The organism is Flavobacterium anhuiense, from assembly GCF_900101855.1.
GTDB classification, from domain to species: domain Bacteria; phylum Bacteroidota; class Bacteroidia; order Flavobacteriales; family Flavobacteriaceae; genus Flavobacterium; species Flavobacterium anhuiense.
This window is the reverse complement of sequence record NZ_FMVC01000006.1, coordinates 1-57671: the sequence shown is the minus strand read 5'-3', so window position 1 is coordinate 57671 and position 57671 is coordinate 1. Positions and strand designations below refer to the sequence as shown.

Here is a 57671-nt window from a genome sequence, read left to right as displayed (position 1 = left end):
CTTTAGAACTGAATCTTAAAATGTTAAGTGCTCTTTCTACCTTCTGACCTCTTACCAAGTCCGCTACTAAGCGCATTTTTCTAGGTGAAGTAGGGCAGTTATTCAATTTTGCGAAAGCGATAGACTTATTAGCCTCTTTTCTCGCATCTGCTGTTTCTCTTTTACGAACTCCCATTGCTTCTTTTATTTTTTACCTTTATTTTTTGCTCCAGCATGACCTCTAAAAGATCTAGTTGGTGAAAACTCTCCTAATTTGTGACCTACCATGTTTTCTGTTACGTAAACTGGTACAAATTGACGACCGTTATGAACTGCAATAGTTTGTCCAACGAAATCTGGTGTAATCATTGAAGCTCTAGACCAAGTCTTAACAACTGCATTTTTACCACTTTCTACGTTTTCTTGAACTTTCTTGTCTAATTTATAATGAACGAAAGGTCCTTTTTTTAATGAACGTGCCATATCTTATTATTTCTTTCTACGTTCTACGATATACTTGTTACTCGGGTTTTTCTTAGAACGAGTTCTGTAACCTTTAGCTGGCAATCCGTTTCTTGAACGTGGGTGCCCTCCAGAAGAACGTCCTTCACCACCTCCCATAGGGTGATCAACAGGGTTCATCGCTACTGGTCTAGTTCTAGGTCTTCTTCCTAACCATCTTGTTCTACCTGCTTTACCAGATACAACTAATTGGTGGTCAGAGTTAGAAACAGCTCCAATTGTAGCTGAACAAGTTAACAAGATTAATCTTGTCTCACCTGATGGCATTTTAATTGTTGCATATTTCCCGTCTCTTGCCATTAACTGAGCAAAAGTTCCAGCTGAACGAGCGATAACGGCTCCTTGTCCTGGACGTAACTCAATACAAGATATAACAGTTCCAAGAGGAATTCTGCTTAAAGGTAAAGTATTACCAATCTCTGGTTGAGATTCTGGTCCAGAAACTAATTTCTGACCAACTTTCAATCCATTTTGAGCGATAATATAAGTTTTCTCTCCATCAGCATAAGCTAATAAAGCAATAAATGCAGTACGATTTGGATCGTATTCGATTGATTTCACTGTAGCTGGAATTCCATCTTTAGTTCTTTTGAAATCGATGATACGATATCTCTGCTTGTGACCACCACCCGTATAACGCATGGTCATCTTTCCTTGACTATTTCTACCTCCTGAGTTTTTTATCGGCGCTATCAAAGAGCGTTCCGGCTTATCAGTTGTAATAGCGTCATAACCATTCACAACTCTAAATCGCTGACCCGGGGTAATAGGTTTTAATTTTCTTACTGACATTTTTCTATCTTAGATATTGTTGTAAAAATCAATTGTTTCTCCTTCTTGTACTTGAACAATTGCTTTTTTGTATGCATTTGTCTTTCCACTGATTAAACCACTTTTAGTGTATTTAGTAGATCTATCTGGTCTCACATTCATTGTGTTAACAGAAACGATAGTCACTCCATAAGCAGCCTCTACAGCTTTCTTAATCTCAACTTTGTTTGCTTTTTTGTTAACAACGAATCCGAAGCGGTTTAGAACTTCACTTTCTTTGGTTACTTTTTCCGTTACTATAGGTCTAATTATGATGCTCATATTCCTATTATTTACTTAAATTTTCTTCAATTAACTCTAAAGAACCTTCCAAAAGCACTAAATTATTAGCGTTTAATATTGCGTAAGTGCTTAATTCCGAGCTAGTTACGACATTTGAAGCCTTTAAATTACGTGACGACAAATATACGTTTTTATTTGACTCACCCAACACAAATAAAGATTTTTTATTCTCTAACCCTAAAGCTTTCAAAACGTTAATGAAATTTTTAGTGTTTGGCGCTTCGAAATTAAAATCTTCTACAACTACGATATTTGACTCTTTTGCTTTGATTGAGAAAGCAGATTTTCTAGCCAATCTTTTCAAACCTTTATTCAATTTGAATGAATAACTTCTTGGTCTTGGTCCGAAAACTGTTCCACCACCTTTAAACAAAGGACTCTTAACACTTCCTGCACGAGCAGTACCAGTTCCTTTTTGTTTTTTAATCTTACGCGTACTTCCAGTTACTTCAGCTCTTTCTTTAGCCTTGTGAGTACCCTGTCTCTGATTAGCAAGATATTGCTTAACATCAAGATATACTGCGTGATTGTTTGGTTCAATTGCGAATACTGAATCAGAAAGTTGAACTTTTCTTCCAGTATCTTTTCCGTTGAAATCTAATACTTTTACTTCCATTACTTCTGAATGATTACATAAGAGTTTTTGTGTCCAGGAACACATCCTTTAACAACAAGTAGATTCTTCTCAGCAACTACTTTTAAAACTCTAAGGTTTTGAACTTTTACATTTTCTCCTCCCATTCTTCCAGCCATACGCATTCCTTTGAATACTCTAGATGGATAAGAAGAAGCTCCTACAGAACCTGGCGCTCTTAAACGGTTGTGTTGACCATGAGTAGCTTGTCCAACCCCACCAAAACCGTGACGTTTAACAACACCTTGGAAACCTTTACCTTTTGAGACACCTTGTACATCTACAAATTCTCCTTCTTCAAAAATAGTAACATCAATAAGATCTCCTAATTTTTGTTCAGTTGCAAAATCTTGGAATTCAACGACTTTTTTCTTAGCAACAGTTCCAGCTTTTTTAAAGTGACCTAAAGCCGCTTTAGTAGAATGTTTCTCGTTTTTGTCATCGAAACCAAGTTGTAACGCTTCATACCCGTCAACCTCGTTGGTTCTGACTTGGGTAACAACGCATGGTCCAGCTTCGATTACTGTACAAGGAATATTTTTCCCGTTTTCGTCGAAGATACTAGTCATGCCGATTTTCTTACCAATTAACCCAGACATAAATATTAATTATTAATTACTAAAATTCCCTTCAATTTGAAAATAACAGAAATTTCCAAACAGGGAGTGCAAAAGTAGATATTAAAATTGAATAAACCAAACAGTTACAAAAATTAAATCGCTCATTATCAAAATCCAAGCACTAAAACAACAAGAAAACAAACTTCATCAACACCAAAATTCAAGCACTTCTTTTTATAGCAATAACATTTTCCACTTAAAAATTAAACAATAAAATCACAACTAAAAAAACTCGCACTACCCTAAAACAAAGGGGTTTAGAATATTTAGAACATTAAAAAAATATTTAATTTTATTCTTTTTCAAATTAAAAACAACTTTTAAAAACAAAAAAAAGCGAGACAAAAAATGTCTCGCTTTTTATATAAAAAAATATAAAAAAATTATACTTTAATCTCAACTTCAACTCCACTTGGCAATTCAAGTTTCATTAAAGCATCAATAGTTTTAGATGAAGATGAATAAATATCAATCAATCTCTTGTATGACATTACTTCAAATTGCTCTCTCGCTTTTTTGTTAACGTGCGGAGAACGCAATACAGTGAAAAGTTTTTTGTGAGTTGGCAACGGAATTGGACCTGTTACAACTGCCCCAGTAGTTTTTACTGTTTTCACGATCTTTTCAGCAGATTTATCCACTAACATATGATCGTAAGATTTTAGTTTTATTCTGATTTTTTGACTCATTTTCTTAAAATTAAGCGTTACCTTTTGCTTTTTTGATTACCTCTTCTGAAATGTTAGAAGGTGTTTCTGCATAATGAGAAAACTCCATTGTAGATGTCGCTCTACCAGATGATAATGTTCTTAATGTAGTAACATAACCAAACATCTCAGCTAACGGCACATCTGCCTTAATAGTTTTCGCTCCGTTTCTATCACCCATATCATTAACTTGACCTCTACGACGGTTCAAGTCACCTACGATATCACCCATGTTTTCTTCTGGAGTGATAACTTCGATTTTCATGATAGGCTCTAAGATAACAGCTCCAGCAGCTTTACCAGACTCTTTATAACCCATTCTTGCAGCTAATTCAAAAGAAAGAGCATCAGAATCCACAGGGTGGAAAGATCCATCTAATAAAGTCACTTTTAAACTATCAACAGCATATCCAGCCAAAGGTCCAGTTTTCATAGCTTCACGGAAACCTTTTTCAACTGCAGGAATATACTCTTTAGGAACGTTACCTCCTTTTACTTCATTCACAAACTGTAATCCAACAGGTACTTTTCCATCAACTTCATCAGCAGGCTCGATTCTAAATACGATATCACCGAATTTACCACGACCTCCAGATTGTTTTTTGTAAGTTTCTCTGTGTTGAGCAGATCTTGTAAACGCCTCTTTGTACTCTACTTGTGGCTCACCTTGATTAACCTCTACTTTAAACTCACGTTTCATACGGTCAACTAAGATATCTAAGTGAAGCTCACCCATACCTGAAATAATAGTTTGACCAGAAGCCTCGTCAGTTCTAACCGTAAACGTTGGATCTTCTTCAGCCAATTTAGCTAAAGCCATACCCATTTTATCAACGTCAGCTTTAGTTTTTGGTTCGATAGCGATACCAATTACAGGATCTGGGAATTTCATAGATTCCAAGATAATTGGATGCTTTTCATCAGATAAAGTATCTCCAGTTTTAATATCTTTAAATCCTACAGCAGCTCCAATATCTCCAGCCTCAATAAATTCGATTGGATTTTGTTTGTTAGCATGCATTTGGTAAATACGAGAAATTCTTTCTTTATTACCAGAACGAGTATTTAAAACATAAGAACCTGCATCTAAACGTCCAGAATACGCACGGAAGAAAGCTAAACGACCTACGAATGGATCAGTAGCAATTTTAAATGCCAAAGCAGCAAACGGCTCTTTTACATCTGGCTTACGCAAGATTTTAGTTTGATCTTCTTCCAATAAATCAGCATCATCAGGATGAATTCCCTCAATACCTTCTTTATCTAAAGGAGATGGTAAATATTTACAAACTGCATCTAACATGAATTGAACCCCTTTGTTTTTAAAAGAAGAACCAGCAAGCATAGGAATGATCGCCATATCAATAGTAGCCGCTCTTAATGCATTGTTGATTTCCTCCTCTGTAATAGAGTTTTCATCCTCCATGTACTTATCTAAAAGATTTTCATCATAAGTAGCAATCTCTTCGATAAGAATAGAACGATAGTGCTTTACATCATCAACCATATCAGCAGGAATCTCAACAATATCAAAAGTAGCTCCTTGAGTTTCATCATGCCATACGATAGCTTGATTTTTAACCAAGTCAACAATACCTTTAAAATCAGCTTCATCTCCAATAGGCAAAGTAATTGCAACCGCATTCGATTTCAACATGTCCTTAACCTGTCCGCATACATTTAAAAAGTTCGCACCTTGACGGTCCATTTTGTTCACGAATCCCATACGAGGAACTCTATACTGATCAGCAAGTCTCCAGTTAGTTTCTGATTGAGGTTCAACACCATCAACAGCACTAAACAAGAATACTAAACCATCTAACACACGTAAAGAACGGTTTACCTCTACAGTAAAGTCAACGTGCCCAGGAGTATCAATAATATTAAAGTGGTACGCTTTTGATTCTGGCAAAACTTTACCTTGCTCAGTTGGAAAGTTCCAAGTACAAGTTGTAGCAGCAGAAGTAATTGTAATACCTCTTTCTTGCTCTTGCGCCATCCAGTCCATTGTTGCAGCACCATCGTGAACCTCACCAATTTTGTGTGATTTTCCAGTATAAAAAAGAATACGCTCAGTTGTTGTAGTTTTACCAGCATCAATGTGAGCAGCGATCCCGATATTTCTTGTATATTTTAAATCTCTAGCCATTTCTTTACGAATTAAAATCTAAAGTGAGAGAATGCTTTATTAGCTTCTGCCATTTTGTGAGTATCCATTCTTTTCTTAACCGCAGCACCTTCTTCTTTAGCAGCAGCTAAACACTCAGCAGCTAAACGTTGTGCCATAGATTTTTCATTTCTTCTTCTTGAATAAAGTATCAACCACTTCATTGCCATAGAAATTTTTCTATCTGGACGAATCTGCATTGGAATTTGGAATGTAGCTCCACCAACTCTACGGCTACGTACTTCTACGTGAGGCATAACGTTAGTTAAAGCATCTTTCCAGATCTCTAATGAAGTTTTCTCATCATTTTGCTTTTTAGTTTCAATGATATCAATAGCATCATAAAATACTTTAAAAGCTGTAGATTTCTTACCATCCCACATTAAGTTATTCACAAAACGTGTTACTAATTGGTCATTAAACCTTGGATCCGGTAAAAGTGGTCTTTTCTTTGCCGCTCTTTTTCTCATGTCTTTTTCTTAAAAGTTTTTAAATTACTTTTTTGCTTCTTTTGGGCGTTTAGCACCGTACTTAGATCTTCTTTGCGTTCTTCCTGCAACACCTGACGTATCAAGCGCTCCACGAACGATGTGATATCTAACACCTGGTAAATCTTTTACCCTTCCACCTCGCACTAATACTATCGAGTGCTCTTGTAGATTATGTCCTTCTCCTGGGATGTAAGCATTCACCTCATTACCATTTGTCAAACGCACACGCGCAACTTTACGCATTGCAGAGTTTGGTTTTTTTGGTGTAGTAGTGTAAACACGCGTACAAACCCCTCTTCTTTGAGGACAAGAATCTAAAGCAACCGATTTACTCTTCTTAGTGATCTGAGTTCTTCCTGTTCTTACTAATTGTTGAATTGTTGGCATAATTAATACTAAAAATTATTATGTTTATTAAATTCCCGCTTTTTACGGGGTTGCAAATGTATAAAATAATTTTCACTATACAAACGTTAAATCATTAATTTTCAACAACATTATTTATATCTATGATTTAACAAAGAAACATTAGATATTTGCTTTACATTTAACTAACAAAACAATTGCATTTGAAACAATTACAACACATACTTATTTTACTCCTATGCACAAATTGTTTCGCACAGTCATTTTATTTGAATATAAATGGAATTAACAAAAAACAAAGCCAAACAATCGACTCTCTTCCATATGCAAAAAAACACGTAAATATAAAATCATTAAATGACGAACTTTTTTCAATAACAAACAAACTCTCAAAACAAGGCTATATAGATTCTAAAATATTAGAAACCAAAAAGATAAACGACAGCACTTATACAGCATTTATAGACTTAAAAACCAAAATCAAAGAAGTACATATATATATAGGTATAAATAGTTTTTTTAATGAATATAAGAAAAACACAAAAGACAGCATAATTATCCCTTTTACGGAGCTTGAAAACTTCCTAAATAAAGAAATTTCAAACAATGAAAAAGCAGGTTTTGCATTTTCCAAAATCAATCTAGCAAATATCAAAAAAAAGAATTCCATAATTTACGCTGACTTAAATCTTAATTCCGAAAAAAAAAGAACACTAAATTCCATTATTGTAAATTACACAGATCTCTCTTTAAAAGACTACTTCCCAAAAGGAGCATTAAAACAATTAAATAAAAAATACACCAACAGAATATTCAACCAAGAAACTGTAAAAAGACTTTATGAAGATATAAACAGTTTTGAATTTGTTTCTCAAACCAAATACCCCGAAATTTTATTCACCAAAGACTCGACAAAAGTCTACACTTATATTGAAAAAAGAAAAGCAAACAATTTTGATGGCTATATTGGATTTTCTAACGACGAAAACAAAAAATTGATTCTAAACGGCTATTTAGATATTTCGCTAACTAATATACTTCACGCTGGCGAAAAGTTCTCTCTTTACTGGAAGAGCGACGGTAACCAACAAAAAACCTTTAACACTAAACTCGAAATCCCCTATTTATTCCAATCTCCTCTTGGAATAAAAGCGCAATTAAACATTTTCAAACAGGACAGCACATTTCAGAATACTAAAACAGATATCAATCTGGGATACTATCTAAATTATAACTCTAAAATCTATTTGGGATACCAATCTACCGAATCGAGCGACATCCAAAATACCAATAATTCTTTTATCAGCGATTTTAATAATTCTTACTTTACTTCCACATACGAATACAAAAAAATAGACTCTAACAATACTCTAATGCAGGGAAAAGCATTTCTGAGCTCAATTTTAGGTTTCGGAAAAAGAGAAACAAACAACGACCCTGACACAGCAAAACCAAGCAAGCAATTCTATGCAAATCTAAATGCGTCTTATAATTTTGAACTAAATAACAAGAATTTCATTAACCTAAATTCACAAAATTTCTATCTAGATAGTAAAAATTATATTTCAAACGAATTATTCAGATTTGGCGGAATGAATTCAATAAGAGGATTTTCCGAAAATAGTCTTCAAGGAAACTTTTATTCCGCAATTCTTACAGAATATAGATATATATTTTCAAAAAGCGCTTATATTCATTCTATTGCGGATTACGCTATATATCAAGACTTAACGAATATTTCAAATCCTAAAAAAATTATGAATTTAATAGGAATTGGAATAGGTGCAGGAATACAAACAAAAAACGGAATTTTACGAATTATTCTCACGAATGGCCAGCAAAATCAGCAAGAAATACAATTATATAACACTATCGTAAACATATGTTATAATGTTAAATTTTAAAGTTTACCAAAAAAAGATTTTTATTTATTAGGAAAGTTAACAAATTATTAAGAGTTTTGCGATACTAATTCAAAATATTTAAAAATGAAACTAAAGTTCAATGGATTCTTAGTGCTTTTATTAGTACTAGTTGCGCAACTTTCTTTTGCGCAAGAAAGAGCTGTTTCGGGAACAGTTTCTGACAATGCAGGAATGCCTTTACCAGGTGTTAGTGTATTAGTTAAAGGAACAAAAGCTGGAACGCAAACCGATTTTGATGGTAAATACACTATCAAAGCATCATCAAGCCAAGTATTGGTATTTAGCTACATTGGGATGAAAACTCAAGAGATAGCTGCAACTTCATCAACAGTTAACGTAAAATTGGCTGGAGATGCTCAAGAACTTGAAAGCGTTGTAGTAACAACAGCTTTGGGGGTTAAAAGAGAGAAAAAATCTCTTGGTTATGCAACACAAGAGGTAAAAGGAGGAGATTTAAGAAATGGTACTTCAAGTGGTAACTTCTTAAACGAGCTTTCTGGTAAAGTTGCCGGTGTTAACATTACAAGAAACACTAACTTTGGAGGTTCTACAAGTGCAATCTCTCGAGGAGTTAAAGCTATTGGTCAAAGCAATGAGATGTTAATCGTAATTGATGGTATGCCTATCAACAACGGTAACAACACAAACGATGGAACAACGGCTCAATCATCTGGAGCAAGAGGTTTTGACTATGGTAATAATGGTATGGATATCAATCCAGAAGACATTGAAAGCGTGAACGTATTAAAAGGTGCCGCTGCTTCTGCTTTATATGGATACTTAGCCGGTAACGGAGTTTTAATGATTACCACTAAAAAAGGTAAAGCTAGAAAAGGTTTAGGAATCACTGTTTCTTCTGAAGTAGTAACTGGTAGCCCAGACAAAAGCACTTTCGTTAAATACCAAAAAAATTACGGTGCTGGATACGGTTCTTCTTTTGACACTACACAAGACATTGATGGTGACGGTGTAAATGACAATGTTGTTTTCATGGGTGATGATGCATCTGTAGGAAATCGTTTTGACCCTTCTTTAAATGTTTACCAATGGGATGCTTTTTCTGCATATCCAGGAAATAACAATTATGGAAAAGCAACTCCATGGAAAGCTGGAGCAAACGATCCTTTTTCTTTCTTCAAAAACTCACTTTCGTTAGTAAATAGCATCTCTTTTGAAGATGGAAACGAAAAAACAAATGTTGTATTTAACTATACTAACACTGACCAAACTGGTGTTTTAATCAATAGTGAATTGAGAAAAAACAACTTTAGTTTAAAATTAAATCACCAATTTACAGACAGATTGTCTTTAAGCACATTTGCTAACTTCTCCGCACAACAAACAGTGGGAAGAAACATGACAGGATATAGTGACAACTTAGTTTCTGGTTTCCGTCAGTGGTGGCAAACTAACGTTGATATTAAAGAATTAGAAAGAGCATACAACAATTCAGGCGAACAAAACATTACTTGGAACAGAAAATCTGTTGAGGATGGAACTCCTGCATATTGGAACAACCCTTACTTTGAGCGTTACAAAAACTACCAAAATGATAGTAGAAATCGTTTTATTGGTTACGCAAACTTTACTTACAAAATTGCTGACTGGCTTTCTGCAACTGCAAAAATCTCTACAGATACGTATTCTGAGATTCGTGAAGAAAGAGTTGCTGTAGGTTCAGTATCAAAAACTTTTGGTATCAATGCTCTTGATGAGACTTCAGGATACCAACGTTACAATGGTAACTTCTCTGAGCAAAACTATGACTTACTCCTTACTTTCAACAAAAAGTTCGGAGAAGACTTTAGCTTAAGCGGAGTAGCTGGGGGAACAATTAGAAACACTTATTTTAACCAAATTACAGCTTCTACACAAGGAGGTTTAATCATACCTGGAATCTATAGTTTATCTAACTCTAAAGCTGCGAGCCCATATCCATATGAAAGAGAAACTAGAACATCTGTTAATAGTTACTATATTTCTGGATCTTTTGGATACTTAGACACATATTTCATCGATGCAACAGCACGTAGAGATGCATTTTCTAACTTGCCTGCTGATGATAACGCTTTAGCAAGTTACTCAGTTTCTGGCAGCTGGGTTTTCTCTAAAAACATAGATGCAAGCTGGTTAACCTTTGGTAAATTAAGAGGAGGTTACTCTGAAAGCCCACTTGGAACACCTGCATTAGCATTGGTTGATACTTATACTAAATACGATCCGTTCAACAATAACCAAATGTATTCAGTAAACTCTATTAAAAACAATCCAGATCTTAAACCTATTAAAACAAACACACAAGAGATTGGTCTTGAGATGCAATTCTTAAACAGAAGAGTTGGATTTGATGTGAGTTTGTACAAAAACGTGAATGACGGAGAAGCTGTTAGAGTACCATATTCTACTGCTACAGGTTATACTTCTAAATATGTAAATGCTGCTAAAGTAGAAAATAAAGGTATCGAGGTTCAGTTTAACGCTACACCAGTTAAGACAAACAACTTTTCTTGGGATATTAACGTAAACTGGTCTAAAAACGAGAATATGGTTACAGCTCTAGCTGATGGCGTAACTAACTTGCAAGTAGCTTCTTTCCCTGGTACAGTAACTTTAAATGCTGTAGTTGGACAACCATTTGGTGTATTAAAAGGCACTGATTACACTTATGATGCTAACGGACAAAGAATCGTTAACCCAGCAACAGGTAGATATGTAATCAATACTTCTACAAACAACATCATTGGAAATATCAATCCTGACTGGATTGGAGGTATTCGCAATAAATTCTCTTACAAAAACTTATCTTTCAGCTTCTTAATTGACACTAAACATGGGGGAGATGTATTCTCTACAGATCAATGGTATGGAGTTGGAACTGGTTTGACTGATGAAACAGGTGGAAACAACGATCTTGGAAATCCAAAAAGAAACAGCTTAGTAAATGGGGGTGGTGTAATCCTTCCAGGTGTTTATGCTGATGGAACTCCAAACACAACAAGAACTGCTTACTCAACAGGTGGAGCTATTACAAATGCTTATACTAACGGACCTAGAAGCCAATATGTATATGATGCTGGTTTTGTTAAATTAAGAGAGGTAAATATTACCTATACTTTACCATCATCTTTAGTTCAAAAAATGAAATTAGTTGATGCTAGAATTTCACTTATTGGATCTAACTTATGGATTATCCAAAAGAATCTTCCAGATGCAGACCCAGAAAGTGGATTAGGATCTAACGTAGGATCTCAAGGACTTTCTATCGGTTCTTTACCAACAACTAGAAATATTGGTTGTAACTTAACAATAAAATTCTAAGCTATGAAAAATAGACTAATAATATTAATATCGTTCATTGCCTTATTTTCATCTTGCTCAGATGATTTTGGGAACATGAACCAAGACACAAAAAATCCTACCACTACTTCTCCAGAATTCCTATTTACAAATGCTGAGAAATTTATGGTGGATCAAGTAACAAGTACATCTGTAAACTTTAACGTATTCAGATTATATGCACAACATTGGGCAGAGGTGCAATATCCGCAAGAAACTCAATACGATCTTACTGGACGTACAATTCCAGATCGTCACTGGGCAACTTACTACCGTGATGTACTTAGAGACTATAAAGAAGCTAAAAAACTTTTACTTGAGCAAAAAGCTAGTTATACTGGAGCTCCAGAAGGTTTAGTAGTACTTGATAATAAAATCGCAATTATTGATATTTTAACTTCTTACTGCTACGGTATCTTGGTTGACACTTTTGGAGACGTTCCTTACACAGAAGCTTTAGATATTGATGGCCATCCACAGCCTAAATATGATGATGCTCAGACAATTTACAGAGACTTACTTACTGTATTAACTGCTGCGTCTCATAAATTAGACACATCTGTTGGCAGTTATGGAGAGGCAGATCTTATTTACGGTGGTAACACTGCTAAATGGGCTAAGTTTGCAAACTCTCTACGCTTCAGAATGGCTATAATGATGGATGATGTTGATCATACTTATGCCAGTACTCAAGCTTTAGCTGCTCAAGCTGATGGTTTGATCTTAACAAGCGCTGACGGTGCATATATGCCTTATGCTACAAACACAACAAACAACAACCCATTATACCTTGATCTAGTGGCTAGTGGACGTGATGACTTTATTCCTGCTAATACTTTAGTAGATAAAATGAACTCACTATCTGATCCAAGAAGAGCTAAATACTTCACTGAATACCCAGAAGGCTCTGGATTATACAAAGGTGGTGTTTATGGAACCGTGAATGTTTATGGAAACTTCTCTCACATCACTGAAACAATTCAAGATCCTGTTTACCCTGGTGTACTTTTCACATACTCTGAAGTAGAATTCTTATTAGCTGAAGCTGTAGAAAGAGGTATTGCTGTTGGTGGTACTGCTGAATCTCATTATAATGCTGCTGTTACTGCATCTTTACAAGATTGGGGAGTGGCTTCTGGTGACATTACTACTTACTTAGCTAGAACCGACGTAGCGTATGCTACTGCTACTGGTACTTGGAAACAAAAAATTGGAGAGCAAGCATGGATAGCTTACTACAACAGAGGTTTTGAGGCTTGGACATCTTATCGAAGATTAGACTATCCTGCTTTAGTTGCACCTCCTGTAACTTTTGGTGATATCACTGAAGTTCCAAAACGTTACTCTTATCCGGGAATCGAGCAGACGTTAAACGCTGCAAACTTAGAAGCTGCTGTTGCTAAATTGGGTAACAATAATGTAACTACTAAACTTTTCTGGGACAAACATTAATATTTAATATTATAAACATGAAAAAATATATAAAACAGATCGTTGCATTTGCTTTTGTTGCTGTTGCATTAGTTTCTTGTTCTGCGGATGACAATACTCAATTAGGATCTGCAGGAGGAAATGTTATACTTACTACAACATCAATTAACAGAGTTGATACAAACGTAGACCTAAACTTAAAAATCAATACTAAAGCAGGAGTTACTGCAAGTAAAATTGAGGTTTACAACAATGTAGCTGTCACTACTGCTAGCGCTACAGTACCTACAACTACCATTAAATTGGGAACGAAATTTACTGACGCTACAATTGTTGACCCAACTGCAAGCGCAAAATTCAGTTCTTCAGTATTGACAACCAATGGTGTTTTTAATTTCCCATCACTTTCATCTGGAGTTACCCCAATTCAATTAGCAATTGTTGCAACTTATTCTGATGGGTCTACTACAACCAATGCATATGTATTAAGTGTAAAGGCTCCAGTAGCAAAATAAATAAAACTGACCTTTGATTAATATTTAAACCACCAGCTTAGCTGGTGGTTTTTTTATATAAACATATTACCTATATTTGTCCAATGGAAAAAGAACATCAAATATTTGGCATCAGAGCCATCATAGAAGCAATTCAGGCAGGAAAAGAAGTAGACAAAGTTTTCATTCAGAAAGACATTTCTGGTGAGCTTATGAAAGATTTAATGAAGGTAATGAAACGTGCAAACGTTAACTTCTCTTATGTGCCTGTAGAAAAACTAAACCGCCTTACTCCAAATAATCACCAAGGTGCCGTAGCAACCATCTCTCCTATTGGATTTATTGATTTGGAACATCTGGTTGAATCTACAATGGAATCTGGCAAAAAACCTCTTTTTCTTATCTTAGACCAGATATCAGATGCTAGAAATTTTGGCGCAATTATTAGAACAGCCGAATGTACTGGCGTAAACGGAATCATTGTACAAAAAGCAGGTTCGGCTCCAGTAAATGGCGACACCGTTAAAACTTCTGCCGGCGCTGTATTCAATGTACCTATTTGCAAAGTTGAGCATATAAAAGATGCTATATTCTACCTCCAAGGCTCAGGAATCAAAACAGTTGCTGCAACTGAAAAAACTGATCAAAATATTTACGATATATCACTAGCAGAACCATTAGCCATAATTATGGGATCTGAAGATCGAGGAATAAATCCTTCTGTTTTAAAAATAGTGGACGAAAAAGCAAAACTGCCAATGTTTGGATCGATTGGATCTTTAAACGTGTCTGTTGCCTGTGGTGCTTTCCTATACGAAGCTGTTCGACAAAGAACCTAAAAATACATTTAGAGATTAAGATGCGAATGAAATAATTAAATACCTTTAATTAATGCTTTCAAAATCTAATTCAAAATCAAAAGTTATCATATTCCGATGCCTGTTTGTGATTTTATTGATTACAAACAGCTACGGACAAAATACTACGTATAATCAGTTTTGGAATGAAATTCAGTTTAACCAGACTTTAAGCAAAAAATGGGCAACTGAGATAGATTTTGCCGCAACTTATAGCAGTACTGAATCGTCACCAAATTTATTCGAAAATACAATCCAGAGATCTATTAGAGGCTGGGGACATTATTACTTTTCTCCAAGATGGAAATTTTCTGCATTTATCGCTTATTTCAATAATAGAGATGTTCCCGAAATTGGCCAATTCGAATCTCCTGAAACACGATTTGCTCTTCAAGGAATTTATTATTTTCATAAAACTGGATACACCTTAAGCACAAGAATGCGCACTGAATTCCGTCATATGAAAAATAAAGATGATGATTATGAAAATGTTTTTCGGTATCGCCAACAAATTAAATACATACAGCCTATTAACAGTAAGTTCTTAAGAAGCGGCGTAATATATGGAATTGCTTCAGATGAAATTTACTTTAAATCTGGAGCGAAAGTTACGGGTGAAAGTTTCTTCGATAGGAATCGATTCAATGTGGGGGCTGGTTATTTATTTACCGATGATTTTCAGGTCGAATTAACTTATTGCAACGAATACCTCCCACGAAACAACGGAAATCAAACCACTAACGCTGCATCCCTTACTATAACTTTCAATAACCTTATTCGAAATCTTCAAAAGAAATTTAAAGAAAGAAAAACTCCAGAGGCAAAAGATGAGGAGTAATCTAGTTTTCTTCTTTCTTTAAAAAGCATTTAAGCTGTTCAACAATTGCATTTTTATGAAGCTTAAAGTTATAGCTTCGCATAAATTCAGTACCCTGCATATTGATTTCTGCACTAACAGCCTCATAATTAGAAAATGCTTCAAGATCTTTATCATCAATCAAATAAAGAACCTGCATTATCGAATCGTTACGTCTATATTGGGTATCATAATGCGCCAACTTGTACGTTTTACTATCTGCAAGATGAATTATTAAATCATCTTTGATTTTTTTTCCTTCTCTTTTTTCAGGAAATGGCGTCGGCTGTAAGGCAACAAAATAGTGTTCTTTATCTGTAACAATATTAATTTTTAACGATTTTGACTTTGTAGTATAAAATACGGCAGGTTCAAAATAGTAAATCATACTTCCGTCTGCCTGTACCCTATTTTTTACTTCACATTGAGCATTTCCTTTTGCATGAACAAAAAAACACAAGAACAAAACCAAAAATTTCATTTTCTTCATAATGCTCAAAAGATTAAATAGTTATCTAACAAATTTAATCTTTTTATTTTAAAGACAGTTACTCATTATCTTTCTTCTTGCTCCTCCTGTTCTTCTTTTTTGATTACAATATAATTTACAGGATGACTAGAAAAAAAATATTCAAAACCTTCTTCTCCATCATGAGAACGAGGTACAAAATTTCCATTTTCGTCAAAATGCTTCATAAAAGGATCACTGCTGGGATCAAAATCAGGACGCTGCCAATCGTAAACAATCGGTTTTGCATATTCTGGTGCTTTATAGAATAGAGTGAGAACGAAACCTGTAATAAGTCCCGCCAAATGCCCTTCCCAAGAAATGGATCGATCAACATCTGGAAAAACATACCAAATCATTCCACCATAAAGCAAGATCACAGTTAATGACAACGCTACGAGTCTATAATATTTAGTCTGAATCCCTTTAAAGAAAATAAAGCTCACGAGAACATAAATCAATCCACTTGCCCCAATATGGAAATTTTCTCGCCCAACTAGCCAAGTAATCAACCCTGAAAATAAAATACCATAACCGATTACACCTAATGTCTGTTTTGGATAAAAAAATCGCATCGCAGCTAATAATATTACAAGTGGAATGCTATTATTATACAAATGATCTAAATTTTCATGAATAAATGGACTAAATAAAACACCGCGTAAACCAATTAGGTCTCTTGGGTAAATTCCGTATCGATAAAAATCAAAGTCAAAACGAATCTGAAGCCAATACACAATCCATAAAAAAAGGACAAAAAAAAGCGGAAGTCCAACAACCGAATTTGAAAACTTAAAATTAGTATTGCTCATATTTTTACAAAATAATATTTAACAGAACTCAAAAAACTATCCAAAAAAAATTTACTGATATTTTGTCATATCAAAATAAGAAATTGTCTCAAATTGGAACAATCCTTCTCCACACGAAGTGTTTTAACTTTTGAATAAATGAAATTTAAATCTTAAAACAGTAATTTTGTAATATGGAAGCACCTTTAGCAGAGCGTATTCGTCCGCAGAAATTAGAAGATTATATCAGCCAGCAGCACTTGGTTGGACCAACTGGATCCTTAACTCAGCAAATTTCAAAAGGAATAATTCCTTCGTTAATTTTCTGGGGGCCACCTGGTACAGGCAAAACAACTTTAGCCCAAATCATTGCTCAAGAATCAAAAAGACCTTTTTATATTCTTAGTGCCATAAATTCAGGTGTAAAAGATATTCGCGATGTTATCGATAAAGCAAAACAAAGCGGCGGACTTTTTACTGCTAAAAATCCTATTCTATTTATTGACGAGATTCACAGATTTAGTAAATCACAGCAAGATTCACTTTTAGCCGCTGTAGAAAAAGGCTGGATAACTTTGGTTGGTGCTACAACCGAAAACCCGAGTTTTGAAGTGATTCCTGCATTATTGTCACGTTGCCAGGTTTACATACTAAATGCTTTTACAAAAGCCGATTTAGAAGCTCTTTTAGAGCGAGCAATGAAAACTGACACCTATTTATTGACAAAAAAAATAAATCTAAAAGAAACAGAAGCTTTACTTCGAATTTCTGGCGGTGACGGAAGAAAACTTCTCAATGTATTTGAATTGGTTATTAATGCGTCTGCAGGTGATGAAATTACTATAACCAATGATCGCGTTTTAGAACTTGTACAGCAAAATACGGTTCTTTATGATAAAACAGGCGAACAGCACTATGATATTATTTCTGCATTTATCAAGTCCATTCGTGGCAGCGATCCAAATGGAGCTGTTTACTGGCTAGCTAGAATGATTGAAGGCGGTGAAGATGTAAAATTTATTGCTAGAAGAATGCTAATTCTAGCGAGTGAAGATATTGGCAATGCCAATCCAACTGCTTTAATAATGGCTAATAATACTTTCCAAGCCGTTACCACTATTGGATATCCAGAAAGCCGAATCATATTAAGCCAATGTGCGATTTATTTGGCCACTTCTCCAAAAAGCAATGCTTCGTATATGGCAATAGGAAATGCACAACAATTGGTAAAACAAACTGGCGATTTGCCAGTTCCACTTCATTTGCGAAATGCTCCTACTAAATTAATGAAAGAACTAGGATATGGAGATGAATATAAATATTCGCATGATTATGCCAACAATTTTGCCGAACAAGAATTCTTGCCAGATGCCATAAAAGAAACGGTTCTTTACAATCCCGGAAACAATTCTAGAGAGAACAGTACCCGCGAATTTTTAAAGAACCGTTGGAAAGATAAATACGGTTACTAAACCGTATTTTGTATTTTAGAATTTAACTACAATTTTTTCTGAAACTAATTTATCATTCTGATAAGATTCAAAATACCATTGTCCATCTTCTTTCAAAATCAAAGAACCTTGAACATTATCTTTGGAAGCAATATAAACATTTGGTTGCGATGTTTTAAAAAGCTTCATAACCACTTTTGGAGTTTTATCAATCAATTGGTAACCTGATTCTGTAGGTTGAGCATACAATAAATTTGGATCTTTTAAATCTGGCGAGGGAGCTGCCGGTGTTGCTGCCACTTTTACTGCCGCTGCCGCAGGAGCAACAGAGGCTGTTGCTGCCAAACTTTCTGCTGTAATTTTCTGTGCAACTTTAGCCGAAGCAACAGGTTTACCGCTATATTTATAATGCAAAGCATAAACTGATGTAAAAGCATTGTCTAACGCTTCTTTATAGGCAACTTCATATTCTTTTTCTCTACTTTTACCTACCTCCGATGTATAAACCACCTGTCCGTAACAATCCTTAAATTCAACAAAAAGTTTAGTTACCAAAAAAGCATTATCTTTTTTCACGTCAATATACAAAACTTGACAACGATCAGTATAACCATCAGGAAGCTGTTCATTTGAATAAAAAGCCTCAAAACCAGCTTTAACTAAATTTTGTTTACTTAAAGTCGCCAAACGATATTGATTGTCAGTCTTCATAAACTCATATCTCAAAGGTATAATTACAGCTTTGTAATCATTAATAGATTGCGCAAATCCAACAACTGAACATAAAATTGCTGCGAGTAAAAATTTAATCTTCATCATTATAAATATTTTTTTAGTTCTAATAAATGGTTAATTTGTTTATATTCTCCCGAAACATCAACTTTTTTCTCATTAAAGAAAATAGCATCCAGACCTGCATTTAAAGCTCCATTTACATCAGCTTCAAAGTCGTCTCCAATCATTATACACTTTTCTTTTGAAGTCTTTGCCAAATTTAAAGCATAGTCAAATATAATGCTATTTGGCTTTTTAACCCCTGCTAATTCCGAATTTGTAATCGTGCTGAAATAACCTCCAAGCGATGCATTATTAATTTTCTTTTCCTGCACATGTGCAAATCCGTTTGTAATAATATGGAGTTTATACTTCGGCTTTAAATATTCCAAAACTTCAATTGCTCCATCAAAAAGATAATTATTATCAGTAAGAAACTCAATATAGTCGTTGGCAATTTCCAAAATATTCTCTTCTGAAATCACATAATTCAAAGCATCAAATGAATATTTTAAACGATTATAACGTAACTCTTGATGAGTAATTTTATCATTCTGATACAATCTCCAACATTCTTGATTGATGGGAATATATTCCTTAATAAAATCTTGAGTAACGATTTCTTGATATTTACTTTTAAAAATTCGATCAAAAGCCATTTCTGAGTTTTTATCAAAATCCCAAAGCGTATGATCTAAATCAAAAAAGATGTCAGTAATATTGGTGTTCATGTATTAAAAAATTCCTTCATCTACAAAACTATAATATTTTGATTCAGTAATAATAACATGGTCTAAAACTTTAACATCTAAAATTTCTCCTGCAGTTTTAATTTTTTTGGTAATTTGTTTATCAGCACTACTTGGAACTAAACTTCCAGAAGGATGATTATGGCACAAAATCAAGCCTGTAGCTCCATTTTCTAAAGCTAATTTAAAAACCAATCTTATATCTACAATCGTGCCCGCGATACCTCCTTTGCTTAATTGTGATTTATAAATTACTTTATTAGAATTATTAAGAAAAAGCACCCAAAATTCTTCATGCGGAAGTTCTCCGATAATGGGTTGCATAATATCAAAAACACCTTTACTTGAAGTTATTTTTTTAACCTTTAAAACGTCTTCTATTCTCTGCCTTCTGCCTAGTTCTAAAGCCGAAACTATTGAAACCGCTTTTGCTTCACCTATACCTTTAAATTGCATCAATTGCGAAATAGACATTTTTCCCAAAGCAGTCAGATTTTTTGTAGAGGCTAAAATTCGTTGGCTTAATGCAACTGCAGATTCGTTACGACTTCCTGAACCAATTAAAATTGCTAATAATTCAGCGTCACTCAAAGCATCTTTTCCTTTGAGCATTAATTTTTCACGTGGTTTATCATCATCTGACCAGTTTTTAATAGCGAAATGTCCTCCTTCCATAATAACAATTTAAAGAAGCGAAGATATTAAAAAAGAAGAAAATTCTTTCAATTAATTACAATTTGAAAATGTACCAATTGACAATTATTTTTTTAAAAAAAAAGTGCCAACTGCAAAGCAATTGGCACATTATCAAATTTCCTAATTTTCTAATTAATCAAACCTTTTACCTCATCAAAATTCAAACCTCCATAATTTCCAGAGCTCATTAATAAAAGTGCTGAATTGTCCAAATTCAAATTAAATAGATACTCTTTAAATTCAGCAGGATTAGTATAAATAATTAGATCTTTTCTATTAAATGCAGTAGCAATCTGATCATAAGTTACTTCTTCCAACTGTTTTATTTTTACTGCGTCTGGCGAGTAGAAAACAACAGCAACATCAGCATATTCTAAAGCACCTTCATATTCTTTCAAAAATGCCGCATTTAAACTGCTATAAGTGTGCAATTCTAAACAAGCCACCAAAGTTCTGTTCGGATATTGCTCTTTAACTGCTTTTGTTGTCGCAGCCACTTTACTTGGAGAATGTGCAAAATCTTTGTACGCTACTTTACCTTTTCCTTCAGCAATTTTTTCTAAGCGTTTAGAAGCGCCTTTAAAACTTGCAATTGCTTCGTAGAAATCAGCTTCGTCAACGCCCATATTTTGACAAATCCATTTTGCTCCCGCTAAGTTATTTAAGTTGTGCGCTCCAAAAACTTCAATCGGCATATCGCCTTCTGGAGTTTTTAATAAAGTCACGCCATCGCTTACAGAATATTGTGGAGTTGAATATGCAATTTTTCTAATCGGATTTGTTGCTGCCTCAGAAACACGCTTTACTTCTGGATCATTTTCGTTGTAAACCAAAATTCCGCCATTTGTAATTTTTTCGATAAAAATCTCAAACTGCTCTACATAGTTTTCATACGTTGGAAAAACATTGATATGATCCCAAGCAATTCCAGAAATCAAAGCAATATTTGGCTGATACAAATGAAATTTCGGACGTCTGTCAATTGGAGAAGATAAATACTCATCGCCTTCCAAAACCATAAAATCATTTTCTTCAGTTAAATGAACCATCGTGTCGAAGCCTTCCAGCTGCGCCCCTACCATATAATCGACAGCGATATTATGATAATTCATAACATGTAAAATCATCGATGTAATAGTCGTTTTACCGTGAGAACCACCAATTACAACACGCGTTTTATTCTTAGATTGTTCGTATAAAAATTCAGGATACGAATAGATTTTCAGACCTAATTCTTGCGCTTTCAACAATTCAGGATTATCTGCTTTTGCATGCATTCCTAAAATAATCGCATCAATATCTGCCGTTATTTTTTCTGGAAACCAACCCAGTTCAGCTGGCAAAATTCCTTTTTTCTCTAATCTTGATTTTGATGGTTCAAAAATAGCATCGTCACTGCCAGTAACTTGATATCCTTTGTTATGCAATGCTAATGCTAAGTTGTGCATTGCACTTCCGCCTATCGCGATGAAATGTGTTTTCATTTAAATTCCAATTATTAAATTCCAAATTCTAATTGTATGAAGAATTTGTATTTTGAGATTTTTATTTTAAGCTTCGAATTTTCGTTTTAAATCCTGTGCTTTTTTTGTGTCTTTTAATTTGTTCAAATATAAATTATATAATTTTTGAAATGTGACTTTTGAATTGCCAATTTCATGTGCTTTTTTGTAATTTTTTTCAGCCGAATCATATCTTTTGAAATATTCATCAATTCGTCCTTTTGACAAATAACCATCAATTGGAGAAAACTGCGTCAATTCATTTGAATACGCAAGTGCTTTTGATTCGCTTCCGCCTAGAATTCCAGGCAATTGCAAATAAATTTCGATTAGTGCCCATCTGGCCTGAACATGTTTCGGGTTGAGTTCAATTGCTTTCTCAAAAGCTTCTTTCATATCGCCGACCATCCCAAAAGCTTTTATTTTATTTACCTCCAAAGAATGCATTGCCAGACAGCCCCCATATTTAAAAAAATAATCAGCCACAGTTGGCTTCAAATCTTTTAGTTTTTTGAAATATTCTGCGCCCTTCACCCAAGATTTTTGGTGCGCCGAAATTTCACCCAAATACTCCAAAGTTTTTATATCTGACGGATTATTTTTTAAAATTCCCTCGAAAAGCATTTGGGCTTCGCTGTATTTTTTTGACTGAAATAATTTTTCTGCTTTTTCAAAATTAGATTGCGACCAACAATACATTGGAACAATTAAAAAGAAAAGTAGCAGCTTTTTCATATATCAAAAATAGGGAAATATATAAAACAAAAACCCGACAAGTTTCAGAACTTGTCGGGTTAATTTTATATAGAAATTGAGATTATTTGGCAATCGTCAATTCGTCAATAATGTTTTTAGCTCCAGCGTATTTGTCGATAATCCAAAGCACATAACGAATATCTACGTTTATTGTTCTTTGCAATTTAGAATCGAAAATAACGTCTCCAGCCATAGCTTCGATGTTACCGTCAAAAGCAATTCCGATTAATTCTCCTTTTCCATTAAGAACTGGTGAACCTGAATTACCTCCAGTAATATCATTATCTGTTAAGAAGTTTACTGGCATGTAACCTGCTTTATCAGCATATTGCCCGTAATCTTTTTTCTTGTTTAATTCTAATAAACGAGCTGGCAAATCAAATTCCTGATCTCCTGCTTTGTATTTTTTAACCATACTTTCCATTGTAGTATAGTTGTTGATTTTAGCATCGTTACGAGGATCAGCTGGTAAAGCGCGAACTTTTCCGTAAGTCAATCTCAATGTAGAGTTTGCATCTGGATATTTAATTGCGTTTAATTTAGACTCTCTTAAACCTTCAACCAATTTACGGTAAGCTGTTGCAAAACCATCATCAGCTTTTGCTTGGTCGTCTGTTTTAGAACGGTATTTAGTCAATAAATCATTAGAAATAATATACAACGGATCGTGTACAATTGCCAATGGTTTTGGATCAGCTAAAAATGCTAATACTTTTTCTTTAGTTGAAAAATAACTTATTTCAGTTGCTTTTGCTACATCAGCAGTAAAGTCGCCATTATTAGCCGTTTTCATTTTTGCAATTTCTGGAGCAAGTCCGTACTCAGCAGCTTTAGAAGCATATAAATTCAATTGAGCTGTTAGAACATCTTTTTCTAATGGCGCATAAAAATCTCCATAAATGCTTTCTACCATTGCATTGATTTTAGGAAGCATTTCAGCTTTTTTAGCATCGTTTTCTTTGTAGTAAGCAATCAATGCATTCCCTAAATTAGCTGGTCCTGTAGCATAAGCAGAAGTACGTAAAAGCTGAGTCAAATAATTATCATGACGCGCTTTTAAATTTGTTTCTCTGTAATAATCGTTGATAGTCGGAATTACGTTCTCGTACTTTTCTTTATTAGCAGGTTTACTCGCCCACTCATAAAATTTATCTTCTTGTTCTGCTTTTGTATCAACCGTTCCTGCTTTTGTTAAAGCATCGATCATACCTTGACGGTTTTTCCAGTAGTTTGCAGTCGAAGCATATTTAGAAGCATACTGTAAACGAACAGTTGCATCTTTATCCATATACTTTTTCATTACATCCATTCCTGTTTTTGCACCTTCAACCCATGCAGGATAAGCGTATTTAATGTTTTGCTCGATTCCTCCAGCTGGCATCCAACGGTTTGTTCGTCCTGGATAACCTAAGATCATCGCAAAATCATTTTCTTTTACACCTTTTAAACTAACAGGTAAATAATGTTTTGGTTTTAAAGGCACATTGTCTTTTGAGTAAGCAGCAGGATTTCCGTCTTTATCTGCATAAACTCTAAACATAGAGAAATCTCCTGTTTGACGAGGCCATTCCCAGTTGTCTGTATCTCCACCAAATTTACCAACGCTTTCAGGAGGAGTTCCAACTAAACGAACGTCTGTGTAATCTTGGTAAACAAAATAGTAATATTCATTTCCTTGAAAAAAAGGACGGACAGAAACTGTGTACTTTCCGTTTTCGCTATTTTCTTTTTCGATCAAAGCGATTTCTTGCTGAATGATTTTATTTCTTTCAGTTTCTGTCATGGTATCATTTACTTTTGACAAGATTCTTTTTGAAACATCATCCATACGAACGAAGAAACGAACAAATAAAGATTTTGGCTTCAATTCTTCAGAACGGCTTTTTGCCCAAAAACCATCTTTCAAATGATTTTGTTCTGCAGTCGAAAGTTCTGCAATCGCACCGTATCCGCAGTGGTGATTAGTCAATACCAAACCAGTATTTGAAACGATTTCTGCTGTACATCCTCCATTGAATTGTACAATCGCATCTTTTAAACTGTGGTGATTAATACTGTAAATTTCTTCGGCTGTCAATTGCAAGCCCATTTTTTCCATATCTCTATGGTTCAATCTTTCGATAAACATCAAAAACCACATCCCTTCATCGGCTCTCATTGGGAAAGCCATAAGGCACATGGTCAAGAATAAAATTACTTTTTTCATGTTATTTTGTTTAAGTGATGCGAATATAAGCCATTTTGACAATTATCTCAACCTAAACAATCTTAAAATTAAAAATGACACTATATTTTTAGCAGTTTATTACGAATTTAACAGTATAAAACAAAAAAGGTGCTCTGAGAACAGAACACCTTTTTTGAAAAGTTACTAAGATACTAAGCAATTAAGATTCTAAGTTTTCTCTTTTGAGCTTAGAATCTTAGAAACTCAGAATCTTATTCGTTAAGCATTTTCCAAAGCCTGTCTTTCAAATCTGTTAAACCTTGCTGTGCAACAGACGAAATAAACATATATGGAACATCTTTGAATGATACATCTAATTCAGCTTTCAATTCAGCTTTTAATTCATCATCCAGCATATCGCATTTTGAAATCACGACAAGACGCTCTTTGTCCAACATTTCAGGGTTGTATTTAGTCAATTCGTTAACCAAAATATCATATTCTGCTTTAATATCTGCCGTGTCAACAGGAATCAAAAACAATAAAGTTGAGTTACGTTCAATATGACGCAAGAAATAATGCCCAAGACCTTTTCCTTCTGCGGCTCCTTCAATAATTCCAGGAATATCAGCAATTACAAAAGATTGAAAATCTCTATACGCAACAATTCCAAGATTTGGTTTTAAAGTCGTAAACGGATAATCGGCGATTTTAGGTTTTGCAGAAGTCAAAACAGATAATAAAGTAGATTTTCCAGCATTTGGAAAACCAACTAAACCAACATCGGCCAAAACTTTCAATTCCAAAATCACGTCCATTTCTACACCCAACAAACCTGGCTGTGCATAACGAGGTGTCTGGTTTGTAGAACTTCTAAAATGCCAGTTTCCTAAACCTCCTTTTCCTCCTCTTGCCAGAATTTGTTTCTCTCCGTGTTCTGTAATTTCAAAAAGTGTTTCTCCAGTTTCTTTGTCTTTTACAACAGTCCCCAATGGTACTTCAATGATTTTATCTTCTCCGTCTGCACCTGTACTTCTGTCAGAACCTCCATCTCCACCGTGACCTGCTTTAATGTGACGCGCAAATTTTAAATGAAATAATGTCCAGAGTCCTTTATTTCCAACCAAATACACATGTCCTCCGCGACCGCCATCTCCACCGTCCGGACCACCTTTTTCAATAAATTTCTCTCTATGTAAATGCGTAGAACCTTTTCCTCCTTTTCCGGAAGAAACATATATCTTAACGTAATCTACAAAATTTCCTTCTGTCATTTTTTCTTGTTTATGTATAGCTTCATGTTTCAAGTTTCAAGTCAACAGAACGTCAACTAACTTGAAACTTTAAACTTGAAACAAATTTTACTCTTTTAATGCTTTCACAAGCACTTTATCAATCTTAACACCATCCATATCGACAACTTCCAAGATGAATTTCTGCCAAATCAGTTTTTCACCTTCTTTTGGAATATGCGAAAGCTCAGTCATAATCATTCCGCTTACGGTGTTTACTTCGTAATCGTTTGTCAGTTCGTCTAACTCGAAATATGTTAAAAAATCATGTAACGAATAATGTCCGTCAACCAACCAAGAACCGTCTTCTCTTTCTATAAGCTGGAATTCGTCTTTGTAAAATTCTGAGGCATCTCCAACTAAAGCTTCTAAGATGTCATTCAACGTAATCATACCTTGAAAAACACCATATTCATCAGAAACTAACGCGTAATGAACTCCCGTTTTCTTAAAATTTTCCAACGCTTTGTAAGCCGTTGTCTGCTCCATCAAATAAGGTGCTTCAGTTATAATTGATGAAAAATCAAAATTATCATTTTCAATATTGGCAAATATATTTTTCAGTGTAGCAACTCCAACTATATCATCATAATTATCGTTGTACACCGGATAAACCGCATGAAGATCCTGAACTACAAGTTCTTTGATTTTTTCTTTGTCGGCTTTTAATGGCAACATGTCAACCGATTTGCGGTGCGTCATTAAAGAATTTACTTTTCTATCTCCAATATGAAAAACACGCTCCACAATATCTTGTTCAATTTCTTGAACTTCTCCAACTTCTGTTCCTTCTTTAATAATGGCTTTAATTTCTTCCTCGGTCACTTTTCCGTCAGCAGTTGGCTTGATTTGAAGAACATTCAATAAAAAATCTGTTGATGAAGTCAACAGCCAAATAAATGGTGCCGTAATAATAGAAATCACTTTCATTGGCATTGCAACCATTTTAGCGATAGCTTCTGGATAATTTAATCCGATTCGTTTTGGAAGTAATTCTCCCAAAACCAATGAGAAAAAAGTTAAAACTACAACTACAATCCCCACCGCAATTGAATGTGCGTAAGGTTTTAGAACTGCAATTCCTGCCACAAAAAGTTCAACATCTGCTGTGATTTTGTCACCAGAATAAATACCCGTCAAAATCCCGATTAAGGTAATTCCGATTTGTACTGTAGATAAAAACTTATTTGGGGAGTTGGCTAAATCGAGTGCCGTTTTAGCACTTTTGTTGCCTTTTTTCGCTGCTGTTTCCAACCTGTTTTTACGGGCCGAAATCAAAGCGATCTCTGACATGGAGAAAACTCCGTTTAGTAGAATTAGAAAAAATATTATTAGTATTTCCAATTGATAGGGGGATTCGTTATAAAATAGTCTCGTTATATAATTTGTAACCGTAATCTAAAATAGCCCAGATGGAAGAGAAGAGCCCAGAGCTAAAAAAACTAATTTTTCTTGCCAGAAAACAGCGACCGCAGGAAGCTCGTTTTCTGGATAGAAAAATAGTTTTTTTAGCGAGGACTCGTAACGTACAGCTGGAAAAAGCTTCTACAAATTATCTATAACTGACGTTAAGCGCTCTGTAATTTGTTCGATAGTTCCGATACCGTCAACAGCATGAAACTTACCTTGTTCTTTATAATATCCAATTAGAGGAGCTGTTTTCTCATTGTACTCCTGATATCTCACACGAATTTTTTCTTCGTCCTGATCATCAACTCTCCCGCTTGTTTTTCCTCTCTCTAATAGACGTTTTACCAAAATTTCATCATCAGCTTCTAAAGCGATTGTTGCTGTTACGCTTGATCCGATTGTTGGTAAAAATTTATCTAAAGCCTCAGCCTGATTGATTGTTCTTGGGTAGCCGTCAAACAAAAATCCTGCTGTATCTGGGTGTTTTTTCACCTCATCAATTAACATGGCAGTTGTTACTTCGCAAGGAACCAATTCTCCATTGTCCATAAAAACTCTTGCTTGTTTTCCTAGTTCAGTATCATTTTTTAAATTGAAACGAAAAATATCTCCTGTCGAAAGGTGTGTTAAATTGTATTTCTCTTTTAAAAATTCTGCCTGAGTTCCTTTTCCTGCACCAGGCTTTCCAAATAAAACGATGTTAATCATAATTGAAATGAGTGTTGTTACTTCTGTCTTTCAGAAGTTTTTTTAAATGAATATTTAGTTGTGTTTTGTTATTCTGCTAATTTGTAAACCTCGGTTAAATTTCTTCCTAAACCATCGTAGTCTAAACCGTAACCTACAATAAATTTATTCGGAATTCGAATTCCGATATAATCTATTTTGATGTCTTTTTTATATGCTTCTGGCTTAAAGAACAATGTCGCAATTTTAAAATGCTTTACATTTTGTGCTTTAAACAAGTGTTTTAATTCTTCGATTGTATTTCCAGTATCAACAATATCTTCTATAACGATGACTGTTCTTCCTGTCAAATCATGGTTAATTCCGATCAATTCTTTAACCGATTCAGAACTTTGTGTTCCTTCATAAGATGCCATTTTGATAAATGAAACCTCACATGGCTTTTTATATTTTTTTAGAAAATCTGACACTACCATAAAAGCGCCATTCAGAACTCCAATAAAAATTGGCGTATCATCTCCAAAATCGTCTTCTACCTGAGCTACCAATTTAGTCAAAGCAAAATCAATTTCTTTAGCCGAAATAAACGGAACAAATTGTTTATCGTGAAGTTGTATCATTATTTTTCTTTTTAAAATAATGGACAAAGATAAAGAATTAGAACTTAACAGCTTCTATCAAAATAAACTGTATCGAGATATTTTTTATGAATGTTAAATATCAGTTAATGTTTACAATTTATTTTTTAACCCTATTTTAAATTTCAGTAAATTGTTGTGATATAATCATTTAACCACAAAAAACCGATGAAAAAAACCACAACCCTATTATCTATACCACTACTAGCCTTAATGACTGCGTGCAATGGGCAAGTAAAAAAAGAAGAAAAAGAAGCGCTCGCCAACCAGCCAGGCAATGTTGTAAAAACTGCCATTGGAGATATTACGCTTCCTCCTCCATACGCTACCGAATCTAAAACTAATAACAGTAAAGTAATTGGATGGCCAGCTGGCAAGACACCAAAAGCGCCTGAAGGTTTTACGGTAACCAAATTTGCTGACGGATTCGAAAATCCGCGATGGACTTATATTGCACCAAACCAAGATATTTTTGTAGTTGAAAGTGGAACGAGATCGAGTAAAAATCAAATCACAGTTTTAAGAGATAAAGACAAAGACGGAAAATTTGAAACTCGCGAAGTTTTTATTTCTGGACTCAACAAACCCTTTGGAATGTTAGTTTTAAAAGACTTTTTCTACATTGCCAATACGGATGGATTATACCGCTATCCTTATAAAAACAATCCGCTAAAACTGGAAACCAAAGGAGAAAAAATACTTGAACTTCCTGCGGGCGGCTACAACAATCACTGGACAAGAAATATATTGGCAAGTCCTGATGGAAGCAAAATCTATGTTTCGGTAGGTTCTGGAAGTAATAATGGAGAAAACGGAATGGATAAAGAAATCCGCAGGGCAGCAATTCTCGAAATTAATCCTGACGGAACTGGCGAAAAAATCTTTGCTTCTGGACTGAGAAATCCTGTAGGAATGGATTGGAATCCTGTCAATAAAGAATTATGGACAGCAGTCAATGAACGTGATGAACTCGGAGACGATTTAGTTCCTGATTATATTACCAGTGTAAAAAGAGATGGTTTCTACGGTTGGCCATATTCATATTTTGGAAGTATTCCAGATCCAAGAATGAAAGGCCAAAGAAAAGATTTGGTCGAAAAAGCAATTGTTCCAGATGTTCCAGTTGGTTCTCACACTGCTTCACTAGGATTGGCATTTTATACAAAAGAAAAATTTCCGGCAAAATATAAAAACGGAGCTTTTGTTGGACAGCATGGTTCTTGGAACCGTTCTAAAATTTCAGGTTATAAAGTTTTATTCGTTCCTTTTAAAGACGGAAAACCTTCCGGAAAACCAGAAGATTTTTTAACCGGATTTATTTCTGACGAAAACAAAGCCGAAGTTTACGGACGTCCAGTTGCGGTAACGGTTATGAATGACGGATCACTTTTAGTAAATGATGATAGCGGAAATACGATTTGGAAAGTGACAGCGAAATAAATCACTCACTTCAACAACAAATTACACAGATTTTCGCAAATCAATTTGTGTGAATTTGTGCAATTTGCGGTTAAAAAATATTTTGATTATTCAGAACAATTGCTCTTAAACACACTGTAAAAATTTTAAACACATAGAGACATAGTCCCGATTCATCGGGATTGTTTAAAAAGATGTTATTAAGAAAACTAGTTTTCACACATAGTCCTATGTGGCTTTTGACAAGTAAAACGCCTTTTTTGCCTCAATCATTGCTATGTTTCTATGTGTTAAAATAAACCGCACTTTAATCCATCTCCTTTTATGCCTTTCAAAAAATATTTTCTTCTTCTTTTTGTTCTTTTTATTTCTAAAAATAGTTCCGCACAAGAAAAAGAAGTTCAAAATATTGATTCAGTCAAAACTCAAAAACTGAACGAAGTTTTAATAAGTCCGCTTCATATTAATCGTAATTTGCAAAATAGCCCCGCTTCTATTGGCATTTTATCCGAAAAAGAATTGCTTCGAAACAACACAACAGACATAAGTAATGTCATTAATACTATTCCTGGCGTTTTTATGCAATCGTCTAATATTACCACAACCCGAATTTCGATTCGCGGAATTGGAGCGAGAACTCCATACGGAACCAATAAAATTAGAGCTTTTTACGGGAGCATTCCGCTAACATCCGGAAACAGCGAAACCGTGATTGACGATATTGATCTTCAAAACATCAATCAAATTGAAGTTATAAAAGGTCCGCTTTCTAGTATTTATGGCGCTGGATTGGGCGGAGCAATTTTGATTTCCCCAGAAACATTCAATAAATCCAACTATCAAACTGAAGTTAGTTCTATTTTTGGGTCTTTTGGATTATTGAAAAACAGAGTCGGTTTTAATTTGAATGAAAAAAGTGCTTCTTTAAATCTGAGTTATCATAATTTAAAAACCAACGGCTGGCGCGAAAACAGCGCATACAATCGCGAAGGAATTACGCTCAGTGGTGAATTATTCAGAAAGAAAAACAGCAGACTGAATTATTTTTCCAATTACACTTATTTAAAAGCATACATTCCGAGTTCAATCAATAAAACCACTTTCGAAAATAATCCGCAAGCTGGAGCTCCAACTTGGGTTGCTTCAAAAGGATTTAAAGAATACAAATCGACTTTAGCTGGATTGGCTTATGATTTTAAATTAAATGATCATTTGAATAATTCGACTTCGGTTTTTATCAATTATAAAGACAGCAACGAACCGCGCCCTTTTGATATTTTGCGCCAATATACTTTTGCTTCGGGTGCGAGAACTCAGTTTTCGGGAGATTTTAGTATCGGAAAAATCAAAAATCAATTTATTGCTGGATTAGAATATTTCAGAGATAATTATAGCGGGAATACTTTCGAAAACTTATATCAGCAAAATAACGGAAACGGAAGTCTGCAAGGCGATCAACTTACAGCAACAAATCAGAAAAGAGATTTTTACAACATTTTTTCTCAAATTAGAACTTTGCTTTCAGAACATTTTGAGATTCAAGCAGGTTTAAATTACAACAAAACCAAATTCGAACTTCAGAATGATTTTCCCGCTTCCGCGAATAATCCAACGGAACATTATAGTTATGACGGCATTTTTTCGCCACAACTTTCTTTTTTATTTAAACCGAATGAAGTTCAAACTTTTTACTTTTCTGCAAGCCGAGGATTTTCACTTCCCGCAACCGAAGAAACTTTAACTTCTACAGGAAACATCAATTCTGACATTAAACCCGAAACAGGTTATAATTTTGAATTGGGCGGAAAACTACATTTTTTCAATAAAAAACTTTACACACAAATTGCTATTTACCGAATGGAAATCAAAGATTTATTAGTCGCCAAAAGAATCGGAGATGATCAATACGAAGGTGTAAATGCTGGAAAAACGTTTCATGAAGGAATTGAAATTTCATTAAATCACAATTGGACAATCAATCGAATTTTCAATTTGCATTCTTATGTCGGAGCTTCGATCGGGAATTATGAATTCAAAGATTTTGTTGATAACGGAAATGATTATTCTGGAAACAAATTAACCGGAGTTCCAGCCAATACCGCGAGCGCAGGTTTTAATTTCAATACGAATTCAGGATTTTATTTTTCAGCCGATTTTCAGTTTACAGATAAAATTCCGATGAATGATTCAAATGCCGATTTTTCAGATTCATATTCTTTATTAAATTTAAAAACAGGATATCAATTTGAAATTTTGTCGGGATTAAAAGCACATTTGGATGCCGGAATAAATAATGTCACAAATGAGAAATATGCTTCAATGATTTTGACCAACGCTACAGGAGTTGGAAATGCGCAACCAAGATTTTATTATCCAGGTCTTCCAATAAACTATTACGGAATTATCTCATTAAATTACTTATTTTAGCATTGTATTAAATCTTGAAAACAATGCTTTCCGAACTGCAGAAAAAACTAGATTATGTCAATGCTTATAGAGAAAACCGCCTCAAAACCGCGCAAGATGTTTTAGAAAACCCTTCGCTTTTTAGTGAATTGGTTTCGATTTGCTTTTCGCCGGAAGACAAAAACAATCATAAAGCCTGCTGGATTTTGGAATTTGTTTCTTACGAAGAATTACAGTGGCTCCAACCTCATCTTGATTTTTTCTGTTCAAATCTGAAAATTTTAAAAGACGAAAGTTCCCTTCGCCCAATTGCAAAAGTGACACAACTTTTGGTAAAATCGCATTATAAGAAAAATGAAAACAGCATAAAACTCTCTGAAGAAAATCTTCAAGATTGCATTGAAGCAAGTTTTGATTGGCTGATAAGTGATGTAAAAGTTGCCACAAAAGCCTACTCCATCAGAACCTTATATATTTTAGGAAATCATTACGACTGGATCCATCCTGAATTAAAAGTCATAATTGATAAAGATTTCGGAGACCATTCTCCCGCGTACAAAGCCGTCGCCAAAGAAGTATTGAAGAAAATAAAATAGTTTTCTGAGAGACACTAATTTTTCTTTTCACATTGTGTAAAATAAATTCGTGAATTCGTGGCTATCAAAAAAATGCAAAATAATTATTTTACGTATATTTGCAAAAACATTACGTATATGAATACTAAACTCACATTATCTTTAGAGAAAGAAGTTATCGAGCAGGCAAAATCGTATGCAAAAAAAACAGGCAGAAGTTTATCTGAACTGGTAGAAAGTTATTTTAAAAATCTAACAGAAAAAGAACAAACTTACGATGATATTCATCCTAAAGTTAAAAAACTGATTGGAAGAATTACATTACCACCAGATTTTGATGAAGAAAAAGTAAAAGAGGAACACTATAGAGAGAAATATGGCCTTTAAAAACATTTTTCTCGATACTAATATTCTGGTTGATATTGTTGCGAATAGATTCCCATTTTCAAAAAATGCTATTTCAATTTTCGACTATTGCCAACGTCATAAAATTAAAATGTATTCTACATCGCACTCTATTGCAACTGTACATTATATTGCAAAAAAAGTGGTTGATGAAAAAGAGTTGCGTTCCATTATTGAAGATTTGCTAGACACAATTTCAATAATAGCAGTGACTGAATCGATTTTGAAAAAAAGTTTAAAATCCAACCATAAAGATTTTGAAGATGCAATTCAGATTATATCAGCTCAATCAATAAATTCAATGGATTGTATTATTACTAGAGATTTGAAAGACTTTAAATTTTCTGAAATCAATGTTTACACTCCAGATGAATTTCTTAACACACTATAAAACAATGAATTATTTTTCTTCTGATTTTAAATTAGGAATATTAGGTGGCGGACAATTAGGCAAAATGCTTTTGTTTGACACCAGAAAATTTGACATACAAACTTACGTTCTTGATCCGAGTGATGAAGCGCCAAGTAAAATTGCCTGCAACAAATTCTTTCAAGGCGACTTAATGGATTATGAAACGGTTTACAACTTTGGAAAGCAAGTCGATGTTTTGACTTTTGAAATCGAATTGGTAAACCTTGAAGCTTTAACGCAATTGGAAAATGAAGGTTTAAAAGTATATCCATCTCCAAAAACCTTAAAAGGAATTCAGAATAAAGGTGTTCAAAAAGATTTTTACGCTAAAAATAATATCCCAACTGCACCATACAAAAGATTCGAAAATTTAGATAATCTTAAATCTGCTGTTACATCAAACGAAGTCGAAATGCCATTTGTATGGAAATGCACTGAGTTTGGTTATGATGGAAATGGTGTAAAAATAGTTCGTCAAGCATTAGATTTAGACACATTACCAAATGTAGAATGCATTGCAGAAACTATGGTTCCGTTCAAAAACGAATTGGCGGTAATTGTAGTTAGAAATCCATCAGGAGAAATGAAAACTTATCCAGTTGTAGAAATGGAATTTCATCCAGAAGCCAACCAAGTTGAATACGTAATCTGCCCGGCAAGAATCGACGATAAAGTAGCTGAAAAAGCAAGAGCAGTTGCCTTAAAAGTTTCAGAAAACTTCAATCACGTTGGTCTTTTAGCAGTTGAAATGTTCCAGACTCAGGACGATGAAATTTTAGTAAATGAAGTAGCACCTCGTCCGCACAATTCTGGACATTATTCAATCGAAGCCAGTTATACTTCACAATTCGAAAATCATTTACGTGCTATTTTAGATCTTCCATTAGGAAATACAGACAGCAAAGTTGCCGGAATTATGGTAAATTTAGTCGGTGCCGAAGGTCATTCTGGAAATGTAGTATATGGAAACATAGAAACCATTTTAGGTTGGGACGGAGTTACTCCACATATTTACGGTAAAAAACAAACACGACCTTTCAGAAAAATGGGTCACGTTACAATCGTAAATGAAAACATGACTGAAGCAAGAAGAATTGCACAGGAAGTGAAGAATACTATTAAAGTTATTAGTGAGTAGTTTTCAGTCGCAGTTACAGTATTCAGTTTAAAAACTATATTTTTTTGAGTCTCAGTATTACTTGAAACCTGAAACTTGAAACCAACAAAACAAAAAAACTCATGAGCAAAGTAGCTATTATAATGGGAAGCATCTCAGACATGCCAGTTATGCAGGATGCAATCGACATATTAAAACAATTTAATGTTGAAGTTGAAATAGATATCGTTTCGGCACACAGAACGCCGGAAAAATTATTCGATTTCAGCAAAAACGCACACAATCGCGGGATTTCAGTAATAATTGCCGGAGCGGGCGGTGCAGCGCATTTACCTGGAATGGTAGCTTCAATGTCTCCGCTTCCTGTAATTGGAGTTCCAGTAAAATCAAGCAATTCAATTGATGGCTGGGATTCTGTATTATCAATTCTGCAAATGCCAGGCGGAGTTCCTGTTGCAACAGTAGCTTTAAACGGAGCAAAAAATGCAGGAATCTTAGCTGCGCAAATCATTGGAAGCCATGACAAAAAAGTTTTAGATACTATTATTTCTTATAAAGAAGAATTGAAAGCGGCGGTTAATAAAGCGGCTGAAAGCTTAAAATAGTATTCAGTCTCAGTTTTCAGTCACAGTGAACACTGAAAACTGAGACTGCGACTGAAAACTCAAAAAATAAACTCTTTAGTCTCAATTTCATACTGAAAACTGAGACTGAGACTGAAAACTAAAAATATGAGCGTATTAACACAATATTTCAACACCAAGCATAACACAGCGCCTTTTTCGCAAATTAAAATTGAAGATTATGTTCCTGCTTTTCAGGAAGGAATTGCTTTGGCTAAAGCCGAAATTGATGCAATTGTAAATAATCCAGATGAGCCGACTTTTGAAAATACCATTGTCGCAATGGATTTTTCAGGCGACATTTTAGATCGTCTTTCTAGTATTTTCTTCAATTTGAATTCGGCTGAAACGAATGACGAAATGCAGAAAATTGCTCAGGAAGTTTCGCCTTGGCTTTCAGAATTTGGAAATGATATTCGTTTAAATGCAGAACTTTTTGCACGAGTAAAAACCGTTTACGATCAAAAAGAAAGTTTAGGTTTAAATCCAGAACAAACAACTTTATTAGATAAAAAATACAAAAGCTTCTCAAGAAACGGAGCGAACTTGCCAGAAGACAAGAAAAATAAATTAAGAGAAATCGACAAAGAATTGTCGAAATTGAGTTTGCAGTTTGGCGAAAATGTTTTGGCAGAAACCAACAACTTCGAACTGCATTTAACGGATGAAAAAGATTTGTCAGGTTTGCCAGAAGGAACAATTGAAGCCGCAAGATTATTAGCCAAAAATCAGGAAAAAGAAGGTTGGATTTTCACTTTAGATCATCCAAGTTATGTTCCGTTTTTGACTTATGCCGATAATCGCGAATTACGTAAAAAAATGGCAATTGCTTTTGGAGCAAAAGGTTTCCAGAAAAACGAATTCAACAACGAAGAAATTGTTTTAAAGATTGCTAAACTTCGTCATGAAAGAGCCAATTTATTAGGCTACAAAACACATGCACATTTTGTTTTAGAAGAAAGAATGGCCGAAAGTCCGGAGAAAGTTTTTTCTTTTTTAAATGATTTATTAGCAAAAGCAAAACCAGCAGCTCAAAAAGAATTTGCTGAATTAACCGCTTTTGCGAAAGAATTAGACGGAATTGAACAATTAGAGAAATGGGACGGCGCATATTATTCTGAAAAATTAAAACAGCAGCTTTTCAATTTAGATGATGAAAAACTGAAACCCTACTTTCAATTAGAAAAAGTTTTAGATGGTGCATTTACCGTTGCAAAAAAATTATACGGTTTAACTTTTACCGAGGTTTTTGATATTGATAAATACCACGAAGAAGTTACAACTTACGAAGTAAAAGATGCTGATGGCAATTTAGTTTCGATTTTCTACGCTGATTTCTTTCCAAGAAAAGGAAAAAGAAATGGCGCATGGATGACTTCATTCAAATCTCAATATGTAAAAGACGGCGTAAATGAAAGACCACATATTTCGAACGTTTGCAATTTTACAAAACCAACCGAAACAAAACCTTCATTATTGACTTTTAATGAAGTAACAACTTTATTCCATGAATTCGGTCACGGCTTACACGGAATGTTAGCTAATACAGTTTATCCAAGTTTATCTGGAACTTCTGTTTACTGGGATTTCGTAGAATTACCAAGTCAGATTATGGAAAACTGGTGCTATGAACCAGAAGCTTTGGCTTTATTTGCGAATCATTACGAAACGGGAGAAATTATTCCAATCGAATATGTTCAGAAAATTAAAGAAAGTGCAAGTTTCCAAGAAGGTTTAGCGACTTTACGCCAATTAAGTTTCGGATTATTAGACATGGCTTGGCACGGACAAGATCCAACCAACATCACAGATTTGAAAACTTTCGAAACAGAACAATTTGCCAATACGCAATTGTATCCTGATGTAAAAGAAAACGCAATGAGTACGGCGTTTTCACATATTTTCCAAGGCGGATATTCTTCTGGATACTACAGCTACAAATGGGCGGAAGTTTTGGATGCAGATGCTTTTGAATATTTCCATGAAAATGGAATCTTTAATGAGGAAATTGCAAAAAAATTCAAAGACAATGTACTTTCAAAAGGAGGAACAGAACACCCGATGACTTTGTACAAACGTTTCAGAGGTCAAGAACCTAAACCTGAAGCTTTGTTGAAGAGAGCAGGATTACTTTAGACTTTCTTAGATTTTTAGACTTCTTAGACTATTAGATATTTTTTGAAACCGAAGCTTTCCTGCTTCGGTTTTTTTATTTGATTTTTCTTAGAAATAAATTTAATTATCTTCGTATTTTAAATCATAATCTTACAAATCCAAGCCGTGAAAAAATATTTTAAAATAGCACTTTATCTTGCCATTATCGGATTGATTGCCGTTGTTTCTGTAAACTATTATGTAAAATCTTCAACAAAAACTAAGATTTATTATTCAGCTAAAAAGTTCCCAAAGAATGATGTCGGAATTATTTTTGGTGCAGGAATTAACGGAAATCAGCCAAGCAAATATTTAAAAGATCGTTTGGATGCTGGTATTATGCTTTGGAAAGCCAAACGCATCAATAAAATTTTACTTTCCGGAGATAATGGTCGTGATGAATATGATGAATTAACGGTGATGAAAAATTATTGTTATAATCATGGCGTTGACACTACCAAGATATTTATTGATTATGCGGGTTTTGACACTTACTCGACAATGTATCGTGCCAAACATATTTTCAAAATTAAAAGATCAACCTTAATTTCTCAGAAATATCATTTAAATCGCGCTATTTATATCGGACAAAAACTAGGAATTAAATGTGTTGGATATTCCGCAAACAAGGGAGAATATTTAGGTTATAAATATGTTTGCTTTAGAGAATATGGTTCTATTTTCAAATCTTTTTTTGATGTTTTACGAAATCGCGAACCTCGCTTTTTAGGCGGAGAAATTAATATTAATGGAGAATCGAATTATTCGAAAGAAGATAAACGATAAAAAAACAAAACCCTGCAAAAGAACTTGCAGGGTTTTCAGTTTAAGAATCTAGACAAAGAATAGAAAATCTTTCCTCTTTGCTCTTTTCTCCATACTTCTTACTCCTTCTCCAAAACTCTATTTGCTAATTTTCCAACTGTCAATCCTTGAACAACAATAGAAAATAAGACTACAATATAAGTTACTTCCAATAAGAGGTTTTTGTATTCGCTCTCTGGCATAGAAAGAACTAATGCGATAGAAACTCCACCACGGATTCCACCCCAAACTAAAACCATTAAAGAGCCTTTGTTGTAAGCCGATTTGATTCCGAAGAATTTGAATATATCGAAGAATTTCCACGGTAAAACTATAGAAGTTAATCTTGAAAAGAGTACTATAAAAATAGCGATGAATCCTGTCAGCAATTGCTTATTTAAATCTGGCAACAATAACAATTCAAAACCAATAAATAAGAACAAAACAGCATTTAAAATTTCATCTATAAGTTCCCAGAATTTCCCTAAATAATCTTTGGTCACTTCACTCATGGCAACTTTTTTGCCATAGTTTCCAATAATCAATCCGGCAACAACCATCGCCAGCGGACTAGAAACATGTAAACTTTGGGCAATTAAAAATCCTCCCATTACAATAGAAAGCGTTATAAGAACAGAAACTTTATAATCATCAATTTTCTTCATCACCTTAGATGCTGTAAATCCGAAAATTGCTCCTAATAAAAGCCCACCAATTCCTTCTTTAATAAATAACCAAGATATTGAACCGAAAGTAGCATCAAATGTCGGGTCGGTCGCCATTTTTAGAACAACGGCAAACATTACTACTGCTACTCCGTCATTAAATAATGATTCTCCAACAATTTTGGTTTCAATTCTCTTGGGAACTTTAGCTTCTTTTAAAACTCCCAACACCACAATTGGATCTGTAGGAGAAATTAAGGTTCCAAAAACCAAACAAAAAATATACGGAATCGTAATTCCAAAAAACGGTGCGATATAATAAAGCAGAACAGAAATAATTAAAGCTGATAAAACGACACTGACTGTCGAATAAATCATAATAGGAACTTTTTGCTCTTTAAGATCAAACATATTTACATGCAAAGCTCCTGCGAACAAAAGGAAATTTAACATCGCTCCCATTAGTATTTCATTAAAATCAAATTCTTTTATGAGATCAAAAAAATGCTTTGTTGTTGCAGGAAAATACGAATCTCCCAAAAGGCGAATTCCAACTGAAACCAGCATAGCAATAATCATAATTCCGATGGTTCCTGGAAGTTTTAAAAATCTTAAATTTAAATAGGCGAAGAAAGATGCTAATACAATCAGCACCGAAAATGTGTAGTATAATTCCATAAAATGTGATTTTTACAAAAATAGCTGCATCATTATTTAATCGGAAATTTCAGGGTTTGAATTAACATAACTTTATAATCTGTTAAATATGTTTAGAAAAAGAGAGATTTTCGCGAGAAGATTGATAAAAATTGGAACTTCATTGTGAAGGTACTTACGAAGATTCTCCTATATCGGAATGACAATATCCTGCAAACAATAAGATAAATGATAGGTTTGTGAGAAAACAAACCGAATTTACTAACTATTATTAGTTGCTTTTGTGACCATGGTGTAATACAAAAATATGGTAAGCGTATTTATAAATAAATGTTCTAAAAAAACATAAATACTCATTGGAGGCATAAACCAGCTGAAAACACAAGTTCCTAAATAAGCGCTGATAAACAACATTGCTCTTTGATAAAAATTACAATATTCTTATTAATATGAAATAAAACTAAAGAGTAAAGCCAGTGTATTATTAACTGCAATTGCAAAAACTAAGGAAAAAGCGCAAACAAAAATGGTAACTCCAAAATAAGAATCAATCAAAACTGGCCAGACAAACAGATAAAGAAATTCCATCCAAAGAATAATGCCCAAAATTGTAAAAACGTAAAACGAAATCTCAGAAAATATATTATTTCTTTTCCTTGTTCTTCCATAAATAATTTAAGTTTAAATTTTATAAAAAACCACCATCAGCCACCAAAAAATTGGAACAGCTTCAACCCAAAAAGAAGTATAATATTTAGATCGGTTTGGATTGGCGAAAATGATAAAAAGCATGAGCATAATAACCATTATCAAATTGATGAATGCATCATGATAATTAAAAGTTGATACGAAAATCTCTAAAAACCAAAACGGAACTAAAAGTGAAAGTCCTAAAATCTTGGTTCTTTTTACACCGATCGTCTGCGGAACGGTTTGCAAATGCGGATCGTCATTGGCTAAATCTAAAATTTCGAAAACTAGAATCAGCACAAAAACCAATATAAAACGCTGAATGCATTTAATGAAGAAATCTGTGGTAAACGGAATTTCAGCATTTATTAAAGGCAGGACTAAAGTTGCTCCAACCCAACAAAGTGCGACAATGTAAATTTTTACACCTGCCCAGTTTCTAGCATTTTTTCTGTTTGGAAAAAAAGGCAAAGTATAAAGCGCCGTTATGGCAAAAATTCCGACCGAGACTATTTGCGTAATTCTCTTTAAATGGAAAAAATAATAACCGACTAAAACGACCGAAATAAAACTCAAAATAGCAATAATTTTTAGCTGAGTTCCAATCGGATTTTTCTTTACGCGAACCAGCGCATCATATTTTACGAAATTATATCCTACAATTGTTCCAAAAAAAACAAAAAACGCCATGGGTTCATCATACTGAATATGAAATACATGAAACGTTATTCGCACAAGTGCATAACACGACAAAGCTACATGAATACTGCTATTCAGGTAAAAATCTAAGAAGCGTTTTGATACTATCATACCTCAAATCTAATCTTTTATTAACAAATCATACCATTAGTTAGAAATTTGATAAAAAATGAAGTTAAAAATACCTATTAAATTATTAATAATACTTAATTTTGCGCCACAAAAAACAACACATTTACTTTTAAATGTGATTCGTTCAGCAAAATGGTGTTCGAACACATTAATTTAAAAAACTTAGATAGCTACATGAAAACAGATGCTTTTGCTTTAAGACACATTGGTCCAAGAGAAACCGATCTTCAGCATATGCTGAAAACAATTGGAGTTGACTCAATTGAGCAACTTGTTTACGAAACCCTTCCGGATGATATTCGTTTAAAAGCACCTTTGAATTTAGATCCTGCAATGACAGAATATGAATTTGCAAATCATATTCAAGAATTAGGAAAGAAAAATAAAGTATTCAAATCGTACATTGGTTTGGGTTATCACCCAACTATCGTTCCTGCTCCAATTCAAAGAAATATTTTTGAAAACCCAGGATGGTACACAGCTTACACGCCTTACCAAGCAGAAATTGCACAAGGTCGTTTGGAAGCTATTTTAAATTTCCAGACTACAGTTATCGAATTAACAGGAATGGAAATCGCCAACGCTTCTTTGCTTGATGAAGGAACTGCTGCTGCAGAAGCTATGGCTTTATTATTTGATGTTCGTACAAGAGATCAAAAGAAAAACAATACACACAAATTCTTCGTTTCTGAAGAAATTTTACCACAGACTTTATCTGTTCTTCAAACACGTTCAACTCCAATCGGAATTGAATTAGTTGTTGGAAATCACGAAACATTTGATTTTTCAAATGAATTCTTCGGAGCGATTTTACAATACCCAGGAAAATACGGTCAAGTAAACGATTATAGTGCTTTTGTTGCTAAAGCAAAAGAAAACGAAATCAAAGTTGCTTTTGCTGCTGATATTTTATCATTAGCAACTTTAACTTCTCCTGGAGAAATGGGAGCTGCTGTGGTAGTTGGAACAACTCAACGTTTTGGTGTACCAATGGGTTACGGTGGTCCTCACGCTGCTTATTTTGCAACTAAAGAAGAATACAAACGTTCTATGCCAGGCCGTATTATTGGGGTTTCTATCGATGCAAATGGAAACCGCGCTTTACGTATGGCTTTGGGAACTCGTGAACAACACATCAAACGTGAAAAAGCGACTTCTAACATTTGTACTGCTCAGGTTTTATTAGCAGTTATGGCTGGAATGTACGCTGTTTACCACGGACCAGAAGGTTTGAAATACATTGCAAACAAAGTTCACGCCTCTGCAGTTACTACTGCTGAAGCTTTAAATAAATTAGGAGTTTACCAAACTAACTCAGCTTACTTTGATACAATCTTAGTAAAAGCTGATGCTCAAAAAGTAAAAGCAGTTGCTGAGAAAAACGAAGTAAACTTCTTCTATCCTGATGCTGAATCAGTTTCGATTTCATTTAACGAAACAACTTCGATTTCTGACATCAACCAAATTATTGCGATTTTTGCTGAGGCTTTAGGAAAAGAAACAGTTTCTGTTTCTGAATTAACTGAAGCTAGTCAATTACCGGCTTCATTAGAAAGAACATCTTCTTTCTTGACACATGATGTTTTCAACAATCATCATTCAGAAAGCCAATTAATGCGTTACATCAAAAAATTAGAGCGTAAAGATTTATCATTGAATCACTCGATGATTTCATTAGGTTCTTGTACAATGAAATTAAACGCAGCTTCTGAAATGTTACCTCTTTCAATGCCAAACTGGAATAGCATTCACCCGTTTGCACCAGTTGAACAAGCTGAAGGTTACATTACAATGCTTAAAAAATTAGAGCAACAATTAAATGTAATTACTGGTTTTGCTGGAACAACTTTACAGCCAAACTCAGGAGCTCAAGGAGAATATGCTGGTTTAATGGCAATTCGTGCTTACCACATGTCAAGAAATGAAGGTCACCGTAATGTATGTTTAATTCCTTCATCAGCTCACGGAACAAACCCTGCTTCTGCTGCAATGGCTGGAATGAAAATCATTGTTACGAAAACTACTCCAGAAGGAAACATTGATGTAGAAGATTTAAGAGCAAAAGCTATCGAACACAAAGATGATTTATCTTGTTTAATGGTAACGTACCCTTCTACTCATGGAGTTTACGAATCTTCAATTATCGAAATCACAAAATTAATCCACGAAAACGGCGGATTAGTATATATGGATGGTGCAAACATGAACGCGCAAGTTGGATTAACAAATCCTGCTACAATTGGCGCTGACGTTTGTCACTTGAACTTACACAAAACATTCGCTATTCCTCACGGTGGCGGTGGACCTGGTGTTGGACCAATCTGTGTGAACGAAAAATTAGTTCCATTCTTGCCAACAAACCCAATATTAAAAGTTGGTGGCGAAAATGCGATCACAGCTATTTCATCTGCACCTTACGGTTCTGCTTTAGTATGTTTAATCTCTTACGGTTACATCACAATGATGGGGGCTGACGGATTAAAAAGCGCTACTGAACATGCAATCTTGAATGCTAACTACATGAAAGCTCGTTTTGAAGGACACTATCCAATTCTTTATACAGGAGAATGCGGAAGAGCGGCTCACGAAATGATTTTAGATTGCCGTGCATTTAAAGAAAACGGAATTGAAGTTGGTGATATCGCAAAACGTTTAATGGATTACGGTTTCCACGCTCCTACAGTTTCTTTCCCTGTGGCAGGAACTTTAATGATTGAGCCAACTGAATCTGAAGATTTAGCTGAGTTAGATCGTTTCTGTGATGCTCTTATCTCAATCAGAAAAGAGATTGAAGCTGCGACAGCTGAAGATACAAACAACGTATTAAAAAATGCACCTCACACTTTAGCAATGTTAACTAATGATGCTTGGGATTTCCCTTATTCAAGAGAAAAAGCAGCTTACCCATTAGACTACATTGCTGACAATAAATTCTGGCCATCTGTTCGTCGTGTAGATGATGCTTATGGTGACAGAAATTTAGTTTGTAGCTGTGCTCCAATCGAAGCTTATATGGAAAGCTAAAATTAGTTTTCTTATAAATATCCAAACCCGACAAGTTTTAAAAACCTGTCGGGTTTTGTTTTTGTTTCAGGTTTCGAAAAGCAACTTGAAACCTGAAACCTGAAACTTTTTTAAAACAAAACACCAAAGAAGAAATCTGATTTAAAGAAACATAACTTTTAGCTAATCTTTTGTGAAATTATTTCGAATAAATTAAAATAATACCAAAAAAACTTTACCTTCATAATCGTCTTCAATCGTTTGAAATCTAGGAAATATTAAAAAATCGTTAGAAAAAATACAATATATCAACCGAAAAATAGTTATTTCATAATTATATGCATGCATACTATTTTTTATGATTGTTATCATAATATTATTTATACATTAGCGCTAAATTTATCGGATAATAAAGGGAAAAATGAAAATAAAAATAATTGGTATTGGGAGCTATATTCCTAATTTAGAAGTAAAAAACACAGATTTTGATAAGCATGTTTTTTTAAATGAGGACGGAACTCCTTTTGGTTATCCTAATGAAGTTGTAATTAAAAAATTTAAAGGCATTACTGGAATTGAAAATCGCCGTTATGCTGAACCACAATACAATGCTTCTGATTTAGCTTTCTTTGCTGCTGAAAAAGCAATTGCAAATGCTGCAATTGATGCAGAAACTTTAGACTATATCATCATCGCCCATAATTTTGGAGATGTAAAACCAGGAACTACTCAATCTGATATTTTGCCGAGTTTAGCAACACGTGTTAAGAACAAACTAGGAATCAAAAATCCTAAGTGTGTCGCTTATGATATTATTTTTGGATGTCCAGGATGGATTGAAGGCGTTTTGCAAGCCAATGCTTTCATTAAATCTGGAATGGCAAAAAGAGTAATGGTAATTGGAGCCGAGACCTTATCAAGAGTTGTAGACGATCACGATCGTGACTCTATGATTTATTCCGACGGTGCTGGCGCTTCAATTTTAGAAGCCTCCACAGATGAAGCAGGATTATTGGCTTATGAAAGTGCAACTTACGCAACTGATGAAGCTAATTATCTTTTCTTTGGAAAATCATACAATAAAGATTTAGATCCAGATACGAAATACATTAAAATGTACGGACGCAAAATTTACGAATTTGCTTTAAGCAATGTGCCGTGTGCGATGAAAAGCTGTTTGGATAAAAGCGGTATTGCAATAGACGAAGTTAAAAAAATCCTGATTCATCAAGCAAACGAAAAGATGGACGAAGCGATCATTGAACGTTTCTACAAATTATATGACAAAACAGCACCTAAAGACATTATGCCAATGAGCATTCACGATTTAGGAAACAGTAGTGTTGCAACTGTACCAACTTTATATGATTTAATTCTTCAAGGAAAAGTTGAAGGCCACGAAATCAACAAAGGTGATGTTCTTATTTTTGCTTCTGTGGGAGCGGGAATGAACATTAATGCTTTTGTTTACCGATACTAGTCGCAGTTTGCAGTTACAGTATTCCGTTTAACTAACTGTAAACTGTGACTGAGACTGAAAACTAAAAAAAGTCCGCATCTTATAGTGCGGACTTTTTTAGTATATTTGCGACCTAATTAACAATTCATGAACGAGAGATTCGTTCGCAATGACTATGTACGAAAAAACGTTTCCGAATAAAAGATTCAAACTTACTTTAGAGTTTTTAAAAAAACACGTTAGCACATCTGAAACCATTTTTGATTTTGGCGTACCAAATCCATTTTCTAAAATAATGGAAGAAAACGGATACAAGGTAAAAAACACTAAAGGAGAAGATTTAGACAACGATCATACTGCTTTACAAACAGAAGAATATACTGTTTTTACAGCATTTGAAATTTTCGAACATTTACTAAATCCGTACACGATTTTACAGAATGTAAAATGTGACAAATTGTTAATCTCAATTCCATTACGCTTATGGTTCTCGCCCGCTTATCGTTCTAAAACCGATATGTGGGACAGACATTACCATGAATTTGAAGATTGGCAATTGGATTGGCTTTTAGAAAAAACGGGATGGAAAATAACAGACCGTCTGCAGTTTACACATCCAGTAAAAAAGCTTGGATTAAGACCATTATTAAGATATTTCACTCCGAGATATTATATCGTTGTTGCGGAAAAGATAAAATAAATTCCAAATTTTAAATTCCAAATTCCAATTTTAACCATATCGTTAAGATTGGAATTTGGAATTTTAGAAGATTGGGATTTATTCTCAAGGTTTGGAATTTGGAATTTAAAAATTGGAATTTAAAATGAAGTACTATATCGTCATTCCCGCACATAACGAGCAAGATTTAATTGGCCTGACCTTACAATCTTTGGTTTCCCAAACTGTTTTGCCTTCTAAAGTTGTAGTCGTAAATGATAATTCAACCGATAAAACAGAAGAAGTTGTTTTAAGTTTTGCAAAAGAAAATCCATACATTTCTGTTGTAAACAAAACTTCAGATGCGATTCATTTGCCGGGAAGCAAAGTAATTCAGGCTTTTCAGAAAGGTTTTGAAACTCTGGATTCTGATTATGATATTATTGTAAAAATAGATGGCGATTTAATTTTTCCTCCAAACTACTTTGAAACCATAATCAAACATTTCGAATCTGATCCAAAAATCGGAATGGTCGGCGGATTCTGCTATATTGATAAAAATGGCGAATGGGTTTTAGAAAACCTAACCGATAAAGATCATATTCGCGGAGCTTTAAAAGCGTATCGCAAAGAAACCTTTCTGCAAATTGGCGGTTTAAAACCAGCAATGGGCTGGGATACTGTAGATGAATTACTATGCAAATATTATGATTGGAAAATAGTTACCGACCAATCTTTACATGTAAAACATCTAAAACCGACTGGTGCAAATTACAACAAAACAGCTCGCTATAAACAAGGCGAAGCTTTTTATACTTTGGGTTATGGTTTCTGGATCACGGCAATTGCTTCTGCAAAATTGGCGATGATGAAGAAAAAACCATTTCTATTTTTAGATTACATCAAAGGATTTATGAAAGCTAAAAGCGCCAAAACACCTTTACTCGTAACTCCTGAACAAGCTAAGTTTATCAGAAATTATCGTTTGCAAAAAATGAAAAAAAAGTTAATTTGATTCGGAAACGTGCCGAAAACTATTAACTCATAACTCAAAACTCATAACTTCTTTTTACCTTAGCCAATATTTAAAACTTATGATGCTAATTCGTTATTTATCCCAAATAGGAAAATATTTTTTAATGTTGAAAGAAATTTTCAATAAACAGACCAAATGGTCGGTTATGAAAAATTTAATTTTCAAAGAAATAGACGATTTGATTATTGATTCACTTGGAATTGTATGCTTTATTTCTTTCTTCATTGGAGGAGTTGTTGCTATCCAAACGGCATTAAACCTGACTAATCCTTTGATTCCAAAATATCTAATCGGTTTCGCAACACGTCAGTCTGTAGTTTTGGAGTTTGCCCCTACTTTTATTTCGGTAATTATGGCCGGAAAAATGGGATCTTACATTACTTCAAGTATCGGAACAATGCGTGTTACAGAACAAATTGACGCTTTAGAAGTTATGGGAGTTAACTCTGTAAACTATCTTGTTTTCCCAAAAATTATAGCTTTATTGATGTACCCTTTTGTAATTGGAATTAGTATGTTTTTAGGAATTTTTGGAGGATGGCTTGCTTGCGCTTACGGAGGATTTTCAACAGGAGCAGATTTTATTATGGGAGCTCAGAAAGATTTCATACCGTTTCATATTACATATGCCTTTATCAAGACTTTAATCTTTGCTATGTTATTGGCAACCATTCCATCTTTTCATGGTTATTATATGAAAGGTGGTGCATTAGAAGTTGGTAAGGCAAGTACAACGTCATTTGTATGGACATCTGTAACTATCATCCTTCTAAATTATATATTAACTCAATTATTATTAGGATAATGATAGAAGTAAAAAATATAGAAAAATCATTTGGCGACAGCAAAGTTTTAAAAGGTGTTTCGACGGTATTTGAAACTGGAAAAACCAACTTGATTATTGGACAAAGTGGATCTGGAAAAACAGTTTTATTAAAAACGTTGTTAGGGATTCACACGCCAGACTCAGGAACAATTGAATTTGACGGAAGAGTTTATTCTGATTTAGATAAAGATGAAAAACGCGACTTGAGAACTGAAATCGGAATGGTATTTCAAGGAAGTGCTTTATTTGACTCTATGACTGTTGAAGAAAATGTAGCTTTCCCGTTAAAAATGTTTACCAATAATAGCAAAGGACAAATCAAAGAACGTGTTGATTTTGTTTTAGAAAGGGTAAATCTAGTAGACGCTCATAAAAAATTACCTTCTGAAATTTCTGGAGGTATGCAGAAACGTGTGGCAATTGCACGCGCTATTGTAAACAATCCGAAATATTTGTTTTGCGATGAACCAAACTCAGGTTTAGATCCAAATACTTCGATTTTGATTGACAACTTGATTCAGGAAATTACAAAAGAGTACAATATCACTACCGTAATCAACACGCACGATATGAACTCTGTAATGGAAATTGGCGAAAATATTGTTTTCTTAAAGAAAGGATTAAAAGCTTGGCAGGGAACTAAAGAAGAAATCTTTAGAACCGATAATGAAGCAATCGTAAAATTCGTTTATTCTTCAAACTTATTTAAGAAAGTACGTGAAGCGTATTTGAAAGGATTATAGTCTTTTAATTCCAATATTTGAAATTCCAAAAATAAGAATACTCAAAATACAAATCCCAAATTCCAAAGTTAACTAAGTTGGAATTTGGGATTTTTTTATTGATTTTTCCAATTATTGGAATTTGGAATTTAAATATTGGAATTTTTCAACGTTATCAATTCAACTTCCGCATTTGGATTAAAAAGATACGTTTTTCCAGAGCTGATTTCTAAACACTCAAAACGTTTTGTCCGAACGGCTATTTTTTTAAAAACTTTACCGTTTTTGATTCTAAAAATACTTCCATAGGGAATTTCAAAAACATAGTTCTTGTCATTGTCTTTGTCATATTGCTTTAAAGCCAAAGAAAGAGTTGTATCGGTATCACTACTTGCTGAAGGATTCTTAAAATGTCTCGCCAACAAAGGCAAAATAGGTCCTGGAAATATTTCTGGCCGAATAAACGGAACCATTAAACGCTGAAAAGTAAATTTCCATTCATTACCATGCGGTTTTATATTTCTTCCAAACCTTTCAAAAGCAACCAAATGTGCAATCTCATGAATTAACGTGATTAAAAACCTGTATTTATTCAAACTAGCGTTAACCGTAATTTCATGCTTTCCACTCGGACCACGTCTATAGTCACCATGACGCGTCTGACGTTCGTTTACTATTTTCAAATGCACCTGATTGGCCACTATCAAATCGAAAACGGGTTTTACCGCATGTTCTGGAATATATTTAGCTAAAGTTTCGCTCAAGGTAATTATGAATTATGAGTTTTGAGTTATGAGTTTTTTCTTTGACGTTATGATTATACTTTTTATGATCTTTAGCACTTCCTCACATTGCTTATGCATTGATTCAAATTCAGCATTAGAAATATAATTTGTTGCAATTAATATTTCTAACCAATACATTGACTCATCACATTCTTTTTGAGAAATTGACAGTTTATGAATAAAATCAGGTTTGCTTTGTGCATTTACAGCTTCAAGAACATTTGCACCAACAGAGGTAACAGAACGTAAAAATTGTTTACTCATTATAAATTCTTTCCTTTTCGCAACTAGCCATTTATAAAAATTAACTCCTCTTACAGCTAACTCAAAACTTTTAGTTTTTACAATACTCTCACTCATAATTCATAACTCATAATTTATAATTAACTAAGGGTTTGTTGAAGAGACTTCTAAAACTTTTCCGTTAAAATACTTATTTCCGTTAAGCGTAAAATCATATATATAAGTTGCCATTCCTTCTGCTGAAATTGGCGCTTGATAACCAGGGAAAGCTTCATTTAGCATTTCGGTTTGAACAGAGCCAAGAGCCAAAACGTTAAAAGAAATTCCTTTTTCTTTATATTCTTCTGCTAGCAATTCGGTTAAAGTTATTACTGCTCCTTTACTAGAACTGTAAGCCGCTAATCCTGCAAATTTCAAACTTCCGCGAACTCCGCCAATAGAACTAATCGTAACAACATGGCTTCCTTTTTCTAAATACGGAATACAGATACGAGTTAAATTCGCCACTGCAAAAACATTCACTTTATAAATACTTTCAAAATCTGCTTGAGTAGTTTCTGCAAAAGGCTTTAAAAGTAAGGCTCCTGCGTTATGAACTACTGCATCTACTTTTTTCCAAGTTGAAGAAAGGAAATTTTCAACTTGATCTAAAGCAGTTTCATCTGCCAAATCAACAGAAAGACAAGTTACATTTTGATGTTCTAAAAGTGTTTGCGGTATTTTTCTGGAAATGGCCAAAACTTGGTGACCTGCTTCAGCAAATTTCAAGGCCAATTCATAACCAATTCCTCTGCTTGTTCCTGTAACGATAATATTTTTCATGGAGCAAAAATAATCAAATGCTGTAAAACAGCCTCTTATTTATTCATGGTTATTTCTTGCGTAGGCGAAACCGCAATTTTGGTCACAGCTGGCAATAATTCTTGTGTGAATCTAGTTATATGAGGAATGTCCATTACTTTAAATTCATCTGAAACGTGGTGATAGAAATCAAAGTTTTCAAAGTCAAAAGTACTTAAAGATTGACATGGTTTGCCAAAAGCTTGAAAGAATGAATAATTATCAGAACGGTAGAACAATTGATATTCTGCCTCTTTTGGCAAAAATCCGATAGTATTTTTTCCTGTGTACTCGTTTATTTTTTGCGCCATATTCGATTTATCAAAACCCGTAATGTAAGCCAGATAATCTCGTTTCATTGGTACACCAATCATTTCGATATTTAATTGCGTATAAAGATTGAAATTTTGTTTTTTCAATTTCTCCACTAAACTTTTAGATCCCAATAATCCTTTTTCTTCTCCTGCGAAGAATACAACTAAAATACTTCTTTTATTCGATTTTGTTTCGCTAAAATACTTTGCCATTGCTGCTACAGAAGTCACACCCGAAGCATCGTCATTAGCTCCGTTATTAATTTTGTCAGCTTGATCTTTTTTCTCCAAACCAATATGATCGTAATGTGCGCTCAATACTACAAACTCTTTTTTTAATTGAGGATCTGTTCCTTCAATAACCCCAACAATATTAAAAGCCGGCGTATTAAAATTAGTCAACGTATCTCTGTAAGTTTTAAAATAAGGTTTGATTTTATTTTTCTTTAAAAAGTCTTCCAAGAAAACTGCCGCTTTTTCAATTCCTTTTGTTCCGGTTTCACGACCTTCCAATTCATCAGAAGAAAGGTATTTAAGAAAATCTGAGATTTCATTTTCTTTTACTTTATAGCTGATTTCTATTGGCTTTGAATCTGTTTTTACTTCATTTTCCTTTGTTGTTGAAGTTCCCGATTTACAGGCTAAAAAAATAACTGGAAGCAAAAAGTATAGCTTTCTCATAGTTTTCTGTTTTTTATTGAGGATTGATTATAAAATTTATTGGAGTATAAACTTATGAAAAGTAATAGAATATTCATAAAAAAACCCTTTCAACTAAAAGCCGAAAGGGTATAAAAAAAAATTCTAAGATTATTTATCCAGCAATAACCGCTCTAGAAATTACAATTTTCTGAATTTCAGAAGTTCCTTCGTATATCTGAGTAATTTTTGCATCGCGCATTAAACGCTCTACATGATATTCTTTTACATATCCGTTACCTCCGTGAATCTGAACAGCCTCAACCGTTGTATCCATTGCAACTTGCGAAGCAAAAAGCTTCGCCATTGCACCGCTTACGTCATAACTCCTATGCTGATCTTTATCCCAAGCTGCTTTCATACATAAATGGCGTGCTGCTTCGATATTAACCGCCATGTCTGCTAACTTAAAAGCAATTGCTTGGTGGTTGCAGATTTCAGTTCCAAAGGCTTTACGCTCTTTAGAATATTTTAGAGCCAATTCATACGCTCCAGAAGCAATCCCTAAAGCTTGAGATGCAATACCGATTCTACCTCCAGCAAGTGTTTTCATAGCAAATTTAAATCCGAAACCATCCTCTCCGATTCTGTTTTCTTTTGGAACTTTCACATCAGTAAACATTAAAGAGTGTGTGTCAGAACCGCGAATTCCCATTTTTTGTTCCTTTGGACCAACTGAGAAACCTGGCATATCTTTCGTCATAATCAAAGCGTTAATTCCTTTGTGCTTTAATTCTGGATGAGTTTGTGCAATTACCAAATATACAGATGCAGTATTTCCATTTGTAATCCAGTTTTTTGTCCCATTAACTAAATAATGATCCCCCATATCGATTGCAGTAGTTTTTTGCGAAGTTGCATCACTTCCAGCTTCCGGCTCACTTAAGCAAAACGCACCGTGAATTTCTCCCGAAGCAAGACCTGGAAGATATTTTTGTTTTTGCTCTTCAGTTCCATACTCTTGCAATCCCCAGCAAACTAATGAATTATTTACCGACATTACAACCGAAGCAGAAGCATCAACTTTAGAAATTTCTTCCATTGCAATCACATAAGAAACAGCGTCAAGACCGCTTCCTCCATATTTAGGATCAACCATCATTCCCATAAATCCAAGCTCACCCATTTTTTTGATTTGCTCAGTTGGAAAAATTTGTTTTTCGTCACGTTCAATAACTCCCGGCAATAATTCATTTTGAGCAAAATCTCTTGCTGCCTGCTGAATCATTAAATGTTCTTCGGTAAGATTAAAATCCATAGTAGTTTACTTTAAATGTTTTTCTCAACCAGATTTCAAAACAGATTTCTATAGTTGATGATTTTTTTATGTTTTTTGTGTTTTTTCGATGCCTTATTTTTTTGTGCAAAGGCTTCCAAAGATAATTTTTTAATGTTTAAATTACAATGCGCGCATATAAAATTAATAGATCAGCAAAGATTACGATAACGTTTTCGTTATTATTTATATTTTTTTTCAAAAGAGCATCAATTTGACAACAATTTCTCTAAAATCTCTCATTCAAAAATGAGTTAAAAAGCGTTTTAAAATCAGAAAAATGAATTTTTTTAGCACTCCAAAAATTAAACAATTCTTAAAATCAGTAAAACTACGTAAACCTACTCTTACTAAATTGATTGCTAATGCAATACAAAAATTAAACGTGAAAATTTTAGTAAAAAAACATTTTCAATGTAACCTAAATATTGATAAATTACTATTATTTTTGCCCTAAAAATAAAAAATTGATGAATATGAAAAAGATTTTACTTTTACTGACAATACTTCTAAGTTTGCAATTTTCTACTGTTTCAGCCCAAACTCAAATCGATGTTAATGGTGTTACAGTTCCTAGAAAAATAGAATTTCAAGGCAAGTCATTACAATTAAACGGAGCAGGCGGAAGATCAAAAATGTGGTTAGAAGTTTATGTTCAGGCATTGTATTTATCTCAATTAACTCAAGACCCGCAATTCATTATTGACAGTGACACAGAAATGGCTGTGAGAATCGAAATCACTTCTTCTATGGTTTCTTCTAGCAAATTAACAAAAGCAATGAATACAGGTTTTGAAAAATCTGCTGGTGCAAATTTGGAACAATTGCGCCCTAGAATTGAGCAATTAAAAAGCTTTTTAAGCGATGCCATTACAGAAAAAGATGTTTTCATTTTAGCATACAATCCGTTAGACCAAAATGTTTATGTGAGTAAAAATGAAGTTTTAAAAGGTAAAATTCCTGGATTCGATTTCAAAAAAGCATTATTCGGAATATGGCTTTCTGACAAACCAGTAGACGAAACTTTGAAAAAACACTTATTAGGACAATAATTCTTAATTTTTTGAATATTCAAAAAGCCGAAAACCAAATAGTTTTCGGCTTTTCTTTTTTGTTTTATAAATTTGATGCAAAATACATTATTCGCATTATTCTATTTTATACATTTACGCAAAATAAACATATCACAACAAAATGAAAGATTTATTACAACAATTTGAAAACAAAGCACCTGAAATTGTTTTCAATTGGAAAGATTCAGAAACAGAAGCCGAAGGGTGGACTGTTATTAATTCACTTCGTGGAGGAGCTGCGGGTGGAGGAACAAGAATGAGAAAAGGCTTAGACATGAACGAAGTTTTATCTCTAGCTAAAACAATGGAAGTTAAATTCTCTGTTTCAGGCCCTGCAATTGGCGGTGCTAAATCTGGAATAAATTTTGATCCAAACGATCCTCGCAAAAAAGGAGTTTTACAACGCTGGTACAAAGCGGTTTCTCCGTTACTAAAAAGCTACTACGGAACTGGAGGAGATTTGAATGTTGATGAGATTCACGAAGTAATTCCGATGACAGAAGAATGTGGCGTTTGGCATCCGCAAGAAGGAGTTTTCAACGGACACTTCAAACCAACAGAAGCAGATAAAATTAATAGAATTGGGCAATTGCGTCAAGGTGTAATTAAGGTTATCGAAAACCCAAAATTCTCACCAGACGTAACTAGAAAATACACAGTTGCTGATATGATTACTGGTTTTGGTGTGGCCGAAGCAGTTCGTCATTTCTATGCAACTTACGGAGGAGACATTAAAGGTAAAAAAGCAATCGTACAAGGTTTCGGAAACGTAGGTTCTGCCGCTGCTTTTTATCTAGCCGAAATGGGCGCAAAAGTAATTGGAATTATCGACCGTGATGGCGGATTAATAAAAGAAGAAGGTTTTTCTTTTGAAGAAATCAGAACTTTGTTCTTAAATAAAGACGGAAACAAATTAGTTGCTGATAATATGATTCCGTTTGAGGAAATTAATTCTAAAATCTGGACAATTGGTGCTGAAATTTTCACGCCTTGCGCAGCTTCAAGATTGGTAACTCAAACTCAAATTGACAGTTTAGTCGCAAACGGATTGGAAGTAATTTCATGCGGAGCAAATGTTCCTTTCGCAGACAAAGAAATTTTCTTTGGTTCTATCATGGAAGAAGTAGACAGTAAAGTAAGTTTAATTCCTGACTTTATTTCAAACTGCGGAATGGCGAGAGTTTTTGCTTATTTCATGGAGAAAAAAGTTCAAATGACAGACGAGGCAATTTTTAATGACACTTCAGAAACTATTAAAAATGCAATTGTTAAAGCGCATGCTCTAAGCCCATCTAAAACAAATATCAGTGCAACTGCTTTTGAGATTGCATTGAAACAGTTAGTGTAATATATTTTACACTTTAATATATAACGAGCCAGATTTTTATTTGGCTCGTTTTTTTGTACCCATAGATTTTAACGCAAAGCACGCTAAGATATTTTAATTCAGAGCGCAAGCAATATCTAAATATTAAGTTCGCAAAGCTGTGTCTATATTAAACTTTGTGAACTTTAATCTAAAGATTTCTCAAATTAAACAGATAAAACTTGCGTTTCTTTGCGTAAACCTTTGTGAACTTTGCGTTATAATAAATTCTAAAAACTCATAACGCGCGGTTAAATTCTCTCTTTCATTCTAAACAATTTTTACTACTTTTAAACGTTTTTAAAATAATACATTTCAAAATTTAGAATTTAAATGAGTTCCTCAATTTCTTCAGATCAAAAGAAATCATTGCTATTCACAACAGCTATTTATGCAGTAATAATTCTATTACTGTTATTTATACGTTTCTGGCCACCATATAATCCAGAAAACAATGTTGCTCTTGCTGATGGCGGAGGTGGCGGTGGAGGCGTAACCATAAATTTTGGAGACAGCGATTTAGGTTCTGGCGCCAATTATAAAAGCGAAGTTCTGGATGTAAAAAACAATGTAAAACAAGCGCCTGCAAAAGCAACTCCAGAAGAGGAATCGATAATTACACAAGAAAATACAACTGCAGATAATGACGTTGTAATTCCGACAAAAGAAAAGCCTAAAAAACCTGTTCCTGTTGAAAAACCGATACAAAAACCTGTACCGGAGAAACCAAAAGTTTCTAACTCTACAAACGATGCATTAGCCAGCATTATGAAAGGTTCAAACAAAGGTGGTGACGGAGACGATAAAGCAGCAGGAAATAAAGGAAAATCTAACGGAAGCTTAAACTCTAACGGTTACTACGGTTCTGGTGGCTCTGGCGGAGGAACTGGAGGCGGTAACGGAACTGGAAATGGCATTGGAACCGGTAGCGGTTACGGAGCCGGAAGTGGCGGCGGCTCTGGTGGAGGATCTGGATATTCATTAAATGGACGAAAAGCATTATCTAAACCTGCTCCTAAATATACTTGTAATGAACAAGGAAAAGTAGTTGTAGAAGTTACAGTTGACCAAAATGGAAAGACAATAAGCGCAACGCCAGGAGTAAAAGGAACAACAAATACAGCGAGCTGTTTATTAGAACAAGCTAAAATCGCAGCATTAAACACCAAATGGTCTGCCGATGCAAATGCCGCTGCAAAACAAGTTGGAAAAATTATTTATAATTTCAGTTTGGATTAAAAAACACGAATTACACAGATTTAAACTGTTATCATAGAAAAAGGCTTTCAGAAATCTGAAAGCCTTTTTATTGAGTTTTATTTCGACACACTCACTTCGCCTCGTTTGTCATTTCTGTAAAGGTTAGATAATTCGGTAACAAAATTTAACTTTAATAAATTTTGTTGCGATGAGAAATAACAGTCAAGATTCAACATTAGAGAGGAACTATTTAGAGAAGTATCGTTTTCTGATAAAAGAATATGAGCAGGTAAAAAATAAGACCCATCCAATGCATAAAAAAGCAATGGATTTTTACACAGCAAACGACACGTGCAGAAAAAGCTTCTTAAAGTATTATAATCGCTATAAGCAGAGCGGAAAACCTTTGGATCTGCTGCCGCAGAAGCGGGGGCCAAAATATAAAACCAGACGCCCTTTGCCGTTCATAGAGCAAAAAGTGATTGAATTAAGAG

Annotated in this window: 55 protein-coding genes (1 of these 55 running past the window's edge); 26 read left to right on the top strand and 29 right to left on the bottom strand. The window is 34.2% G+C overall.

All coding sequences use genetic code 11. The features are described from left to right. From rplV to rpsL, 10 genes are all read right to left on the bottom strand, one after another. Positions 1-175, bottom strand: the 5' portion of a protein-coding gene (gene rplV / locus BLP44_RS16195) for a 50S ribosomal protein L22 (RefSeq protein ID WP_007803631.1). It extends 239 nt beyond the left edge of the window; 175 of the gene's 414 nt are visible here — the first part of the coding sequence; the start codon lies at positions 173-175; its stop codon lies beyond the left edge, outside the window. Positions 176-183: 8 nt separating this feature from the next. Next, entirely contained in the window at positions 184-462 is a 279-nt protein-coding gene (rpsS, locus tag BLP44_RS16190; protein WP_008464288.1) for a 30S ribosomal protein S19, read from the bottom strand. A 6-nt stretch (positions 463-468) separates the two neighbouring features. Further along, positions 469-1293 carry a 50S ribosomal protein L2 gene (gene rplB, locus BLP44_RS16185; protein ID WP_008464287.1) on the bottom strand — a complete coding sequence of 275 codons (825 nt, stop codon included), beginning with the start codon at positions 1291-1293 and terminating at the stop codon, positions 469-471. Between the two features lie 9 nt (positions 1294-1302). Then, positions 1303-1593: a 50S ribosomal protein L23 gene (gene rplW, locus BLP44_RS16180; RefSeq protein WP_008464286.1), complete on the bottom strand. Its 291-nt coding sequence runs from the start codon at positions 1591-1593 to the stop codon at positions 1303-1305. Between the two features lie 7 nt (positions 1594-1600). Continuing rightward, complete coding sequence (gene rplD, locus BLP44_RS16175) at positions 1601-2230, bottom strand: 50S ribosomal protein L4 (protein ID WP_008464285.1); 630 nt, start codon at positions 2228-2230, stop codon at positions 1601-1603. Beyond that, positions 2230-2847 carry a 50S ribosomal protein L3 gene (gene rplC, locus BLP44_RS16170; RefSeq protein WP_008464284.1) on the bottom strand — a complete coding sequence of 206 codons (618 nt, stop codon included), beginning with the start codon at positions 2845-2847 and terminating at the stop codon, positions 2230-2232. Before rplC ends, rplD begins: the two co-directional genes overlap by 1 nt. Before the next feature lie 404 nt (positions 2848-3251). After that, on the bottom strand, positions 3252-3557 hold the full coding sequence (gene rpsJ, locus BLP44_RS16165; protein WP_007803605.1) for a 30S ribosomal protein S10: 306 nt from the start codon (positions 3555-3557) through the stop codon (positions 3252-3254). A 10-nt stretch (positions 3558-3567) separates the two neighbouring features. Further along, on the bottom strand, positions 3568-5724 hold the full coding sequence (gene fusA, locus BLP44_RS16160; protein ID WP_091134512.1) for an elongation factor G: 2157 nt from the start codon (positions 5722-5724) through the stop codon (positions 3568-3570). Positions 5725-5735: 11 nt separating this feature from the next. Then, positions 5736-6212: a 30S ribosomal protein S7 gene (rpsG, locus tag BLP44_RS16155; protein ID WP_008464282.1), complete on the bottom strand. Its 477-nt coding sequence runs from the start codon at positions 6210-6212 to the stop codon at positions 5736-5738. Between the two features lie 24 nt (positions 6213-6236). Next, complete coding sequence (gene rpsL, locus BLP44_RS16150) at positions 6237-6620, bottom strand: 30S ribosomal protein S12 (protein ID WP_007136570.1); 384 nt, start codon at positions 6618-6620, stop codon at positions 6237-6239. 182 nt (positions 6621-6802) lie between these two features. On the opposite strand from rpsL, the gene BLP44_RS16145 reads away from it, so the two are divergent. The 6 genes from BLP44_RS16145 (at position 6803) to BLP44_RS16120 (ending at position 15480) form a co-directional block, all read left to right on the top strand. Then, positions 6803-8503: a BamA/TamA family outer membrane protein gene (locus tag BLP44_RS16145; RefSeq protein WP_240628156.1), complete on the top strand. Its 1701-nt coding sequence runs from the start codon at positions 6803-6805 to the stop codon at positions 8501-8503. 84 nt (positions 8504-8587) lie between these two features. Then, positions 8588-11842: a SusC/RagA family TonB-linked outer membrane protein gene (locus BLP44_RS16140; protein WP_008464273.1), complete on the top strand. Its 3255-nt coding sequence runs from the start codon at positions 8588-8590 to the stop codon at positions 11840-11842. 3 nt (positions 11843-11845) lie between these two features. Further along, positions 11846-13312, top strand: coding sequence for a SusD/RagB family nutrient-binding outer membrane lipoprotein (locus BLP44_RS16135; protein ID WP_035691116.1), 1467 nt, complete (start codon positions 11846-11848; stop codon positions 13310-13312). A 17-nt stretch (positions 13313-13329) separates the two neighbouring features. Further along, positions 13330-13806, top strand: coding sequence for a hypothetical protein (locus tag BLP44_RS16130; protein ID WP_008464269.1), 477 nt, complete (start codon positions 13330-13332; stop codon positions 13804-13806). An 83-nt stretch (positions 13807-13889) separates the two neighbouring features. Next, on the top strand, positions 13890-14624 hold the full coding sequence (gene rlmB, locus BLP44_RS16125; RefSeq protein WP_091134507.1) for a 23S rRNA (guanosine(2251)-2'-O)-methyltransferase RlmB: 735 nt from the start codon (positions 13890-13892) through the stop codon (positions 14622-14624). A 52-nt stretch (positions 14625-14676) separates the two neighbouring features. After that, positions 14677-15480, top strand: coding sequence for a DUF2490 domain-containing protein (locus BLP44_RS16120; protein ID WP_091134505.1), 804 nt, complete (start codon positions 14677-14679; stop codon positions 15478-15480). A gap of 1 nt (position 15481) precedes the next feature. On the opposite strand, the gene BLP44_RS16115 is transcribed toward BLP44_RS16120, so the two are convergent. Together BLP44_RS16115 and BLP44_RS16110 are read right to left on the bottom strand one after the other, a co-directional pair. Then, positions 15482-15988, bottom strand: coding sequence for a hypothetical protein (locus tag BLP44_RS16115; protein ID WP_236940438.1), 507 nt, complete (start codon positions 15986-15988; stop codon positions 15482-15484). A 65-nt stretch (positions 15989-16053) separates the two neighbouring features. Next, a complete protein-coding gene (locus BLP44_RS16110) occupies positions 16054-16818 on the bottom strand; it encodes a rhomboid family intramembrane serine protease (protein WP_091134502.1) in 765 nt (254 codons plus the stop codon). 173 nt (positions 16819-16991) lie between these two features. Between BLP44_RS16110 and BLP44_RS16105 the strand changes: the two genes are divergently transcribed. Beyond that, the gene (locus BLP44_RS16105; protein WP_091134500.1) at positions 16992-18269 is read left to right on the top strand and encodes a replication-associated recombination protein A; all 1278 of its coding nucleotides are present in this window, start codon (positions 16992-16994) and stop codon (positions 18267-18269) included. A gap of 15 nt (positions 18270-18284) precedes the next feature. Here the strand turns inward: BLP44_RS16105 and BLP44_RS23000 are convergent, their stop codons facing one another. From BLP44_RS23000 to hpt, 10 genes are all read right to left on the bottom strand, one after another. After that, positions 18285-19064, bottom strand: coding sequence for a hypothetical protein (locus BLP44_RS23000; RefSeq protein WP_035691113.1), 780 nt, complete (start codon positions 19062-19064; stop codon positions 18285-18287). A gap of 2 nt (positions 19065-19066) precedes the next feature. Next, on the bottom strand, positions 19067-19753 hold the full coding sequence (locus tag BLP44_RS16095) for a YjjG family noncanonical pyrimidine nucleotidase (protein WP_091134498.1): 687 nt from the start codon (positions 19751-19753) through the stop codon (positions 19067-19069). Positions 19754-19756: 3 nt separating this feature from the next. Beyond that, positions 19757-20446 (bottom strand): RadC family protein, encoded by a 690-nt coding sequence (radC, locus tag BLP44_RS16090; protein ID WP_091134496.1) that lies wholly within the window; start codon positions 20444-20446, stop codon positions 19757-19759. A gap of 149 nt (positions 20447-20595) precedes the next feature. Beyond that, the gene (locus tag BLP44_RS16085; protein ID WP_091134494.1) at positions 20596-21951 is read right to left on the bottom strand and encodes a UDP-N-acetylmuramate--L-alanine ligase; all 1356 of its coding nucleotides are present in this window, start codon (positions 21949-21951) and stop codon (positions 20596-20598) included. Between the two features lie 66 nt (positions 21952-22017). Continuing rightward, positions 22018-22704 (bottom strand): tetratricopeptide repeat protein, encoded by a 687-nt coding sequence (locus BLP44_RS16080; protein WP_091134492.1) that lies wholly within the window; start codon positions 22702-22704, stop codon positions 22018-22020. 82 nt (positions 22705-22786) lie between these two features. Beyond that, a complete protein-coding gene (locus tag BLP44_RS16075; protein ID WP_008464250.1) occupies positions 22787-24931 on the bottom strand; it encodes a S46 family peptidase in 2145 nt (714 codons plus the stop codon). Between the two features lie 233 nt (positions 24932-25164). Beyond that, entirely contained in the window at positions 25165-26166 is a 1002-nt protein-coding gene (gene obgE, locus BLP44_RS16070) for a GTPase ObgE (protein ID WP_008464249.1), read from the bottom strand. Between the two features lie 87 nt (positions 26167-26253). Continuing rightward, positions 26254-27528, bottom strand: coding sequence for a hemolysin family protein (locus BLP44_RS16065; RefSeq protein WP_083219824.1), 1275 nt, complete (start codon positions 27526-27528; stop codon positions 26254-26256). 201 nt (positions 27529-27729) lie between these two features. Beyond that, positions 27730-28302, bottom strand: coding sequence for an adenylate kinase (locus tag BLP44_RS16060; RefSeq protein ID WP_008464247.1), 573 nt, complete (start codon positions 28300-28302; stop codon positions 27730-27732). A 68-nt stretch (positions 28303-28370) separates the two neighbouring features. Beyond that, positions 28371-28901 carry a hypoxanthine phosphoribosyltransferase gene (gene hpt, locus BLP44_RS16055; protein WP_066033515.1) on the bottom strand — a complete coding sequence of 177 codons (531 nt, stop codon included), beginning with the start codon at positions 28899-28901 and terminating at the stop codon, positions 28371-28373. 186 nt (positions 28902-29087) lie between these two features. On the opposite strand from hpt, the gene BLP44_RS16050 reads away from it, so the two are divergent. The 9 genes from BLP44_RS16050 (at position 29088) to BLP44_RS16010 (ending at position 38816) form a co-directional block, all read left to right on the top strand. Beyond that, a complete protein-coding gene (locus BLP44_RS16050; RefSeq protein WP_091134490.1) occupies positions 29088-30359 on the top strand; it encodes a PQQ-dependent sugar dehydrogenase in 1272 nt (423 codons plus the stop codon). Between the two features lie 303 nt (positions 30360-30662). After that, positions 30663-32765 carry a TonB-dependent receptor gene (locus BLP44_RS16045; protein WP_091134488.1) on the top strand — a complete coding sequence of 701 codons (2103 nt, stop codon included), beginning with the start codon at positions 30663-30665 and terminating at the stop codon, positions 32763-32765. Positions 32766-32788: 23 nt separating this feature from the next. Next, complete coding sequence (locus tag BLP44_RS16040) at positions 32789-33340, top strand: hypothetical protein (RefSeq protein WP_091134486.1); 552 nt, start codon at positions 32789-32791, stop codon at positions 33338-33340. A 117-nt stretch (positions 33341-33457) separates the two neighbouring features. Continuing rightward, positions 33458-33706 (top strand): DUF6364 family protein, encoded by a 249-nt coding sequence (locus BLP44_RS16035; protein ID WP_008464242.1) that lies wholly within the window; start codon positions 33458-33460, stop codon positions 33704-33706. After that, complete coding sequence (locus tag BLP44_RS16030) at positions 33696-34115, top strand: type II toxin-antitoxin system VapC family toxin (RefSeq protein ID WP_008464241.1); 420 nt, start codon at positions 33696-33698, stop codon at positions 34113-34115. Before BLP44_RS16035 ends, BLP44_RS16030 begins: the two co-directional genes overlap by 11 nt. A gap of 4 nt (positions 34116-34119) precedes the next feature. Next, complete coding sequence (locus BLP44_RS16025) at positions 34120-35274, top strand: 5-(carboxyamino)imidazole ribonucleotide synthase (RefSeq protein WP_091134879.1); 1155 nt, start codon at positions 34120-34122, stop codon at positions 35272-35274. A 101-nt stretch (positions 35275-35375) separates the two neighbouring features. Next, the gene (purE, locus tag BLP44_RS16020; RefSeq protein ID WP_091134483.1) at positions 35376-35858 is read left to right on the top strand and encodes a 5-(carboxyamino)imidazole ribonucleotide mutase; all 483 of its coding nucleotides are present in this window, start codon (positions 35376-35378) and stop codon (positions 35856-35858) included. A gap of 126 nt (positions 35859-35984) precedes the next feature. Next, positions 35985-38012: a M3 family metallopeptidase gene (locus BLP44_RS16015; RefSeq protein ID WP_091134481.1), complete on the top strand. Its 2028-nt coding sequence runs from the start codon at positions 35985-35987 to the stop codon at positions 38010-38012. 144 nt (positions 38013-38156) lie between these two features. Further along, the gene (locus BLP44_RS16010) at positions 38157-38816 is read left to right on the top strand and encodes a SanA/YdcF family protein (RefSeq protein ID WP_091134480.1); all 660 of its coding nucleotides are present in this window, start codon (positions 38157-38159) and stop codon (positions 38814-38816) included. A 98-nt stretch (positions 38817-38914) separates the two neighbouring features. On the opposite strand, the gene BLP44_RS16005 is transcribed toward BLP44_RS16010, so the two are convergent. Together BLP44_RS16005 and BLP44_RS16000 are read right to left on the bottom strand one after the other, a co-directional pair. Then, positions 38915-40177, bottom strand: coding sequence for a cation:proton antiporter (locus BLP44_RS16005; RefSeq protein ID WP_008464231.1), 1263 nt, complete (start codon positions 40175-40177; stop codon positions 38915-38917). A 660-nt stretch (positions 40178-40837) separates the two neighbouring features. Next, positions 40838-41656 carry a UbiA prenyltransferase family protein gene (locus BLP44_RS16000; protein WP_091134477.1) on the bottom strand — a complete coding sequence of 273 codons (819 nt, stop codon included), beginning with the start codon at positions 41654-41656 and terminating at the stop codon, positions 40838-40840. 195 nt (positions 41657-41851) lie between these two features. Between BLP44_RS16000 and gcvP the strand changes: the two genes are divergently transcribed. From gcvP to BLP44_RS15970, 6 genes are all read left to right on the top strand, one after another. Further along, complete coding sequence (gene gcvP, locus BLP44_RS15995; RefSeq protein WP_091134877.1) at positions 41852-44701, top strand: aminomethyl-transferring glycine dehydrogenase; 2850 nt, start codon at positions 41852-41854, stop codon at positions 44699-44701. A gap of 400 nt (positions 44702-45101) precedes the next feature. After that, a complete protein-coding gene (locus tag BLP44_RS15990) occupies positions 45102-46160 on the top strand; it encodes a 3-oxoacyl-ACP synthase III family protein (protein ID WP_008464216.1) in 1059 nt (352 codons plus the stop codon). A gap of 154 nt (positions 46161-46314) precedes the next feature. Further along, positions 46315-46839 carry a methyltransferase gene (locus tag BLP44_RS15985; protein WP_008464214.1) on the top strand — a complete coding sequence of 175 codons (525 nt, stop codon included), beginning with the start codon at positions 46315-46317 and terminating at the stop codon, positions 46837-46839. Positions 46840-46963: 124 nt separating this feature from the next. Continuing rightward, positions 46964-47812 carry a glycosyltransferase family 2 protein gene (locus BLP44_RS15980; protein ID WP_008464212.1) on the top strand — a complete coding sequence of 283 codons (849 nt, stop codon included), beginning with the start codon at positions 46964-46966 and terminating at the stop codon, positions 47810-47812. 79 nt (positions 47813-47891) lie between these two features. Further along, positions 47892-48638, top strand: coding sequence for an MlaE family ABC transporter permease (locus BLP44_RS15975; RefSeq protein WP_008464210.1), 747 nt, complete (start codon positions 47892-47894; stop codon positions 48636-48638). Next, entirely contained in the window at positions 48638-49402 is a 765-nt protein-coding gene (locus BLP44_RS15970) for an ABC transporter ATP-binding protein (RefSeq protein WP_008464208.1), read from the top strand. The genes BLP44_RS15975 and BLP44_RS15970 overlap by 1 nt, the downstream gene beginning before the upstream one ends. Before the next feature lie 128 nt (positions 49403-49530). Here BLP44_RS15970 and BLP44_RS15965 read toward each other — a convergent pair whose 3' ends face one another. From BLP44_RS15965 to BLP44_RS15945, 5 genes are all read right to left on the bottom strand, one after another. Continuing rightward, positions 49531-50145 carry a SprT-like domain-containing protein gene (locus BLP44_RS15965; protein WP_091134475.1) on the bottom strand — a complete coding sequence of 205 codons (615 nt, stop codon included), beginning with the start codon at positions 50143-50145 and terminating at the stop codon, positions 49531-49533. 12 nt (positions 50146-50157) lie between these two features. After that, entirely contained in the window at positions 50158-50526 is a 369-nt protein-coding gene (locus tag BLP44_RS15960; protein WP_091134473.1) for a four helix bundle protein, read from the bottom strand. A 27-nt stretch (positions 50527-50553) separates the two neighbouring features. Continuing rightward, on the bottom strand, positions 50554-51231 hold the full coding sequence (locus BLP44_RS15955; RefSeq protein ID WP_008464203.1) for an SDR family NAD(P)-dependent oxidoreductase: 678 nt from the start codon (positions 51229-51231) through the stop codon (positions 50554-50556). 35 nt (positions 51232-51266) lie between these two features. Further along, positions 51267-52244 carry a M20/M25/M40 family metallo-hydrolase gene (locus BLP44_RS15950; protein ID WP_008464202.1) on the bottom strand — a complete coding sequence of 326 codons (978 nt, stop codon included), beginning with the start codon at positions 52242-52244 and terminating at the stop codon, positions 51267-51269. Positions 52245-52377: 133 nt separating this feature from the next. After that, a complete protein-coding gene (locus tag BLP44_RS15945; RefSeq protein ID WP_091134471.1) occupies positions 52378-53520 on the bottom strand; it encodes an acyl-CoA dehydrogenase in 1143 nt (380 codons plus the stop codon). 494 nt (positions 53521-54014) lie between these two features. Here BLP44_RS15945 and BLP44_RS15940 point away from each other — a divergent pair, with 494 nt between their 5' ends. The 4 genes from BLP44_RS15940 to BLP44_RS15925 all read left to right on the top strand — a co-directional run. Continuing rightward, a complete protein-coding gene (locus tag BLP44_RS15940; RefSeq protein WP_066033497.1) occupies positions 54015-54590 on the top strand; it encodes a chalcone isomerase family protein in 576 nt (191 codons plus the stop codon). 142 nt (positions 54591-54732) lie between these two features. Next, positions 54733-55959 carry a Glu/Leu/Phe/Val dehydrogenase dimerization domain-containing protein gene (locus BLP44_RS15935; RefSeq protein WP_091134469.1) on the top strand — a complete coding sequence of 409 codons (1227 nt, stop codon included), beginning with the start codon at positions 54733-54735 and terminating at the stop codon, positions 55957-55959. A gap of 351 nt (positions 55960-56310) precedes the next feature. Beyond that, complete coding sequence (locus tag BLP44_RS15930; RefSeq protein WP_091134466.1) at positions 56311-57216, top strand: hypothetical protein; 906 nt, start codon at positions 56311-56313, stop codon at positions 57214-57216. Between the two features lie 169 nt (positions 57217-57385). Next, positions 57386-57671 (top strand): hypothetical protein (locus tag BLP44_RS15925; protein WP_139159170.1); only part of this gene is annotated, 286 nt, incomplete at its 3' end.

What these genes read in the sequence shown, in the direction of transcription:
- rpsS (WP_008464288.1), bottom strand. Translation starts at nt 462, where the DNA reads ATGGCACGTTCATTAAAAAAAGGACCTTTCGTTCATTATAAATTAGAC.
- rplB (WP_008464287.1), bottom strand. Translation starts at nt 1,293, where the DNA reads ATGTCAGTAAGAAAATTAAAACCTATTACCCCGGGTCAGCGATTTAGA.
- rplW (WP_008464286.1), bottom strand. Translation starts at nt 1,593, where the DNA reads ATGAGCATCATAATTAGACCTATAGTAACGGAAAAAGTAACCAAAGAA.
- rplD (WP_008464285.1), bottom strand. Translation starts at nt 2,230, where the DNA reads ATGGAAGTAAAAGTATTAGATTTCAACGGAAAAGATACTGGAAGAAAA.
- rplC (WP_008464284.1), bottom strand. Translation starts at nt 2,847, where the DNA reads ATGTCTGGGTTAATTGGTAAGAAAATCGGCATGACTAGTATCTTCGAC.
- rpsJ (WP_007803605.1), bottom strand. Translation starts at nt 3,557, where the DNA reads ATGAGTCAAAAAATCAGAATAAAACTAAAATCTTACGATCATATGTTA.
- fusA (WP_091134512.1), bottom strand. Translation starts at nt 5,724, where the DNA reads ATGGCTAGAGATTTAAAATATACAAGAAATATCGGGATCGCTGCTCAC.
- rpsG (WP_008464282.1), bottom strand. Translation starts at nt 6,212, where the DNA reads ATGAGAAAAAGAGCGGCAAAGAAAAGACCACTTTTACCGGATCCAAGG.
- rpsL (WP_007136570.1), bottom strand. Translation starts at nt 6,620, where the DNA reads ATGCCAACAATTCAACAATTAGTAAGAACAGGAAGAACTCAGATCACT.
- BLP44_RS16140 (WP_008464273.1), top strand. Translation starts at nt 8,588, where the DNA reads ATGAAACTAAAGTTCAATGGATTCTTAGTGCTTTTATTAGTACTAGTT.
- BLP44_RS16135 (WP_035691116.1), top strand. Translation starts at nt 11,846, where the DNA reads ATGAAAAATAGACTAATAATATTAATATCGTTCATTGCCTTATTTTCA.
- BLP44_RS16130 (WP_008464269.1), top strand. Translation starts at nt 13,330, where the DNA reads ATGAAAAAATATATAAAACAGATCGTTGCATTTGCTTTTGTTGCTGTT.
- rlmB (WP_091134507.1), top strand. Translation starts at nt 13,890, where the DNA reads ATGGAAAAAGAACATCAAATATTTGGCATCAGAGCCATCATAGAAGCA.
- BLP44_RS16120 (WP_091134505.1), top strand. Translation starts at nt 14,677, where the DNA reads ATGCTTTCAAAATCTAATTCAAAATCAAAAGTTATCATATTCCGATGC.
- BLP44_RS16115 (WP_236940438.1), bottom strand. Translation starts at nt 15,988, where the DNA reads ATGAAGAAAATGAAATTTTTGGTTTTGTTCTTGTGTTTTTTTGTTCAT.
- BLP44_RS16110 (WP_091134502.1), bottom strand. Translation starts at nt 16,818, where the DNA reads ATGAGCAATACTAATTTTAAGTTTTCAAATTCGGTTGTTGGACTTCCG.
- BLP44_RS16105 (WP_091134500.1), top strand. Translation starts at nt 16,992, where the DNA reads ATGGAAGCACCTTTAGCAGAGCGTATTCGTCCGCAGAAATTAGAAGAT.
- BLP44_RS23000 (WP_035691113.1), bottom strand. Translation starts at nt 19,064, where the DNA reads ATGAAGATTAAATTTTTACTCGCAGCAATTTTATGTTCAGTTGTTGGA.
- BLP44_RS16095 (WP_091134498.1), bottom strand. Translation starts at nt 19,753, where the DNA reads ATGAACACCAATATTACTGACATCTTTTTTGATTTAGATCATACGCTT.
- radC (WP_091134496.1), bottom strand. Translation starts at nt 20,446, where the DNA reads ATGGAAGGAGGACATTTCGCTATTAAAAACTGGTCAGATGATGATAAA.
- BLP44_RS16085 (WP_091134494.1), bottom strand. Translation starts at nt 21,951, where the DNA reads ATGAAAACACATTTCATCGCGATAGGCGGAAGTGCAATGCACAACTTA.
- BLP44_RS16080 (WP_091134492.1), bottom strand. Translation starts at nt 22,704, where the DNA reads ATGAAAAAGCTGCTACTTTTCTTTTTAATTGTTCCAATGTATTGTTGG.
- BLP44_RS16075 (WP_008464250.1), bottom strand. Translation starts at nt 24,931, where the DNA reads ATGAAAAAAGTAATTTTATTCTTGACCATGTGCCTTATGGCTTTCCCA.
- obgE (WP_008464249.1), bottom strand. Translation starts at nt 26,166, where the DNA reads ATGACAGAAGGAAATTTTGTAGATTACGTTAAGATATATGTTTCTTCC.
- BLP44_RS16060 (WP_008464247.1), bottom strand. Translation starts at nt 28,302, where the DNA reads ATGATTAACATCGTTTTATTTGGAAAGCCTGGTGCAGGAAAAGGAACT.
- hpt (WP_066033515.1), bottom strand. Translation starts at nt 28,901, where the DNA reads ATGATACAACTTCACGATAAACAATTTGTTCCGTTTATTTCGGCTAAA.
- BLP44_RS16050 (WP_091134490.1), top strand. Translation starts at nt 29,088, where the DNA reads ATGAAAAAAACCACAACCCTATTATCTATACCACTACTAGCCTTAATG.
- BLP44_RS16045 (WP_091134488.1), top strand. Translation starts at nt 30,663, where the DNA reads ATGCCTTTCAAAAAATATTTTCTTCTTCTTTTTGTTCTTTTTATTTCT.
- BLP44_RS16040 (WP_091134486.1), top strand. Translation starts at nt 32,789, where the DNA reads ATGCTTTCCGAACTGCAGAAAAAACTAGATTATGTCAATGCTTATAGA.
- BLP44_RS16035 (WP_008464242.1), top strand. Translation starts at nt 33,458, where the DNA reads ATGAATACTAAACTCACATTATCTTTAGAGAAAGAAGTTATCGAGCAG.
- BLP44_RS16030 (WP_008464241.1), top strand. Translation starts at nt 33,696, where the DNA reads ATGGCCTTTAAAAACATTTTTCTCGATACTAATATTCTGGTTGATATT.
- BLP44_RS16025 (WP_091134879.1), top strand. Translation starts at nt 34,120, where the DNA reads ATGAATTATTTTTCTTCTGATTTTAAATTAGGAATATTAGGTGGCGGA.
- purE (WP_091134483.1), top strand. Translation starts at nt 35,376, where the DNA reads ATGAGCAAAGTAGCTATTATAATGGGAAGCATCTCAGACATGCCAGTT.
- BLP44_RS16015 (WP_091134481.1), top strand. Translation starts at nt 35,985, where the DNA reads ATGAGCGTATTAACACAATATTTCAACACCAAGCATAACACAGCGCCT.
- BLP44_RS16005 (WP_008464231.1), bottom strand. Translation starts at nt 40,177, where the DNA reads ATGGAATTATACTACACATTTTCGGTGCTGATTGTATTAGCATCTTTC.
- BLP44_RS16000 (WP_091134477.1), bottom strand. Translation starts at nt 41,656, where the DNA reads ATGATAGTATCAAAACGCTTCTTAGATTTTTACCTGAATAGCAGTATT.
- gcvP (WP_091134877.1), top strand. Translation starts at nt 41,852, where the DNA reads ATGAAAACAGATGCTTTTGCTTTAAGACACATTGGTCCAAGAGAAACC.
- BLP44_RS15990 (WP_008464216.1), top strand. Translation starts at nt 45,102, where the DNA reads ATGAAAATAAAAATAATTGGTATTGGGAGCTATATTCCTAATTTAGAA.
- BLP44_RS15985 (WP_008464214.1), top strand. Translation starts at nt 46,315, where the DNA reads ATGTACGAAAAAACGTTTCCGAATAAAAGATTCAAACTTACTTTAGAG.
- BLP44_RS15980 (WP_008464212.1), top strand. Translation starts at nt 46,964, where the DNA reads ATGAAGTACTATATCGTCATTCCCGCACATAACGAGCAAGATTTAATT.
- BLP44_RS15975 (WP_008464210.1), top strand. Translation starts at nt 47,892, where the DNA reads ATGATGCTAATTCGTTATTTATCCCAAATAGGAAAATATTTTTTAATG.
- BLP44_RS15970 (WP_008464208.1), top strand. Translation starts at nt 48,638, where the DNA reads ATGATAGAAGTAAAAAATATAGAAAAATCATTTGGCGACAGCAAAGTT.
- BLP44_RS15960 (WP_091134473.1), bottom strand. Translation starts at nt 50,526, where the DNA reads ATGAGTGAGAGTATTGTAAAAACTAAAAGTTTTGAGTTAGCTGTAAGA.
- BLP44_RS15955 (WP_008464203.1), bottom strand. Translation starts at nt 51,231, where the DNA reads ATGAAAAATATTATCGTTACAGGAACAAGCAGAGGAATTGGTTATGAA.
- BLP44_RS15950 (WP_008464202.1), bottom strand. Translation starts at nt 52,244, where the DNA reads ATGAGAAAGCTATACTTTTTGCTTCCAGTTATTTTTTTAGCCTGTAAA.
- BLP44_RS15945 (WP_091134471.1), bottom strand. Translation starts at nt 53,520, where the DNA reads ATGGATTTTAATCTTACCGAAGAACATTTAATGATTCAGCAGGCAGCA.
- BLP44_RS15940 (WP_066033497.1), top strand. Translation starts at nt 54,015, where the DNA reads ATGAAAAAGATTTTACTTTTACTGACAATACTTCTAAGTTTGCAATTT.
- BLP44_RS15935 (WP_091134469.1), top strand. Translation starts at nt 54,733, where the DNA reads ATGAAAGATTTATTACAACAATTTGAAAACAAAGCACCTGAAATTGTT.
- BLP44_RS15930 (WP_091134466.1), top strand. Translation starts at nt 56,311, where the DNA reads ATGAGTTCCTCAATTTCTTCAGATCAAAAGAAATCATTGCTATTCACA.